The organism is Bacteroides sp. Phil13 (assembly GCF_001940965.1).
Classification (GTDB): domain Bacteria; phylum Bacteroidota; class Bacteroidia; order Bacteroidales; family Bacteroidaceae; genus Bacteroides; species Bacteroides intestinalis.
Map to the genome: position 1 here is coordinate 2502 of NZ_MSHA01000058.1, position 56889 is coordinate 59390.

Annotated in this window: 41 protein-coding genes and 1 pseudogene; 23 read left to right on the plus strand and 19 right to left on the minus strand. The window is 45.5% G+C overall.

Going from position 1 to position 56889, the window contains the following annotated elements; genetic code table 11:
* The 3 genes from rplQ to BWI44_RS11300 form a co-directional block, all read left to right on the plus strand.
* Positions 1 to 487, plus strand: a 487-nt coding sequence (gene rplQ / locus BWI44_RS11290) for a 50S ribosomal protein L17 (RefSeq protein WP_286813640.1), incomplete at its 5' end; no start/stop codon positions are given.
* Positions 488 to 659: 172 nt separating this feature from the next.
* Positions 660 to 1094, plus strand: coding sequence for a DUF8440 family protein (locus BWI44_RS11295; RefSeq protein WP_117691263.1), 435 nt, complete (start codon positions 660 to 662; stop codon positions 1092 to 1094).
* A 111-nt stretch (positions 1095 to 1205) separates the two neighbouring features.
* Positions 1206 to 1745, plus strand: a complete 540-nt coding sequence (locus BWI44_RS11300) for a DUF8460 domain-containing protein (protein WP_117691264.1) — start codon at positions 1206 to 1208, stop codon at positions 1743 to 1745.
* Between the two features lie 39 nt (positions 1746 to 1784).
* On the opposite strand, the gene BWI44_RS11305 is transcribed toward BWI44_RS11300, so the two are convergent.
* Positions 1785 to 3596 carry a MutS family DNA mismatch repair protein gene (locus tag BWI44_RS11305; protein ID WP_117705897.1) on the minus strand — a complete coding sequence of 604 codons (1812 nt, stop codon included), beginning with the start codon at positions 3594 to 3596 and terminating at the stop codon, positions 1785 to 1787.
* A gap of 362 nt (positions 3597 to 3958) precedes the next feature.
* On the opposite strand from BWI44_RS11305, the gene BWI44_RS11310 reads away from it, so the two are divergent.
* From BWI44_RS11310 to BWI44_RS11375, 14 genes are all read left to right on the plus strand, one after another.
* The gene (locus BWI44_RS11310; RefSeq protein ID WP_117705895.1) at positions 3959 to 4585 is read left to right on the plus strand and encodes a DUF6563 family protein; all 627 of its coding nucleotides are present in this window, start codon (positions 3959 to 3961) and stop codon (positions 4583 to 4585) included.
* Positions 4586 to 4698: 113 nt separating this feature from the next.
* On the plus strand, positions 4699 to 6675 hold the full coding sequence (hutU, locus tag BWI44_RS11315; protein ID WP_138292386.1) for a urocanate hydratase: 1977 nt from the start codon (positions 4699 to 4701) through the stop codon (positions 6673 to 6675).
* A 99-nt stretch (positions 6676 to 6774) separates the two neighbouring features.
* Positions 6775 to 7674 carry a glutamate formimidoyltransferase gene (gene ftcD, locus BWI44_RS11320; RefSeq protein WP_138292385.1) on the plus strand — a complete coding sequence of 300 codons (900 nt, stop codon included), beginning with the start codon at positions 6775 to 6777 and terminating at the stop codon, positions 7672 to 7674.
* Positions 7675 to 7718: 44 nt separating this feature from the next.
* A complete protein-coding gene (gene hutI / locus BWI44_RS11325) occupies positions 7719 to 8972 on the plus strand; it encodes an imidazolonepropionase (RefSeq protein ID WP_138292384.1) in 1254 nt (417 codons plus the stop codon).
* Positions 8973 to 8992: 20 nt separating this feature from the next.
* The gene (locus BWI44_RS11330) at positions 8993 to 9622 is read left to right on the plus strand and encodes a cyclodeaminase/cyclohydrolase family protein (protein ID WP_138292383.1); all 630 of its coding nucleotides are present in this window, start codon (positions 8993 to 8995) and stop codon (positions 9620 to 9622) included.
* Positions 9619 to 11115 (plus strand): histidine ammonia-lyase, encoded by a 1497-nt coding sequence (hutH, locus tag BWI44_RS11335; protein ID WP_138292382.1) that lies wholly within the window; start codon positions 9619 to 9621, stop codon positions 11113 to 11115. Before BWI44_RS11330 ends, hutH begins: the two co-directional genes overlap by 4 nt.
* 168 nt (positions 11116 to 11283) lie before the next feature.
* Positions 11284 to 11943: a TetR/AcrR family transcriptional regulator gene (locus BWI44_RS11340; protein WP_044532186.1), complete on the plus strand. Its 660-nt coding sequence runs from the start codon at positions 11284 to 11286 to the stop codon at positions 11941 to 11943.
* Positions 11944 to 11977: 34 nt separating this feature from the next.
* On the plus strand, positions 11978 to 13330 hold the full coding sequence (locus BWI44_RS11345) for a TolC family protein (RefSeq protein WP_044532185.1): 1353 nt from the start codon (positions 11978 to 11980) through the stop codon (positions 13328 to 13330).
* A 21-nt stretch (positions 13331 to 13351) separates the two neighbouring features.
* The gene (locus BWI44_RS11350; RefSeq protein WP_007662199.1) at positions 13352 to 14371 is read left to right on the plus strand and encodes an efflux RND transporter periplasmic adaptor subunit; all 1020 of its coding nucleotides are present in this window, start codon (positions 13352 to 13354) and stop codon (positions 14369 to 14371) included.
* Positions 14372 to 14392: 21 nt separating this feature from the next.
* A complete protein-coding gene (locus tag BWI44_RS11355) occupies positions 14393 to 17563 on the plus strand; it encodes an efflux RND transporter permease subunit (RefSeq protein WP_118294962.1) in 3171 nt (1056 codons plus the stop codon).
* An 11-nt stretch (positions 17564 to 17574) separates the two neighbouring features.
* Positions 17575 to 17868, plus strand: coding sequence for a PG0541 family transporter-associated protein (locus tag BWI44_RS11360; protein WP_007662202.1), 294 nt, complete (start codon positions 17575 to 17577; stop codon positions 17866 to 17868).
* A 92-nt stretch (positions 17869 to 17960) separates the two neighbouring features.
* Positions 17961 to 19334, plus strand: coding sequence for an SGNH/GDSL hydrolase family protein (locus BWI44_RS11365; RefSeq protein ID WP_118294996.1), 1374 nt, complete (start codon positions 17961 to 17963; stop codon positions 19332 to 19334).
* Entirely contained in the window at positions 19288 to 20262 is a 975-nt protein-coding gene (locus BWI44_RS11370) for an SGNH/GDSL hydrolase family protein (protein WP_195209939.1), read from the plus strand. Before BWI44_RS11365 ends, BWI44_RS11370 begins: the two co-directional genes overlap by 47 nt.
* Positions 20243 to 21730, plus strand: coding sequence for an MBOAT family O-acyltransferase (locus tag BWI44_RS11375; protein WP_195209940.1), 1488 nt, complete (start codon positions 20243 to 20245; stop codon positions 21728 to 21730). The genes BWI44_RS11370 and BWI44_RS11375 overlap by 20 nt, the downstream gene beginning before the upstream one ends.
* Here BWI44_RS11375 and BWI44_RS11380 read toward each other — a convergent pair.
* From BWI44_RS11380 to BWI44_RS11445, 14 genes are all read right to left on the minus strand, one after another.
* Positions 21711 to 22319, minus strand: coding sequence for a hypothetical protein (locus BWI44_RS11380; protein WP_118294965.1), 609 nt, complete (start codon positions 22317 to 22319; stop codon positions 21711 to 21713). The two genes, BWI44_RS11375 and BWI44_RS11380, sit on opposite strands and share 20 nt — an antisense overlap.
* 9 nt (positions 22320 to 22328) lie before the next feature.
* A complete protein-coding gene (locus BWI44_RS11385) occupies positions 22329 to 22820 on the minus strand; it encodes an RNA polymerase sigma factor (protein WP_044533809.1) in 492 nt (163 codons plus the stop codon).
* A 173-nt stretch (positions 22821 to 22993) separates the two neighbouring features.
* Complete coding sequence (locus BWI44_RS11390) at positions 22994 to 25324, minus strand: glycoside hydrolase family 20 protein (protein ID WP_195209941.1); 2331 nt, start codon at positions 25322 to 25324, stop codon at positions 22994 to 22996.
* A gap of 101 nt (positions 25325 to 25425) precedes the next feature.
* Complete coding sequence (locus tag BWI44_RS11395; protein ID WP_195209942.1) at positions 25426 to 26976, minus strand: family 20 glycosylhydrolase; 1551 nt, start codon at positions 26974 to 26976, stop codon at positions 25426 to 25428.
* 12 nt (positions 26977 to 26988) lie between these two features.
* Positions 26989 to 27756, minus strand: coding sequence for a glucosamine-6-phosphate deaminase (locus BWI44_RS11400; protein ID WP_007212115.1), 768 nt, complete (start codon positions 27754 to 27756; stop codon positions 26989 to 26991).
* Positions 27753 to 28949, minus strand: a complete 1197-nt coding sequence (gene nagA, locus BWI44_RS11405) for an N-acetylglucosamine-6-phosphate deacetylase (protein ID WP_195209943.1) — start codon at positions 28947 to 28949, stop codon at positions 27753 to 27755. The genes BWI44_RS11400 and nagA overlap by 4 nt, the downstream gene beginning before the upstream one ends.
* Entirely contained in the window at positions 28925 to 30256 is a 1332-nt protein-coding gene (locus tag BWI44_RS11410) for a sugar MFS transporter (RefSeq protein ID WP_007219586.1), read from the minus strand. The genes nagA and BWI44_RS11410 overlap by 25 nt, the downstream gene beginning before the upstream one ends.
* 6 nt (positions 30257 to 30262) lie before the next feature.
* A complete protein-coding gene (locus BWI44_RS11415; RefSeq protein ID WP_061437250.1) occupies positions 30263 to 31384 on the minus strand; it encodes an acyltransferase family protein in 1122 nt (373 codons plus the stop codon).
* A 198-nt stretch (positions 31385 to 31582) separates the two neighbouring features.
* Entirely contained in the window at positions 31583 to 32620 is a 1038-nt protein-coding gene (locus BWI44_RS11420; protein ID WP_195209944.1) for a glycoside hydrolase family 18 protein, read from the minus strand.
* 16 nt (positions 32621 to 32636) lie between these two features.
* A complete protein-coding gene (locus BWI44_RS11425) occupies positions 32637 to 32990 on the minus strand; it encodes a PKD-like domain-containing protein (RefSeq protein WP_007212120.1) in 354 nt (117 codons plus the stop codon).
* 30 nt (positions 32991 to 33020) lie between these two features.
* Positions 33021 to 34610: a SusD/RagB family nutrient-binding outer membrane lipoprotein gene (locus BWI44_RS11430; protein WP_229036252.1), complete on the minus strand. Its 1590-nt coding sequence runs from the start codon at positions 34608 to 34610 to the stop codon at positions 33021 to 33023.
* Between the two features lie 13 nt (positions 34611 to 34623).
* A complete protein-coding gene (locus BWI44_RS11435) occupies positions 34624 to 37779 on the minus strand; it encodes a SusC/RagA family TonB-linked outer membrane protein (protein ID WP_195209945.1) in 3156 nt (1051 codons plus the stop codon).
* A 54-nt stretch (positions 37780 to 37833) separates the two neighbouring features.
* Entirely contained in the window at positions 37834 to 39030 is a 1197-nt protein-coding gene (locus tag BWI44_RS11440; protein ID WP_007219590.1) for a DNA-binding transcriptional regulator, read from the minus strand.
* A 127-nt stretch (positions 39031 to 39157) separates the two neighbouring features.
* Positions 39158 to 39994 carry a helix-turn-helix domain-containing protein gene (locus tag BWI44_RS11445; RefSeq protein ID WP_195209946.1) on the minus strand — a complete coding sequence of 279 codons (837 nt, stop codon included), beginning with the start codon at positions 39992 to 39994 and terminating at the stop codon, positions 39158 to 39160.
* 172 nt (positions 39995 to 40166) lie between these two features.
* Here BWI44_RS11445 and BWI44_RS11450 point away from each other — a divergent pair, with 172 nt between their 5' ends.
* The 3 genes from BWI44_RS11450 to BWI44_RS11460 are packed head-to-tail and all read left to right on the plus strand — an operon-like array spanning position 40167 to position 45892.
* Positions 40167 to 41324, plus strand: coding sequence for an efflux RND transporter periplasmic adaptor subunit (locus BWI44_RS11450; protein ID WP_007212126.1), 1158 nt, complete (start codon positions 40167 to 40169; stop codon positions 41322 to 41324).
* Positions 41325 to 41327: 3 nt separating this feature from the next.
* Complete coding sequence (locus tag BWI44_RS11455) at positions 41328 to 44531, plus strand: efflux RND transporter permease subunit (RefSeq protein ID WP_195209947.1); 3204 nt, start codon at positions 41328 to 41330, stop codon at positions 44529 to 44531.
* A complete protein-coding gene (locus tag BWI44_RS11460; protein ID WP_195209948.1) occupies positions 44528 to 45892 on the plus strand; it encodes an efflux transporter outer membrane subunit in 1365 nt (454 codons plus the stop codon). The genes BWI44_RS11455 and BWI44_RS11460 overlap by 4 nt, the downstream gene beginning before the upstream one ends.
* A gap of 107 nt (positions 45893 to 45999) precedes the next feature.
* Here BWI44_RS11460 and BWI44_RS11465 read toward each other — a convergent pair whose 3' ends face one another.
* Positions 46000 to 46926, minus strand: a complete 927-nt coding sequence (locus tag BWI44_RS11465; RefSeq protein ID WP_044534558.1) for a DUF5106 domain-containing protein — start codon at positions 46924 to 46926, stop codon at positions 46000 to 46002.
* A gap of 119 nt (positions 46927 to 47045) precedes the next feature.
* Between BWI44_RS11465 and BWI44_RS11470 the strand changes: the two are divergent.
* A pseudogene (locus BWI44_RS11470) lies at positions 47046 to 47964 on the plus strand (MATE family efflux transporter).
* 161 nt (positions 47965 to 48125) lie between these two features.
* Here the strand turns inward: BWI44_RS11470 and BWI44_RS11475 are convergent.
* The 3 genes from BWI44_RS11475 to BWI44_RS11485 form a co-directional block, all read right to left on the minus strand.
* A complete protein-coding gene (locus BWI44_RS11475; protein ID WP_138292378.1) occupies positions 48126 to 49676 on the minus strand; it encodes a RagB/SusD family nutrient uptake outer membrane protein in 1551 nt (516 codons plus the stop codon).
* A 17-nt stretch (positions 49677 to 49693) separates the two neighbouring features.
* Positions 49694 to 52966 (minus strand): SusC/RagA family TonB-linked outer membrane protein, encoded by a 3273-nt coding sequence (locus tag BWI44_RS11480; RefSeq protein WP_195209949.1) that lies wholly within the window; start codon positions 52964 to 52966, stop codon positions 49694 to 49696.
* Positions 52967 to 53337: 371 nt separating this feature from the next.
* Positions 53338 to 53976, minus strand: coding sequence for an HU family DNA-binding protein (locus BWI44_RS11485; RefSeq protein WP_022391846.1), 639 nt, complete (start codon positions 53974 to 53976; stop codon positions 53338 to 53340).
* A gap of 336 nt (positions 53977 to 54312) precedes the next feature.
* On the opposite strand from BWI44_RS11485, the gene BWI44_RS11490 reads away from it, so the two are divergent.
* Together BWI44_RS11490 and BWI44_RS11495 are read left to right on the plus strand one after the other, a co-directional pair.
* Entirely contained in the window at positions 54313 to 55620 is a 1308-nt protein-coding gene (locus tag BWI44_RS11490; RefSeq protein ID WP_195209950.1) for a VapE domain-containing protein, read from the plus strand.
* A gap of 416 nt (positions 55621 to 56036) precedes the next feature.
* The gene (locus BWI44_RS11495; protein WP_007662231.1) at positions 56037 to 56525 is read left to right on the plus strand and encodes a hypothetical protein; all 489 of its coding nucleotides are present in this window, start codon (positions 56037 to 56039) and stop codon (positions 56523 to 56525) included.
* The last annotated feature ends 364 nt before the right edge of the window (positions 56526 to 56889 follow it).

The following is a 56889-nucleotide window of genomic DNA, read 5'->3' on the forward strand; positions in this document are numbered from 1 at the left end:
ACATAATAAGAAATTCAACCATTTAGGTCGTACTGCTTCTCACAGAAATGCGATGTTGTCTAATATGGCATGTTCTTTGATTAAGCACAAAAGAATCACTACGACCGTTGCAAAGGCTAAAGCTTTGAAGAAGTTTGTTGAGCCTTTGATCACGAAGTCAAAGGATGACACGACCAACTCTCGTCGTGTTGTATTCAGCAATCTGCAAGACAAGCAAGTTGTGACGGAACTGTTTAAGGAAATCTCTGTGAAGATTGCTGATCGTCCGGGTGGTTATACTCGTATCATCAAGACAGGACACCGTCTGGGTGACAACGCTGAAATGTGCTTTATTGAACTCGTTGACTACAATGAGAACATGGCTAAGGAAAAAGTTGCTAAGAAAGCTACTCGTACCCGCCGTTCTAAGAAAGCTACTGAAGCTGCTGCTCCGGCAGAAACTCCGGTAGCTGAAGCTCCGGTAGTTGAAGAAGCTAAAGCTGAATAAATCGACTATTCTTTTCAATATAAAAGCCGTCTCTTGTGAAAGGGGCGGCTTTTTTGTTACTCTGCATTCGGATATTTTGGGAGGAAAGAAGATATATCTTTCCTAAACATTCATTAAAAGGTTCTACTATTAAACAATTAAATGAAACAAACTGTTATCTTTGCAAATAGATATGGCAAAGTTCCTAAAAGTGATATTATTTCTGATCCTTGCAGCTGCCTTTTGTGGAAGTGTGAGTGATGCATTTACCGTACAGACGGTAGATGCAATAACTATTGCTGCTCAGACTGGTTTAGGAGAAGAAGGGAATGCACAGCGAAATGATGTTCGGCAGGGAAGTTATATTCCAGCTCCGCAATTGCCATACTTGTCAGATGCAGAACTTGCAAGTTCCGCTGGAACTACTCAGTTGCTCACGTTCTCACGTGCACAGCGCTCATATACAACAGAATATATCCTTTCATTAAAAGACATGATAGAGCGGCTGGCTCATCGTGACGGTGCATTATCGTTGCATCGCTCGAAGTTGTTTGATACCAGCACCTCCTATCGTTGCCATCCTGCGTGTGAATATTATGTATTTACACTCAGACGAATTATCATTTAGACGTTTGAATGAATTCAGATTTTTTTTGCCTCATGTGGTCATAGACTGTACGAGATTATTATTTGTATGTTTTATCAGTTAAACTTTTATTCATTTTAAACGATTTAAATTATGGCAACTCAAGCAATTGACGCAACTATTTTTGCGTCTACCCACCCAGATATCGCAAAACGCACAAGTGTTTCAGGACTTATTTTTTCAGTGGCACTGTTACTGTTAGGTGTTCTTGTATTCGCATCTACTTTTGAAATTACTGACCGTTCATCTACATTAAGCATGTTGTTGATGGTGTTGGGCACTGCATTTTTCCTTTTAGGAATCTTCCGTTTGTTCTGGAAATCTAAAGAAGTGGTATATATTCCGACAGGAAGTGTTACTAAAGAGCGGAGTGTATTCTTCGATTTAAAGCACATGGGCAAGTTGAAAGAGATGATTGAAAAGGGCCAGCTTTCTACTGAAGATGGTGTAAAGAGTGAAGGAAGCGGTAATGTACGTTTGGATGTTATACTTTCTCAAGATAATAAATTTGCAGCCGTTCAGTTGTTTCAGTTTGTGCCTTATACATACACTCCGGTAACCTCTGTGCATTATTATACAGGGAACGACGCAGCAACCATATCGGCTTTCTTGGCGAAGTGTAAAGTGAACTAACCCTCAGGGTTTCTGGACTTAACTTTAAAGTTATGGGGATCAGTCGGTAACGGCTATCCCCATTTTTTTCATCAGGAAGCAGGCATTCATATTCTGAGCTACTCCTTCGCGCAGACGATAAGAAAAAGTCAGTTCATTACCTGTAATGTCGGCTTCGAATCGGTAATTACGGATGTCATCAGGATAAATGTCGGCAAGCGTGCCGAGCATCAGGTCGTGAGTAGCGATGATGCCATTTGCCTGTAAAGTCATGAATTGCTTGATAAGGGCAAGCGAACCTTTCTGTTTATCCATGGAGTTGGTTCCTTTTAGAATCTCATCAAGGATGATGAAAAGCTCTTCACTGGCTTGCAGTTTGTCGATGATAAGTTTCAGACGTTTCAGTTCTGCAAAGAAGTAGGATTCGTTATCATTCAGGGAGTCGCTAGTGCGCAGACTGGTGATGAGCTGAACTGGATACAGTTCCATACTTCGGGCGCAAACGGGGGTACCGATGCAAGCCAGCAGATAATTGATCCCTACCGTACGAAGATACGTACTTTTACCTGCCATATTTGCACCGGTGATAATAATGAAGAAGGGACGTTTTTCTATATCAATGTCGTTGTGTACACATTTGTCGCGGTTCATCAGTGGATGTCCCATAGATGTGGCGTGGAGACTGAAAGACCGGGTGGTAATAATAGGGTAGGAATAATCCGGATGATTATAGGCGAATGTGGCCAGTGAACACAGAGCATCCATGTGAGCGATAGCTGTCAGCCAGCGTGGCAGTTCAGAAGCATATTGCTCTTTCCATCCTTCAATCTGTATGATTTTGCGGATTTCCCAGAAGAATAATCCGTTGAGGGTGGCATATATGTAGGCGTTGTTTCGCTGATCGAGTTCGTTCATAAGCTTACTTAGACGCTGGATGGAGTGAGAAGCCGTTTGTTTTTCATCACCGATCCACTCTCTCACTTCCTTCAATATCGGACTTTTCATGGGTTGGTTCTCTATAAGTCGGAGCAGATTGGCATACGTTGCTAATATCTGTAGCTTCTTTCCGTAGACAGCTTGCATTTTAGTGATTTTACTAGTGAAACAAAAGCTGGCAAAAACAAAGCATAACCATAGAATACCGAAAACAGTGAGCGGAATAATGCCTGCAATAGCCAATGCTATACATAAGATATTTATTCCACCCGCCAATAGCGGTAGCATGCGAAAGAAAACATTTTTCCGGAAGACACTGGGACTCTTAGCCCATGCCTTTAATTCATCTTCATCAGCAGCTTTTCCTTTATAGAGCAGTCCCAGAATGCGGAATTCTTGTCGAAAGTTCAATTTCGGTGCCAGTTCACGAATGGCTTCCTGTCGGGATTCTATCTCTTTCTTATTTACCAGATGCGTGCCCAGCCAATTGGCTAACAAGCTTTTTCCAAGTTGCGTACAGGTGCGGTTTATATACTGAAAAAGGGAATGTGGACCAAACACATCTAGGTCATAACTGTACAGGTGTGCCGGATCGATAAATTCTGCTCCGTCTTCAAAAGAGGATGTGTCATAATTCAGCGCTGAAAGTTCTTGCTCATTGATTGCAATCTTTTTTTCCAGATAATCTTTCCGGTGAAACAGCCGGTTATGATACTTTATCAATAGGATAAAAGGCAGAAGTGTAACGGTAATGATCCCCGTTAATACTATCCAACCTGATGACCAGAAATATATAACTCCCGCAATTCCTGCAACAAATAACAATAATCGCAGTGAGCCTATGCGGTAAATCTTGTTTTGTACTTTATTTAACTCCGAACGTCCTTCTTCAGCGATGTGCTGATAAGTGGCGGTTATTTCATTGATTGTGTCCATTCTATTGTCTCTTTGCCGCAAAGGTAAAATAAGCTTGCTTTATAACCAAATGCTTCATGTGCTTTCTCTTGCCCTAATCAAGGACTTAGTACCTGTAATTGTGTTTCCTTTAAGAGAAACTATTTTTTTCCATCGAGGTAGCAGATTTTTGCCTTAGATATCCTTCTGATGAGTATTGCTTATTTTTCCAGTTACTCGTAGTTTTGAAGTATATTATGCAGTGCAGAGATAAGTCCAAGTATAAATATGCATGAACATAAATCTGCCGTAATTGCATTTTTCTTTTCAATAATTTGCTCTTCTTGGATAAATAATGTAACTTTCGCTCAGATAAAAGTGTTTTAGAAAGAAAAGCTTGGGGTATGAAAAGGTGGTGGTTATTAGGCATATTCGGATTATTGGTTGCTTTGCATGGGAGCGCCCAGCAAGTGATATATGCCAATTTGAAGGAACTGGTGGAAGATCGTGGCGACACACTTTCCACATTGAAGATAGAAAAGCGCTCTAAGAATCAGATTCTGTTGATGGGGGGGGCCGACTATCGTATCTCGGTAGATGACAATCCCGGTCTTTGCCGATACTTGAAATCCCGTTGTTATGCGGTGAGGTCGGACTCGACGTTATACGTCAACTGCAAGAAGATGCGTTATAAACGTTTCCGTTTCGGCGGTTGGTATGCCCCTGCCACTTGGATACAGGGGAAAATTTATTTCTGTGCACAGCCTGTAGGTTCTGTGGCGGCAAGTACCACACAACCTGCTGACGCTACGAAGCTGGGTGGAGATGTCGGTACGGCCATTGCCGCTTCGGGGCTGGTCAATGCGCGGGTTTATTATGAACTGAATCCGGAAACGGGTAAAGTAGAGTTCGTAGGAAAAGACAAAATGTTACAGCTACTAAAAAATGAGCCGGAACTTCTGAACGCCTTCTTACAGGAAAGCAGTGAAAGTGCGGAAGTTACAGGTAAATACTTACTACGCCTAAAATGACTAAATGATAAATAAATCCCGGTATCACTTGCTGATATCGGGATTTATTTCTATATTGCGGCAGCTTACGGAAGTAAACTGATGACATTTTGTAACCTTTCATCCTGTATGTTATGGAAATAACCTTAAGTAACACATTGCCCCCTTACCCCACTTTCGTAGAAGGTATCCGGAGGGCACCCGACCGTGGCTTCACACTTTCGCCCGCACAAACTGCCACGGCGTTAAAGAACGCATTGCGTTATATCCCCAAAGAATTACACGAGACCCTCGCTCCGGAGTTTATGGAAGAACTTCGTACCCGCGGGCGTATCTATGGCTACCGATATCGTCCGCAAGGCGACCTCAAAGCGAAACCTATCGATGTTTACAAAGGAAATTGCATTGAAGGCAAAGCTTTCCAGGTGATGATTGACAATAATCTCTGCTTCGACATTGCCCTCTATCCTTATGAACTCGTCACTTACGGTGAAACGGGACAGGTCTGCCAAAACTGGATGCAGTATCGTCTCATTAAACAATATCTTGAAGTGCTGACTCAAGATCAGACACTCGTTATTGAAAGTGGGCATCCTCTGGGATTATTCCGTTCTAAGCCCGATGCACCACGCGTGATTATTACGAATGCCATGATGGTAGGTCTTTACGACAACCAGAAGGATTGGCACGTGGCCATGCAAATGGGAGTGGCCAACTACGGACAGATGACTGCCGGAGGCTGGATGTACATTGGTCCTCAAGGTATTGTGCATGGCACCTTCAATACTCTGCTGAATGCCGGACGTATGAAACTCGGTATTCCCCAGAACGGTGATTTGCGCGGACACCTGTTTATATCTTCTGGTTTGGGCGGTATGAGCGGTGCTCAGCCTAAGGCCGCAGAGATGTCGGGTGCAGCTTCCATTATAGCCGAGGTAGATATGTCACGCATTGAAACCCGGCATCGGCAAGGTTGGGTGGGGCACGTCACGGACTCTATTTCTGAAGCATTCTCGCTGGCGCATGAGGCGATGGATGGCAAGAAACCGATTTCCATTGCTTATCATGGGAATATCGTTGACCTGCTGGAATATGCTGTAGACCGGAATATACATATAGACCTGCTTTCTGACCAGACTTCCTGCCATGCCGTTTACGAAGGCGGATATTGTCCGGTGGGAATTACTTTCGCTGAACGTACAAGTCTGTTGCACGAAGACCCGCAGAAATTCTGTAGACTGGTGAATGAATCGTTGGCGCGCCATTTCCGGGCTATAAAAGCCCTTGTAGAGCAGGGTACCTATTTCTTCGATTATGGAAACTCCTTTATGAAAGCTGTTTATGATGCTGGAGTTCGTGAGATTGCCAAAGAAGAAGATGATAAGAATGGATTTATATTCCCCAGTTATGTAGAAGATATTATGGGGCCGGAACTTTTTGATTACGGTTACGGGCCTTTCCGTTGGGTATGTCTCAGTGGTAAACATGAAGATTTGATAAAGACCGATCATGCAGCGATGGAATGTATTGATCCGAACCGTCGCGGCCAGGATTTGGATAACTATAATTGGATACGCGATGCGGAGAAGAATAATCTTGTGGTAGGTACTCAGGCGCGTATTCTTTATCAAGATGCGGTAGGGCGTATGAAGATAGCGTTGAAGTTCAACGAAATGGTGCGCAATGGTGAGGTGGGACCTATTATGTTGGGACGCGATCATCACGATGTGAGCGGTACGGACTCTCCTTTCCGCGAAACTTCTAATATAAAAGATGGAAGCAATGTCATGGCGGATATGGCCGTACAATGTTTTGCCGGAAACTGTGCCCGTGGCATGAGCCTCGTAGCACTGCACAATGGTGGTGGCGTGGGTATTGGAAAAGCCATAAATGGCGGTTTCGGTATGGTATGCGATGGTAGTGAGCGAGTGGATGAAATACTTCGTTCGGCTATGTTGTGGGACGTGATGGGCGGTGTGGCCCGACGTTCATGGGCACGCAATGAACATGCTATGGAAACGAGTGAAGAGTTTAACCGGACACATGCCGACGGTTATCATATCACGATGCCCTACGTGGCTGATGACGAATTAGTAAATAAATACATGTAATAAATGAAGAATTATGAATTAAGAATGAAGAATTACCTTGCGGTGCAGCTCGCATAGTGCAGCTTAATTCTTAATTCTCCATCCTTAATTAAAAAGATCATGAATAAAATCATCGAATGTGTCCCCAACTTCAGCGAGGGACGTGACTTGCAGAAAATAGATCAAATCATATCCCCTTTCCGTGGTAAACAAGGTGTAAAACTCCTGGACTACAGTAATGACGAAGACCACAACCGGCTGGTGGTAACTGTAGTAGGCGAACCGGAACCCCTTCGTGATGCCGTGCTTGAAGCCATCGGTATTGCTGTAAAGCTTATTGACCTTAACCATCACACCGGGCAACATCCCCGTATGGGTGCCGTAGATGTGGTTCCTTTCATTCCCATCAAGAATGTGACGATGGAAGAAGCTATCGCCCTTTCCAAAGAAGTAGGTGCAGAGGTGAGTAAACGCTATAGTCTTCCTGTCTTTCTTTATGAGAAATCCGCATCTGCTCCACATCGCGAAAATCTTGCTGCCGTGCGCAAAGGTGAGTTCGAAGGTATGGCAGAAAAGATAAAGCTACCCGAATGGCAGCCCGACTTTGGTCCTGCCGAACGCCATGCCACTGCCGGAACCGTTGCTATCGGTGCCCGTATGCCGTTGGTAGCCTACAATATCAACCTGAATACACCTAACCTGGATATTGCACATGATATTGCCAAGAAGATTCGTTTCATTGGCGGTGGCCTGCGTTATTGCAAAGCAATGGGAGTAGAGTTGAAAGACCGGGGTATTACTCAGGTCTCCATCAATATGACAGACTATACCCGTACTGCCCTTTACCGTGCTTTTGAACTGACCCGTGTGGAGGCACGCCGTTATGGAGTCAGCATTGTGGGGAGTGAGATTATCGGCCTTGTTCCGATGGAGGCGCTCATTGATGCAGCTTCTTATTATCTTGGTTTAGAGAATTTCTCTATGCAACAAGTGCTTGAGGCGAGGATTATGGAAGAATAAGGCAAGACACCAATTTATACAGATTACACAAATAAAGTTTTAGTATGACCGAGAACCTGATAATTTTCAATGCCCGCGTTGTAACCCCCATCGGCTTTTCCGCCCGTTGCGGCAAAGAGATGGGGGAACTATGCATCATTGATAATGCTACAATAGAAGTAACCGACGGTATCATTTCCTATGTCGGCCCTTCCCGGGGCGAGATGCGTGACGGATATTATCAACGCTACTGGCACTACAATGCCCGTGGCAAATGCCTGTTACCCGGCTTCGTCGATTCGCATACCCACTTTGTATTTGGTGGCGAACGTGCCGAAGAGTTCTCTTGGCGACTGAAAGGGGAAAGCTATATGTCTATTATGGAGCGTGGTGGTGGCATTGTAAGCACTGTAAAAGCCACCCGCGAATGTAGTTTTATTCAGCTACGTTCCAAAGCCGAAGGCTTTTTGAAGCAAATGAGTAACATGGGCGTCACTACTGTAGAAGGCAAGAGCGGCTACGGACTGGATAAGGAAACGGAGCTTCTGCAACTCAAAGTCATGCGTAGCCTGAATAATGACGAGCATAAGCGGGTAGATATTGTATCCACTTTTCTGGGTGCGCATGCCGTACCCGAAGAATATAAGGGACGTACGGACGAATACCTTGATTTCATTATCAGTGATATCCTGCCTTGCGTTGCCAAGAACGAACTGGCCGAGTTTTGTGATGTCTTTTGCGAACAAGGCGTTTTCTCCGTCGAGCAATCCCGCCGTTTGTTACAAGCCGCCAAGGAATATGGTTTGGGATTGAAACTCCATGCCGATGAAATCGTTCCGCTGGGTGGTGCCGAACTGGCTGCCGAGCTTTCCGCTGTTTCCGCAGATCATCTGTTGCATGTATCCGATGCTGGTATTCGTGCAATGCGGGATGCCGGAACTGTTGCAACTTTGCTTCCTCTTACAGCTTTTGCCCTGAAAGAATCTTATGCACGCGGCCGTGAAATGATTGATTTCGGTTGTGCCGTAGCCCTTGCCACGGATCTCAATCCGGGCAGTTGTTTCTCCGGATCCATTCCGTTGACTTTTGCCTTGGCATGCATCTATATGCGTCTTACTATTGAAGAAGCTATCACTGCCCTCACCCTGAACGGGGCTGCTGCCTTGAACCGGGCGGACAGTATCGGTAGCATCGAAGTAGGCAAGAAGGGAGATTTTGTAGTGCTGAATTCTGATAATTACCATTTTCTGCCTTACTATGTCGGTATGAATTGCGTAAATACCACCATTAAAGAAGGTGTGATTTATCCTGTATTGTAAAACCTTTAAAGAAAAATACCATGTTAGTTGATTTGACAGTAAAAGAATTCTTGAATAAAGTGGCGGGCAGTGATCCTGTCCCCGGTGGCGGAAGCATTGCTGCCTTGAACGGCGCCGTAGCTTCGGTGCTTGCCGCTATGGTTGCCAACCTCACCATCGGCAAGAAGAATTACGAAGAACACGAGGAACTTATGAACCATATTGCTTCTCTCGCACTGAGCGAGAAAGACGTATTCGTAGCTGATATAGATCGTGACTCGGAAGCTTATGATGCCGTATTTGCCTGCTTCAAGATGCCTAAGGCTACCGATGAAGAAAAAGCTGCCCGCAGCGCTGCCATCCAGGAAGCTACTAAGTATGCCGCCCTAGTCCCCATGCAAGTAGCTCGTAATGCTTACGAACTGATGTCGGTGATTGCCGATGTTGCCCGTTTGGGAAATCGTAATGCAGTGACTGATGCTTGTGTGGCCATGATGTCCGCCCGCACTGCTGTGCTGGGTGCACTGCTGAACGTCCGCATCAACTTGGGTTCCATCAAAGACAAAACCTTTGCAGATGAACTCCAAAGAGAAGCCGATGTGCTGGAACGCATGGCTTGTGACCGTGAAAAAGAAGTATTGGATGTTGTTAACCAAGAACTACGAGTATGAAAAACGTCTATCATGTAGGGTCCGGTGAACTCACATTCGACATCATCGAACGAATTATCAACGAGAATCTGAAACTGGAACTGGCTCCCGAAGCCAAAGAACGGATACAAAAATGCCGCGACTACCTCGATCATAAGATAGCCGAGTCCGAAGAACCTTTGTACGGCATTACCACAGGCTTCGGCTCCTTGTGCAGCAAAAATATATCTCCTGACGAATTGGGTACTTTGCAGGAAAACCTGATTAAGAGTCATGCTTGCAGTGTCGGTGAAGAGATACGTCCCGTCATCATCAAATTAATGATGCTGCTCAAGGCCCATGCCCTTTCTCTGGGACATAGTGGCGTACAAGTCATTACCGTGCAGCGTATCCTCGATTTCTTCAATAACGATGTGATGCCCATTGTCTACGACCGTGGTTCGCTCGGTGCATCCGGTGATCTGGCTCCCCTTGCCAATCTCTTCCTGCCGCTTATCGGTGTGGGCGATGTTTATTATAAAGGTAAGAAGCGTGAGGCCATCAGTGTCCTCGATGAGTTTGGTTGGGAGCCGGTGAAGCTTATGAGTAAGGAAGGCCTTGCCCTGCTCAATGGTACGCAGTTTATGAGCGCCAATGGTGTGTTTGCCATTCTGAAAGCTTTCCGCCTTTCCAAGAAAGCCGACCTTATTGCCGCTCTTTCCCTCGAAGCTTTTGATGGGCGTATCGATCCTTTTATGGATTGCATCCAGCAAATCCGTCCGCATCGGGGGCAAATCGAGACTGGCGATAATTTCCGCAAGCTCTTGGAAGGTAGTGAAATCATTGCTCAATACAAAGCCCATGTGCAAGACCCGTATTCTTTCCGTTGTATTCCCCAGGTACATGGTGCAACAAAAGATGCTATTCGTTATGTTTCTTCTGTCTTACTGACTGAAATCAATTCCGTAACGGATAATCCAACCATCTTCCCTGATGAAGACCGCATCATCTCCGGTGGAAATTTCCACGGTCAGCCGCTTGCCATTTCTTATGACTTCCTGGGTATTGCCCTTGCTGAATTAGGTAACATTTCCGAGCGACGGGTGGCACAGCTCATTATGGGACTGCGTGGTTTGCCCGAATTTCTGGTGGCCAATCCCGGTCTGAACTCCGGTTTTATGATACCGCAATACGCTGCTGCCTCCATGGTCAGCCAGAATAAGATGTATTGCTATGCTGCCAGCAGTGATTCCATTGTTTCCTCCAACGGACAGGAAGATCATGTCAGCATGGGAGCTAATGCAGCTACCAAATTGTATCGCATCATGGACAATCTGGAACATATTCTCTCCATTGAATTGATGAATGCCGCACAGGGGATCGAATTCCGTCGCCCGTTAAAGACCTCTCTTGCTTTGGAACGCTTCCTGAATGAATATCGCAAGGAAGTCCCTTTTATTAAAGACGATATTGTCATGTACAAAGAGATTCATAAAACAGTTGCCTTCCTGAACCGCACAAAGTTCGATTACTAATCGTTATTCTTGCCAATAAATATGCTATATCTTTAATAAATATTAATATAGCGAACCTAACAAGAAAACTCAATCTATAGGTTGAGTTTTCTTTCTATATTTGCCCAGTTTTATTCCGAAAGAGGACATTCCTCTGCTTGAAATCTAAAAATCTAAAGAAACAATAGAATGAAAACGGGCGACAACATGAAAGAGCACCCTTCGAGGTTGGAGTTACGGGAGCGTATCGTTGATACTGCTCTGCAATCTTTTGTTACCCACGGTATCAAAAGTATTACGATGGATGATATTGCGGCAGCACTAGGCATCTCCAAACGTACTTTATATGAAGTCTTTGCTGATAAAGAAACATTACTGATGGAGTGCCTCCGAAGGGCTCAGGACGAGGGGGATACGTATGTGAAGGAAGTCTACGAAAAAGCCTCTAATGTACTGGAAGTTTTGTTAAAGCTCTATCAAAGGAGCATTGAGAAGTTCCATAATACGAATAAAAAGTTCTTTGAAGATATCAAGAAATACCCCAAGGTATATGATATGTTGATAAAGCGTCGTAACCGTGACTCTGAAGAGACAATTGCTTTCTTTAAATTGGGTATAAAGCAAGGCTATTTCCGCGATGATGTTAATTTTTCTATTGTAAACCTGTTGGTGCGCGAACAGCTCGACTTGCTGATGAATACAGACCTTTGCAAAGAATATTCTTTTCTCGAAGTGTATGAGTCTATCATGTTCACATACCTTCGGGGAATTTCGACAGAGAAAGGAGCCCGGAAACTGGAAGAATTCATTCAAGAGTACCGGCAGAAGCGACAAGCCAGTTCGGAATGACCCAATAATCTTTAAACATATAGATTGATTTTTTATGGACAGACAACTAATTTTAGTAGGCAAAAAGATGATGTTGACTGTGGTTTTGGCGTGGGCTGTAGGCTCCGTGCAGGCACAGGAAACAAAAGAAACCCTAACCTTGACCCTCGACAAAGCACTGGAAATTGCACTCAGCGATAATCCGACCATAAAGGTTGCCGAAGAGGAAATAGCCCTGAAAAAAGTGGCTAACAAGGAGACTTGGCAAAGTTTGTTGCCAGAAGCCAGTATTGGCGGAACATGGAACCATACGATTACGGCAGCCCAGATGAACCTCGGCGGTCAGTCTTTCAAAATGGGGCAGGACGATTCGAATACAGTAAGTGGAACTTTGAATATCAGCTTACCGTTATTTGCTCCTTCGGTCTACAAAGCAATGTCTATGACGAAAACCGACATAGAATTGGCGGTAGAAAAATCCCGTGCTTCTAAGCAGGATCTGGTGAACCAGGTTACTAAAGCGTATTATCAGTTGATGCTGGCGCAAGATTCTTATGAAGTTTTGCAGAAGAGTTATAAATTGGCGGAAGATAATTATAACGTGGTTAATGCAAAATACCAGCAGGGAGCCGTCAGCGAATTTGATAAGATTAGCGCTGAAGTACAGATGCGTAGTGTGAAGCCGAATGTCATTTCAGCGGGTAATGCCGTTACCTTATCCAAACTTCAGCTGAAAGTGCTGATGGGGATAACGGAAGATTTTGATCTCAAGATTGCCGATAATCTGGCTAATTATGAGACCGATTTGTTTGCTAACCAGTTGAATGAACTGAATGAAGGTTTGGTAAACAATACCACAATGAAGCAATTCGACCTGAACATGAAGATGCTCAATCAGAATCTGAAGTCCCTGAAGACAAACTTCATGCCGACACTGGGAATGAACTATTCTTATCAATACCAGTCATTGTATAATAATAACTGGAATGTCTTCGACTATAGTTGGGGTGGGAGTTCTGCTTTGGTATTTACCCTGAATATTCCTCTTTATAAAGCCAGTAACTTTACGAAACTGAAGACCGCACGAATTCAAATCAATCAGTTAAAGGAAAACCGCACGGATACGGAGCGTAAACTGAACATGCAGATTACCAGCTACCAGAATAATATGGCAGCAAGTTCAGAGCAAGTGGTAAGTAATAAAGAGAATGTAATGCAGGCCCAGAAGGCTGTGGAAATAGCCGGTAAACGCTATGAAGTAGGTAAAGGTACAGTGTTGGAACTGAACAGTTCACAAGTATCATTAACTCAGGCTGAACTGACGTATAACCAATCTATTTACGATTATCTGGTATCTAAGGCTGACCTTGACCAGGTTTTGGGTCGCGACTATTTAATTAATAAGTAAAAAAAGAAAAATCACAACGATATGAAAAAAAGTATTCAATTAATTGCCTTGGTGGCAGTTGCTCTGCTGGGCTCATGCAGTGGTGGAGAGAAAGACAAGGCTACAGCCGAGAAGGTAGATGAAAAACCGAGAGTTAAACTGGCTTCTGTGACCGCACGTCCCGTAGACCAGATTCAGGAATATACCGCTACTGTTCAGGCAGAAGTGAAAAACAATATTGCTCCTTCTTCCCCGGTGCGTATTGACCAGATATTTGTGGAAGTGGGTGACCGTGTATCTAAGGGGCAGAAATTGGTACAGATGGACGCTGCCAACCTGAAGCAAGCTAAGTTCCGTCTGGATAATCAGGAAATAGAGTTCAAGCGTACCGACGAATTATATAAGGTAGGCGGTACTTCCAAATCCGAATGGGATGCAGCCAAGATGGCATTGGACGTACAGAAGACTACGTATAAGAATCTGTTGGAAAATACCGCATTACTCAGCCCCATTAATGGTGTGGTAACGGCGCGTAATTACGATAATGGTGATATGTACAGTGGCGGCGAACCGGTATTGGTAGTGGAACAGATCACTCCGGTGAAACTGATGATCAACGTTTCCGAAGGCTACTTTGCGAAAGTAAAGAAGGGGGCTCCCGTAGCTGTTAAAGTAGATGTGTATGGTGACGAAGAGTTTGAAGGAACGATAAATCTGGTTTATCCGACCATTGATCCGAATACCCGTACTTTCCCTGTTGAAGTGCGTTTGACTAACCGCGACCAGAAAGTCCGTCCGGGTATGTTTGCCCGTGTAACGCTGAACTTCGGAACGCAGGATCACGTAGTTGTGCCCGATTTGGCTATCGTAAAACGTGCCGGTTCCGGCGACCGCTATGTTTATGTATATAAGGACGGGAAAGTTTCTTATAACAAAGTGGAACTGGGACGTCGTATGGATACGGAATATGAGTTGATTTCCGGTGTGGATAACAACTCGCAGGTAGTCATTGCAGGACAGTCCAAGTTGGCTGACGGGGTAGAAGTGGAAGTAGAGAAATAATTCTTAATTAAAAAAGACAACATGAGTTTATACGAAGGAGCGGTTAAAAAACCGATTATGACCTCGCTCTGCTTTTTGGCAGTAGCGATATTTGGTCTGTTCTCTTTGTCAAAATTGCCGGTAGACCTTTATCCGGATATCGAGACCAATACCATCATGGTGATGACTTCCTATGCGGGAGCCAGTGCGTCGGATATTGAGAACAATGTGACCCGTCCGTTAGAAAATACGCTGAACTCTGTCAGCAACCTGAAACATATTACTTCCAGATCTTCAGAAAACATTTCTGTGATTACACTGGAGTTTGAATATGGATATGATATAGATGTGTTGACGAATGATGTACGCGATAAACTGGATATGGTAAGTTCTCAGCTTCCTGATGAGGTGGAGACGCCTATTATCTTTAAGTTCAGTACGGACATGATTCCTATCCTGCTGCTCTCCGTTCAGGCGGAAGAAAGTCAGCCGGCACTTTATAAAATATTGGATGACAACATCGTGAATCCGCTGGCACGTGTGCCGGGTGTGGGTACGGTGTCTATTTCCGGTGCACCCAAGCGTGAGGTGAATGTCTATTGCGACCCTAACAAACTGGATGCTTATAACCTTTCAGTGGAAACCATCAGTTCCATCATCAGTGCTGAAAACCGAAATACTCCGGGTGGTACCTTCGATGTGGGAAACAATACCTATTCACTCCGTGTGGAGGGAGAGTTCAAGGACCCCAAGGAGATGGCGAACATTGTGGTGGGCACGCACAACGGAGCTTCCGTTTATCTGCGCGATGTGGCAAAGATAGTGGACTCAGTGGAAGAGCGTGCGCAGAAGACGTACAGTAATGGTGTGCAAGGTGCTATGATTGTGGTACAGAAACAATCCGGTGCCAACTCTGTGGCTATTTCACAAAAGGTTATCGATATGCTGCCGCAGTTGCAGAAATCATTGCCGAGTGACGTGAAACTGGGTATCATTGTCAATACTTCTGATAACATTCTGAATACCATTGACAGTTTGGAGGAGACTATCATGTACGCCATGTTGTTCGTAATCCTGGTAGTGTTTGTATTCTTGGGACGTTGGCGGGCTACGGTTATTATCTGTATCACCATCCCGATGTCATTGGTAGCTTCATTCATCTATCTGGGTATTATAGACGGTGGTTCGCTGAATATTATTTCGCTCTCTTGTCTCTCCATTGCTATCGGTAATGTGGTGGATGATGCCATTGTAGTACTTGAGAATGTGACGACCCATATTGAACGAGGGTCTGAGCCGAAGCAAGCAGCAGTTCATGCCACGAACGAGGTGGCTATTTCCGTTATAGCCTCTACGCTGACCATGATTGCGGTATTCTTCCCGTTGACTATGGTGAGCGGTATGTCCGGTGTGCTGTTCCGCCAGTTGGGTTGGATGATGTGTGTGATCATGACTGTTTCTACCATTTCGGCTTTGTCATTTACACCGATGATGTGTGCACAGCTCTTGCGCTTGCAGAAGAAGCAGAGCAAGATGTTCATCGCTCTTTATACACCGATTCAGCGTGCGCTTGATGCTCTCGATGTATGGTATCAAAATCGTTTGGACTGGGCTGTACGTCATCGTATAACTATCATGGTTGGTTGTGCTGCTTTCTTTGTGGCAAGTTTGTTCTGCGCCAAGTATATTGGTACGGAATTCTTCCCGGCGGCTGATAATAGCCGTATTGGTGTGAAGCTGCAACTTCCTATCGGTGCCCGTGTAGAGCGTGCCCAAGCATTGGCTTCGGAACTGACAGATAAGTGGATGAAACGCTACGAAGGTGTAATGAAAGTTTGTAACTATACTGTAGGACAGGCTGATTCGGATAATACTTTTGCTTCCATGCAGGACAATGGTAGCCATATTATCAGTTTTAACATCAGTTTGGTGAGTCCGGGAGAACGTAAAGTCAAGTTGGAAACGGTCTGTGATGAGATGCGTGAAGACTTGAAGGCCTATCCCGAATTGGACAAGGCGCAGGTAATCCTTGGTGGTAGTACCGGTGGTATGAGTGCCCAGGCTAGTGCCGACTTCGAGGTATATGGTTATGATTTTACCGCTACGGATAAAGTTTCGGCCGAATTGAAAGAGAAACTACTGAATGTAAAAGGTGTGAGTGAGGTAAACATCAGCCGTCAGGATTACCAGCCTGAATATCAGGTAGACTTTGACCGTGAGAAACTGGCATTACATGGACTGAATCTGTCAACTGCTTCCGGTTATCTGCGTAATCGCGTGAACGGAGCCTTGGCTTCCTATTATCGTGAGGATGGTGATGAATACGATATCCGTGTACGTTATGCTCCTGAGTTCCGTACAAAGATTGAAGATTTGGAGAACATCCTTATTTATACACCTTCCGGTGAAGGTATCCGTGTGAAGGACCTAGGTAAAGTGGTTGAGCGTTCGGCTCCTCCTACTATCGAGCGTAAGGACCGTGAACGTATTGTGACGGTATCTGCCGTTATTTCCGGAGTTCCGTTGGGTGATGTGGTAGCTGATGGTAATGCCATTATTGATAAGATGGACTTGCCGAGCGGTATTTCTATCCAGATCTCGGGTTCGTATGAGGACCAGCAAGATTCGTTCTCTGATTTGGGTACACTGGCTGTGCTGATTATCATTCTGGTATTTATTGTAATGGCTGCTCAGTTTGAGTCTTTGAGTTATCCGTTCATTATTATGTTCTCCATCCCGTTTGCATTCAGTGGTGTGTTGATGGCCCTCTTCTTCACGGGCACCAACTTGAACGTAATGAGTTTGCTGGGTGGCATCATGTTGATTGGTATTGTGGTGAAGAACGGTATCGTGTTGATTGACTACATCACCCTCTGTCGTGAGCGTGGTATGGCAGTACTTCACTCTGTGGTTACGGCAGGCCGTAGCCGTCTGCGTCCGGTATTAATGACTACGCTGACTACTATTCTCGGTATGGTGCCGATGGCTGTAGGGCAAGGTGAAGGTGCCGAGATGTGGCGTCCGCTGGGTGTGGCTGTAATCGGTGGTCTGACGGTATCTACCATTTTGACGCTGATCCTGGTTCCCGTGCTTTATTGTTCGTTTGCCGGTGTTGGTATCAGGCGTAATCGTCGCAAGATCAAGAAAGACCGTGAACTGAATGATTACTATCAGGCTCATAAGGAGAAGATGACAAAACCCAAAAAACAATAAATCAAAAAGATATGAAATCCGTATTTATAACATTTGACCAGGCGTTCTTCGAGCGCATCATGGCGTTACTTGATCGCCAGGGGTGCCGTGGATTCAGCTATTGGCAGCAAGTGCAGGGACGTGGCAGTAAGACGGGCGAGCCGCACTATGGGAGTCATGCATGGCCCAGTATGTGCTCTGCTATTATTACTATTGTAGACGAAGCTAAAGTAGACCCGTTGCTCGATGCACTTCACCGGATAGACGAGGAGACCCAGCAACTCGGTCTCCGGGCATTTGTCTGGAACATTGAGAAGACGATATAGTTGTGAGGAAGAAAGGGAAATCTTACAAAACGTGAAGATTTCCCTTTCTTTTTATGTCTTTTCCCTATCTTTGCAGCTCCTTTATGGGCAACATGGAAAAGAATTATCTGAAATATACTTGCATTTGGGCATTGATTATATTGGCGGGATTGTTACTGATGTACTTCCTGCCCAGTTTTACGGTAGGTGAACACGTGATGAGGCGTGTCGACTTGCTGGGTGACGTGCGTACTCAGAAAGATATTGCGGAAGAACCGGACAGTTTGCTTCCGCCCCCGCCGAAGGTGAAACCTGCTTTTGTGGATACCTGCCGTGCGGGTATGACGTGCATTGAAGACTACAGCGACTCTACTCTGCGTGGCATGACACCTTTTTACCGGGCTTTGGATGAATTGGCGCAACGCCCCCGCCGGGTACGTATTGCCGTTTTCGGAGATTCCTTCATTGAAGCGGATATTCTTACTGCGGATTTGCGCAATATGTTGCAGGATAAATATGGTGGTTGCGGAGTAGGTTTTGTAACCATTACTTCCATGACCAGTGGATTCCGCCCTACTGTGCGCCATTCGTTTGGTGGTTGGCAAAGCCATTCTGTAATGGACTCTACTTTCTTTGACCGCAAGAAGCAAGGTATTTCCGGACATTACTTTGTTCCCCGTCCTGGTGCTTATGTGGAATTGAAGGGACAAAACAAATATGCTTCACATTTGGATACGTGTGAACAGGCTTCTATCTTTTTTTATAGCAAAGGGGAGGTTACCCTTTCTGTGAATGTCAACCGGAATGAAAAGCAAACCCGTACTTTCCTGGCTACAGATGACTTGCAGGAAATGCAGGTAAATGGAAATATAGGTTCTGTCCGTTGGACGGTTGATGAGGCGGACTCTACCTTATTCTATGGTTTGGCTATGGATGGCAAAAAAGGAATTATTCTGGATAACTTCTCGTTGCGTGGCAGTTCGGGCTTGTCTCTGCGCTCCATTCCTGTATGGATGATGCATGAATTTAATGAGCAGCGTCCTTATGACCTGATTATCTTGCAATACGGATTGAACGTTGCTACTGAACGTGGACGGAATTATGACAAATACATTGCAGGTATGCAGACCACCATTGATCATTTGAAGGACGCATTTCCACAAGCAGGTATTTTGATAGTTAGCGTGGGTGACCGGGACTATAAGACGGAAGATGGTACCCTGCGCACAATGCCCGGTATTAAAAATCTGGTGCGTTACCAACAAAACTTGGCGGCAGATAACGACATTGCTTTCTGGAATATGTTCGAAGCGATGGGAGGAGAGGGAAGCATGGCAAATCTGGTACATGCCAAGCCTTCTTTGGCGAATTATGACTATACGCATATTAATTTCCGGGGAGGTAAGCACTTGGCAGGTTTGCTTTATGAAGCGCTTGTATATGGAAAGGAACAGTACGACAGGAGGAGGGCTTATGAAGCGGAATAAAGTTTATTTTTTAGACACGGCCTCTCTTCTCTTTTCGTCCCTGAAGGCTATTCTCACTGTCGCCTTTCTTTTCTTCTGCACTGTTTCCCTCCGTGCACAGGATTCTGTTCCATCCTGTCCCCTTATCAGCGAAGCCACGGCAAATTGTGATACGCTCCGTTCCTATTCCCAGCGTACGGATACTGTTGCAGTTCCTCAAATAGCTTTTCCTTCCGGCTTTCAGCAACTTGGTGAGAATGAGTTGACGGATAGCCTTGGCATTCTCAATCCTTTTTGGGAAAAGTTGCGTCTGTTGCATGCCGGCTTTTCTACAGATACCATCCGTATCGTGCATATCGGTGACAGCCATATCCGTGGGCGTATCTTGCCCCGTACTACCGGAACGCTGCTGACAGAAACTTTTGGTGCTATTTCTTATACTGATATAGGTATCAACGGTGCTTTTTGTACCACCTTTACCCGTCCTGACCGCATATCTGATATTGTCGCCCTGCATCCCGATCTGGTTATACTTTCTTTCGGAACAAACGAAAGCCATAACCGGCGTTATAACACTATCTTGCATTATCGACAAATGGATGAACTGGTGCGTATGCTTCGCGACAGCCTGCCCAGTGTACCCTTACTGATGACAACTCCTCCCGGTTCCTACGACAGTTTCCGGAAAATTCGCCGCCGCACCTATTCCATTAATCCCCGTACTGCAATTGCCGTAGAAACCATGCGTCGCTTTGCTGATGACAATGGTCTTGCCGTGTGGGATATGTACGAAGCTGTGGGCGGAAGACAACGTGCCTGCCCGAACTGGCAGGAAGCCGGACTGATGCGCCCGGACCATGTGCACTATCTTCCTGAGGGATACGTATTGCAGGGAGAATTATTTTATCAAGCCCTTTTAAAAGCCTATAATGATTATGTGGGATATTGACTTCAACTGTCTGCGAGATATATTTGTGTATGATCCGCAAGCGCCGATGATATTCAGTAGCGGCATTTTCTTGTGGTTGTTTGCAGCATTTATTCTGATATATCTGCTGTTGCAATGCCGTCTGACTGCACGCTTGTTGTTTGTTACCGCATTCTCCTATTATTTCTATTATAAAAGTAGCGGCACTTACTTTTTCCTGTTGGCGCTTGTCACGGTGGCGGACTTCTTCATAGCCCGTCTCATGGCGGTCAGTACCGTAGGCTGGCAACGTAAAACATGGGTAGTGGTGAGCCTTTTCATCAATCTCGGTTTGCTTTGTTACTTCAAGTACGCCAATTTCTTGGGAGATGTTTTTGCTTCGCTTGCGGGCGGTACGTTTCATCATTATGATATATTCCTCCCTGTGGGCATCTCATTCTTCACTTTTCAATCGCTCAGTTACACGATCGATGTGTATCGCAAAGATATAACCCCTCTTACCAATTTGCTGGACTACGCTTTTTATGTTTCCTTCTTCCCGCAGTTGGTGGCAGGCCCTATTGTGCGTGCCCGTGATTTTATCCCACAGATACGCCGCCCTTTGTTCGTATCCCACGAGATGTTCGGAAAGGGTATATTCCTGATTGCAAGCGGTCTGTTCAAGAAAGCGATTATTTCGGATTATATCAGTGTGAACTTTGTAGAACGTATTTTTGATAATCCTACGCTCTATTCCGGAGTCGAGAATCTGATGGGTGTTTATGGATATGCTTTGCAAATCTATTGCGATTTCTCAGGTTACAGTGATATGGCTATCGGAATAGCTTTGTTGTTAGGTTTTCATTTTAATAAGAACTTTGACTCTCCTTATAAGTCGGCCTCTATTACGGAGTTTTGGCGGCGTTGGCATATCTCACTTTCCAGTTGGCTGAAAGATTATCTTTATATCTCTTTGGGTGGAAACCGGAAAGGAAAAATCCGTCAGTATGCCAACCTTATCATAACCATGTTTTTGGGTGGTTTGTGGCATGGCGCTTCCTGGAATTTTGTCATTTGGGGATTGTTCCATGGCATTGCTTTGGCGGCACATAAATTCTGGATGACGCTGACCGGAAGAAAGAAAGGGGAAGAAAGCCACGGCATCCGCCGTTTCTTTGGCATACTTATCACGTTCCATTTTGTTTGTTTCTGCTGGATATTCTTCCGCAATGCCGACTTTTCCACTTCATTGGATATGATCAAACAGATCTGTACCACTTTCCGCCCGCAACTTTTTCCGCAATTGATTGCAGGCTATTGGGAAGTGTTTGCACTGATGGCATTGGGGTTCTGCCTGCATTTCTGCCCCGACCGTTGGGAGAATGCTTGTTGTAAAACAGTGATCCGCCTCCCCCTGATGGGAAAGGCGGTTCTGATGCTTGCTTTAATTTACTTGGTAATCCAGATGAAGAGTACGGAGATTCAGCCTTTCATTTACTTCCAGTTCTGATAGTCTCACTCTCAAACTCTTTCAGTTCTGCCAGTCCTTGCTCTACTTCTTTGATTTTTTGTTCGTGCAGCTTCAGTTTCGTATAACTGTAGATGCAGCCTATAATCATTACTGCCAATACAGGTAGGAAAGCGTAGGGATTGGTAATTTTACTCTCTGAAATCATAAAGATTATTACGGAGCCAAGGCCGAGAATGGTACCGTACTTCTTGTTATAGCTATAGAATTTTCTATATTTCAGGACTGTACGGGTCAACTCATTCACTTTCATATAATTCAGCTTAAACTTGGATAAACTATAAAGGATTACTGATTGAAAAAGCAAAGCCAAAAACATTACAGCTTCCAGAAGTATGAATGAACTCTGTTTCATATTGATTCCCAGAAATCTGTTTGCGGGCAGTACAATCAGGGCGACGAGCAGGAGGATATAAAGTCCTCGTAATTCCTGATTATAAATACTATCATAAGCCGATTTTGTTTTACTTGCAACCATTTCTTCAATGATTCTCTTATTCAATATCTCATTCTGTTCCAAACGCTCGTTCAGGACATTCCAACTATTTTTCATTTCATCTAAATTCATCATTTTTCAGTTTTAAGAGTTAGACATGTTTTTCAGATTCTCTTTGATGCGATAGAGTTTTACGGCCACATAATTCTTGGAGATCCCCAATATATCAGCAATTTCCTGATGACTCCGTTCTTCAAGCCAAAGCAAAATCAGCGCGCGCTCCAGTTTGCCCAGCATGTTTATCATGCGATAAAGTTCACGGAGTTGGGATGTCTTTTCTTCTTCATCGGCAAAGGCTGATTCCAGATCGATAGTGATGGGAACCACGACCGGTCTTGAATTGGATTTGCGGAAAAAAGATATACAGGTATTCAACGCAATCCGATAAACCCAGGTAGATGCTTTGCACTCGCCCCGGAAGCGAGGAAAAGATTTCCATAAGTTTATCACGGTCTCTTGATACAGATCATTGAGACTGTCACTGTCTGTGGCATAGATATAGCAGACCTTGTAGATAATCTGTTTATATTCTGTCACGAAGTCAACGAATTGCTTTTCCAACTTTCTAGTGTCCATAATTTAACTCTTTACTTCATTAGTCGCATGACAGAGTATTCGATTACAAGCTTTGAGAATAATTATTCAGATACGAATTGAGCGAATTATACGGATTTGCAATTAAATGAATCCGTATAATCCGCTCAATCAGCGTTATGAGAAATGATACTGAGTGGTCTTCCTGTATTTTATCAGTCCACCTCTACTTCATCAATGAACATATAAGCAGCTTTTCCTTCGCCTGCATGTCCTTTCGGCAGGGCAGGGCTGCGCTTGATGACAACTTTCACATACCGTGCTTTCACCGGATCGAAAGTTATCTCATAGTTTTCCACACCTTTCTTATCAATGTTTGTTTCTGCCGGAATATCCTTAACGGCTACTTCGCGGAACTCTTTGTTATCGTCAGATACAGAGACTACCACCCCTGTACTTCCCATAATCCAGGCACTCATATCGACAATGGCGTTCGTAGCTACCCGCTTGATTTCTGTTTCCTGTCCCAGGTCGATGATGGCTTCCACATCACCACCTACAAAGCCTAACCAGGCTCCGGTGGCATAGCTATCATTTCCCTTCATACCATCTACTAAGGTGATAGCACCTCCGAATTTATATTTTTCCGAAGGCTGGAAGGTCAGTTCGATAGGGCAATATGTAGCCTTATTGAAAGAAATCTTTTTATTCACCACTTTACTCTTTCCTTCCGGGCGGATAACCACTGCCTGGAAATCTGCTGTTTCAGTAATGGCAACAGGCTCTGTGTATTTCAATGAAGCTGTAGTCGGTTCGGTCCCATCTAATGTATAATAAATAGGAGCGTCATCAATAGTACTCAATGTGACTACTACCGCTTTCTTGGCAACATCCGGTGTGAAGTCGACCTTCAAATCGAATACATGCTTGGCATAGTTGAAGCCATCTCTTTGATAGAACTTCATCAGGCGAGCCAAGCGTTTAGTGAAATCTTTGAAATCTTTCTTTTCGGATTGTGTCCATTGTACTTCGGCAAGGGCAGCCATACGGGGTAATACCATGTATTCCACATGTTCGGTGGTAGTTATGTACTCTGTCCATAAGTTGGCTTGGGCACCAATAATATGTTTTTTCTGTTCTTCATTCAGATCGAAAGTAGGATCCAGACTATACACCTTTTCTATGGGTACATATCCACCGATACCCAGCGGTTCATCCTTGGTGTCTGCCGTCTGATAATAATCGAAATAACAATAGGTGTTGGGCGTCATAATTACATCATGTCCCATTTGTGCCGCTTCTATGCCTCCAGATGCTCCGCGCCATGACATTACTGTCGCATTGGGGGCTACATCGCCTTCCAGAATTTCGTCCCAGCCGATAATCCGGCGTCCCTTGCTGTTCAGGAACTTCTCGATACGTGTCATGCAATAACTTTGCAGGCGATCTTCTGCGGTATGTTTTTTATCAGCTTTCAGCCCTTCCGCTTTGATACGTGCCTGGCATTTCGGACATTTTTCCCAACGGGTACGTGGAGCTTCATCGCCACCGATATGTACATATTCTGATGGGAATATTTCGATGATTTCACTCATTACGTCTTCCAGGAATTGCATGGTTTTATCATTACCGATGCAAAGTACGTCTTCAAATACGCCCCAACGAGGACATACTTCATATGGACCGCCTGTACATCCCATTTCCGGATAAGCAGCTAATGCGGCAAGCATATGTCCCGGCAAGTCTACTTCCGGAATTATCGTGATGTAACGTTCCTGCGCATACTTCACGATTTCTTTAGCTTCTTCCTGTGTATAGAAACCACCATACGGCGTATTGTCGTACTCTTGTGTGTTTCTTCCGATTACCGTACGACTGCGTTGAGAACCTATTTCCGTAAGTTTCGGATATTTCTTGATCTCAATACGCCAGCCCTGGTCTTCAGTCAGGTGCCAGTGGAAAGTATTCATATTGTGCAGTGCCAGCAAGTCTATATATTTCTTTATAAACTCTTTGGGGAAGAAGTGACGTCCTACGTCGAGGTGCATACCGCGGTAACTGAAACGCGGTTCGTCCTTAATTTCACCTGCCGGTATCAGGACGGTTGCTCCTTTGGCTTCGGCGGGAATGGATTTGCGTAAAGTCTGGATGCCATAGAACACTCCGTTTTCGGTTTGTCCGTTGATGCTGATTCCTTCGGGGGTGGTAGTCAGCACATAGCCTTCCTTGTTTGCAATGCCCGGGTCGAGCCCCAGTACAATTGCATTTTTCACTTGTTCTCCTGCCGCGATGGCCTTTGTTTTCGGTGCGTAGTTCGTGGCTTGTTGGATGTACTCCGACAGGAACTCAGCATTGCGTTGCAATAAGGCATTGTTTTCCGGATAAGCGATGAGAACATTTTCGTTCAGTTTGAACGGATTTCCTTGGGTTAAACTAACCTCTTGGGGGAGAGGTATCACTTGGTAGTTAGCTTCTTTCTCCGCGGTACACGAAGCGCATGCCAAGGCGAGAGCACTTGCAAGAAGTGCGTGGTTAAGTTTTCTCATGGTGTTAGTATTTAATTGATTGTACAAATGCAAATGTACGTGATTATCTTCGAATTTTCACATAAACGGACGCAAAAGTATACTTCCGGTACTGAAGAAAACTACAAACCGGCTTGTCTGCTTAAAGTCCGGTAGAGTTCGTTCATCTTCTCATTTCTCAATGCGTTGATCTCTTCCGCTTGTCCGGGTTTCAGATAATCTTTGTTGAGTTTGATGAAACGTTTGTCCAGTTTCCCGGCTTCACCGATGATTTTTTTAAGTTGCGTGGCAAGTCCGGAAGCCTGTGATACATCATATTTCGAAGATTCGTAGGTGAACTCCACTTCTTTGTACTGAAGATAGTTGATGCGCAGGTCCAGCATCAGGCGATAATGTTCGAATTCACCGCCCTGTTTCCGGGGAACGATCTTGTTGAAGTTGCTTTTCAACTCTTCACATTCCTGTATCACCTGTTCTATCGGCTTTCCTTTAGCATCCTTTCCGTGACGGACTAACTCTTGGGGAAGCAGGAAATAGTTGAGAAAGGTTTGCGCTTCGTCCTCCGACAGCCCATAGCGTTGCTGTGCATACTCTTTTATGAAAGTTTCGGCATGAATCGCTTCTGATGAATTAACCGCTTTGCAATAAGCGTCTATCAGCAATTGGAATCCTGACATGGGATATACCTGCCGGATGGGTTGCATACTGATTATTTCCCAACCGTTATCATAGTGGAAACCATAAGTTCCGCTGGTTGACCAGGAAGTTTCTATCATTCCCTCATATCCGTGAGCACGCGCAAAGGGCAGGAAAGTAGCCAGGTTATTGAAATGCTTCATCCACTGGGTCAGATATGTATTGTCGGGTGCCGAGCGCAGGGAGGCTGCTCCCCACATCTTTACACCGAGCTTCAGCAGATTATCCAGTTTACCGAAGCGGTCCGGTTCCCAACCGTAATTCCAGTCAACGTAGATGAGATCTTTGGGTAACTCTTGAACGGCTTCGGGGTGCATCAGGATAATATCCGCCCAGATGATAGGTTTCTTTCCCATTTCCTTGACCACCTCGCACATGGCTTTTATGTAGTCAACAAAAAGGCGCGACTTATTTACTTGGGAACATTGTGCGCAACTTCCCAACAGATAAGTTTCGTCAGCTCCTATATGGAAATAAGGTGACGGATGCAATTCTGCCACTTCCCGGAAGATTTCCCGGAATACCTTTTTAGCTTCTTCTATCTTGAGGGGACATACTTGCGACACTTCCTTACTGTCTTCACGCAAATGTGCGTACCGGTCGTGCCTTAATATGTATTCGCAATGTCCGAAACAGTTCTGTAACGGGATTACTTCAATGCCGAGCGAAGTGCAATAGCTTACAATATCCTGTACTTCGCTGCGGCTGAATGCCAATTGATTACACAAAGTGGCATGCTTTTGGAAAGGGAATGTTGCTTCATACTCTATCAGCAGAGTATTTATCTCTTTCTTTGAAAGGTCGGACGCCAGTTCCTTGATTGCCGAAACCGTCATTACCTGTGTACGGCAATCCAGATAGAAAGCCCTGACTTTGAAGTCGGAAGGAGGGGCTGCGCTACGGGCCGGAACACACAGGCACAGGAATACGCTTACTAAAAGTAAACTTTTGTATATGGAACGAAGGGTATGATTCATGGTCTTTATTTTTTAGATGGATAAAAGTGACGCACTGTCCCGGTCACAATAAAGCGTCGCATGGGGATGAGTACGTAAAATAGAAGCCGGGCAAGTGGTGCTGACAGGGCCGTATAATGTTTCTTTCACAGCATTCGCCTTTGGCTTTCCCGGTACTATGCAAAAGATACGGGTAGCTTTCATCATAACCGGTATCGTAATGGTGACTGCCTGTTGGGGTACTTTCTCCAGACTGGAGAAACAACCGTCGTGTACCTGTTGTGTGCGACATACCTCGTCCAGTAATACCACTTTTACCTGCTGGGGATCATCAAACAATGCCACATGCGGGTCATTAAAGGCGATGTGCCCGTTTTCACCGATTCCCATGAAAACAATGTCGATGGGATGCTTTTGCAGAACTTCTTCATAGTGGGTGCAGATGTTTTCGGGTGAGGCGCCTTCTATATATAAATAATGTATAGACTTGAAGGGAAGTGCGGCAAATATGTGTTCTTTGAGATAATTCCCGAAGCGTTGAGGCGCATCCGCTTGCAGACCGATGTACTCGTCCATGTGCAAGGCATGGATGCGGTTCCAGGGAAGAGCATACTTCTGCAAGGCGGCCAGAAACTCGTTTTGTGAGGGGGCCGCTGCAAACAGAATATTGATTTCCTCTTTTTCTTTTAATAATTGGTTGATACTTTCGGCTGCTGCTTGTGCGGCATCTTCGCCCATAATCTGGCGGGTAGCGCATATCCGTGCCAGTAAAGCTTCTTTCTTAATTTCTTTTATGTTCATGGTTGTTCAAATAATGTTTCTCCGTTAATGAATACCCGGTTGATGCGGATATCCGGGTCGAATATTACAATGTCGGCATCATATCCTTTGGCAATCTTTCCTTTCCTGTCCGCAATGCCCATTATTTCGGCGGGGGTGAGCGTCATCATGCTTATGGCTTCTTCCAGAGGACGTTCTCCCATCCGGTACATATTCCGTACCAAGCGGTCGGCCGTAGCTACGCTTCCCGCAAAGGACTGGCGGTCGGGCATCTTGGCTACTCCGTCCTCAATGAGTACTTCGCGTCCTTTGGCACGACTGCCCAATATGCTTTTCCCTTCGGGCATACCTGCACCGCGCATGGAGTCGGTGACTAAGGCAATCTTCTCCGCACCCTTATTCTTTACTGCCAGTTTCATAAGTGGTGCCGGAACATGTACGCCGTCCGTTATCAGTTCAATGGTTATTTCGTCCAATAAATATCCCGCTTCTACACAACCTGCATAGCGGAAGGCGTTCCGGCGGGTTACTCCATTCATGCAGGAGTAGAAGTGGGTGATATGGGTAAAACCGTGTTTCACGGCTTCCACCACATCTTCATAAATGGCATCTGTATGCGCTATGGAAGGTAATATGCCACGTCGGTGCAGTATATCACCAAACTCAAGTGCCCCCGGAAGTTCGGGAGCAATGCTCCACCGGACGATATCCTGGCTCCTGTCCAATATCTCCATGTATTCTTCGGGAGAAGGGTTGCGCAGATAGCGCGGATCCTGTGCTCCCCTGAAGGCATAGGCAAAGTAAGGGCCTTCCAGGTGTAAACCACCGAAAGCGGCACCCGAACGCTGATCTTTTACCCGGTCGTATATATCGAGGAAGCGAAACAGTTCCTGATTATCCGAAGCCAGTGTGGTAGGATAAAGTAAGGTAGTTCCGTGCCGCAGGTGTTCGCGGGCAATGGTGAGGCAGTCTTCTTCCATGCAATCCATGAAATCGGAATCACCTGCGCCGTGTGTGTGCAGGTCGATGAATCCCGGGGCGATGTAGCCGCCGTGTGCATCGTGACCTATGCTGCCGGGTACTTCATAGTTTCCCGACTCTATGCCGATAATTTTTCCTTCGGCAATGAGTACGGTTCCCACTCCGAAGTTACGTTCCGGAGTGATGATTTCACCGTTATAAATTCTGGTTATTTGTCCTTTTTCAGTTTCCATAATTCAGACCAATGATTGATTTTATATCCGTAGAATGCGTAAAATATCAAATAAAGGAAGCAGGGAATCAGCACGATATATCCGATCCGTAATCCGTAATGATCGGCTATCAGTCCATAGATGACCGGCATGAAAGCGTTGCCGCAGAGTGCCATCACCATGAACGAGGAACCCAGGTTCGTCCAGCGTCCCAGGTCATGTATGGCAAGCGGCCAGATTCCGGCATAGATCAGTGCGTTGCATACTCCCATCAGGCTCAGGCACCAGATGGAAAGGGAAGTGGCATGTCCGTACATCTGTACTTCTCCGGGAATCACCAGTACACAGACCGATAATATCAGTCCGCCTACGGTGCAGATACGGAACATGCGTTGCTGGCTGGCAAACCGGGGAATCAGCAGGATACCGATGAAATATCCTACAAGAGCACAGGACAAAGTGATGCTGGGGAATATCTTGGCTTCGTGCAGATTGAATCCCATACTTTCGGCATAGCTGATAATCGTATCGATGGAAATCACCTGGGCCGCCACATGAAAGAAGATGGCGAATACTCCTAATATAAGGTATGGGTACGAGCCGATAGACTTGTGGTCACCGGAAGAGTGGGTACTCTTTTCCTGTTCATTACTCAGATCGGGCAGCCGGATGAAATGTATCGCGCAGCCAAACAGGAACAAGAACAGGGAAAGTATCGAGTAGGGGACAATAACCCTCCGTATCAGTTCGTCCAGCAAGAGGTCTTTCTCTGCACCTGCCACACTGTTACTCTTCAGCACTTCGAACAATTCGCTATCCGTTGATTTCAGGATGACGGCGGCAAACAGCAGGGGGGCGATGATTCCGGCTATCTTGTTGCATAGCCCCATGATACTGATACGCCGGGCTGCCGACTCTATGGGTCCCAGTATGGTGACATAAGGATTGGCTACGGTTTGCAGGATAGACAGACCGGTACCTATGGTGAATAGTCCGGTCAGGAAGACGGGATAGGCCCGGGTGTAGGCTGCCGGAACGAATAGGACGGTCCCGGCTACCATAAGCCACAATCCTGCGATAATACCCCGCTTGGGGCCGATCCGACCGATCAGTTTGGCAGCGGGAATAGACATCACAAGGTAAGCGATGTAGAATGCCAGGGCTACCAGATAAGACTGGGTGTGGGTTAACTCGCAAGCTACTTTGAAGTAGGGAATCAAGATGGAGTTTACCCAGGATACTAGTCCGAAGATGAAAAACAGCGTTCCCAGCATCAGCATAGGCAGCAGATTGGAGGAAGGCTTTTGTTGAACGTTACCTTTAAACATACCTTTTTACAGTTTTATATAAATACGTTTGCGATAGAGAATGTATCCCAATGCCCATATCACCCCGATGAAGAACAGGGCATAGACCAGAGATCCTGCATAATCTCCCAGCAAGGGTTGCAGCGTCCGGTTGTAGATAATTCCCCGGACACTGATGGTTGCTTCGCCCCACGGGATGAATGACAATCCGAACAGTACGCTGATGATCCATGCAACTACATACATGAAAAGCGGATTCACTCCGAAGGCTTCGAAGAAGCGGCACCAGCGCTTTTTCTGCCTGACGTCAATGATATCTATCAGTAAAGCAAGAAGCAGGGAAGCAGTTCCGGAAGTGATTAAAGTGTAGGAAGCCGTCCACAGTTTCTTGTTTATCGGATCGAGATATTGTAACAGGAAACCGGCGAACAACAGAACCGTACCGAACAGGGCGATCTGACGGATACGTTCCTTATTTTCCGCTATCCCCGTAATCAGGCTTCCAACGAACGTGCCGAACAGTACATGCGCCCAACAAGGAATCGTACTCAGCAGCCCTTCGGGTTCGAAAGCAAAGCTACCGCCCTCAGCGGCCTCTTTGATTAAATGTCCCGCTCCCAGCAGTTTGACGTCAATCACCGCAATCAGGTTGTCTGCCGAATGTACATATCCGTTGAAACATTGCAGCAACACAAGATATAGCAGCAGAATTCCTCCTGCCGTGGCAAGATAATACTTCTTCGGAATAAGAATTGCCAGGAATGCTCCGCCTGCATAAGCCAATGCCAACCGTTGCATGACACCGAGAATACGCAGATGTTCCCAGGAGAAAGTGCCGTAACAAAGTTTGGAGAAACAATCCAATGCTATTCCTACGGCAAAGAGAGCTACGGTCCGACGGATGATTTTCAGACTGACGGTGGTATTGAGTTTATCGAACTTGCGCAATGAAAAGTGGATGGCTACGCCCATGATAAACATAAAAAAGGGATAAACCAAGTCTGTGGGGGTTAATCCATGCCATCGTGCGTGTTGCAACGGGGCATAGACAGACTGCCAGGAACCGGGGTTGTTTACCAGTATCATTCCGGCTATGGTAATCCCTCTTATTACATCGAGTGCAAGTAATCTATTGTTTGGGGCCGACATAAGTGCTGAATGTTTTGATTATTAATAGTTTGGATGCTCTTCATTAAATGAAAACACCCGGATGCTTTATTCTACTCTTGCAAAATGTGGCATCTTTTGTAGCAAAAGATGCCATCTTTTGCATGTGATGTTTTATTGCTTCATATCCTTTCCTTTAATGAAACAGGTCTTCGGAATATGGCTTCTGCAAGAGGATGCTTAATGTTCGGTGAAAGCGTCATAGAGCACCTGAAGCAGACTCTCTTCTTTGTTGGGAGAATCGTGCGAGATAGCCCATATCATGATACCTCCGTAACCGTTGTCATTTACATACCCGGCTTTGGCACGCATGGTTGGTTTGCCGTTGTAGAAGAGTAGTCGGATTTCGTCCTTCTCCGTGGCCTGTTCGTTGGGATAATTCGTTAGAATCTCCTTGTACGGCATGTGTGTAGCCCCTACCGGGGTTTCGGCGGATACGAAGTGTACACCGTAGAAAGGCACTCCGAGGATAATCTTTTCTTTGGGTACTCCGCGGATTTCACTCCAACGTTTGGCTGCCATGCGGAAGTGTTCCATGCTGGCGTGCTGAGCTACTTTCGATGATTTCCAACCACCGGTGAAGTCGTACACCATGATATTGACCAGGTCCAGATATTCAAACATCGAGTTAGTATATACATTATAGTTTCCCCAGCCCCCGTTCCATTCCGGATAGTCGGCACTCACGGCGGCAGTCAGCAGTTTGCCTTTGGGAAGTTCCGTCCTCAGTTCTTTGTAGAAGTTTTCAAGGAGGGCTACTTTTTCCTTGTCGCCTTCTCCGTAGCCTTCCGGACCGCCTGCCCAGTGTTCGTAGTCGATGTCAAGACCGTCGAATCCCCAGTCTTCCACAGCTTTCAACAGTTCCTTTTTGAAGCGGTTGCGGTAAGTATCATTAAGCAGTACACCCGCCATAATGGCTTTGTTGCCGCCTCCACCTGCGGATAACAGAACTTTCACCCCTTTCTTTTGCCCTTCGCGGAAGATGGGCAAAAGCTTTTCGATGTTGGCGGCATCAGCCAGGCCACCTTCTTCTGTGGCGCGTCCGAAGGCGATGCTCAGGTGAGTCAGTTGATCCCAGGGAATCTGGTATTCGGGCAATTGTTCATATTGCAGGTATCCGAAGATAATCTTGGATGGTTTCTTGGGTGGTTCTTCCTGGGAGGTTCCTCCGCATCCGAAGAGGATGCAGAGAAGTGCCCATAGAGTCAGATATTTCATAGGTATCCGTATGTTTTTAAGGTGCTGTTACTACTAAAGTGAATTCTCTGAAATTAGTGGTTCCGTTTCGTACCGCTTCAAAGCGCAGCTTGAAACTTCCGGTCTGGGTGAATGTGTAGCTCAGTGTAGGGGCGGTTCCGATCACTTCACCGTCCAGCAACCACTTGACGGACACGCTGCCGTCTGCCGGAGAAACCAGGATAGGGAATTCCGTGAGGGTGCCTGCTATGGCTGATACACTTTCCAACATGTCGGTATAGATATAGAGTTCATCATCGGCAAAGGTCGGGTTGCTTGCCGAGTCGTCTTTACAACTTCCCATGGCGATGCCCAGGAAGCACAATATTAGAAAAATATACTTGGTTTTCATAATTTATCCGTTCTTTTTAATTGTGTAAACTTATTCTTTATCCCACCATACACGACTGGTCCAGTTGTCTGTTCCTCCCATGCGGCTGAGTGCTTCTTCCAGATTTTCCTTGTTCTTAATCTGTTCTTCCAGCGGATACATCATGCGGTTGGGGCGTTTGCCGTCCGATTCGTTTTCTGTGGGAGCCAGGTTGTAGAACTTGGTGTACTTGCTCGGCATACCGCTGCGCCGGATGTTAGACCAGGCTTCAATCGGGTCGAGGATATAGAGCAGCCACAGTTGTTTGTTGATCTCTTCCAGCGCCTCGGTGTCGCCTGCATCCAGCAGTGAAGACTGTTCTTCGGCGAGGGCTTCCAGTGTGGCGTCATCGGGTACATTGGCGCCAAACAGGCTCCATTGCTTGATGGCGGCTACCAGACCTTTCTTATAGTGTTCCTTGGCACTTTCGGAAGATACATTCCAATGGCGGGCAGCGGCTTCAGCCAGGTAGAATTCTGTTTCGGCATAAGTAAGGTGCATATAAGGAGATGCTGGATCAGTCAGCAGTTTAGAGGGTTGCATCTTCTGGTAGTGGTGTGCTACACTTACATCTTTTCCATCGATATTGATGGTAAGAGCCGGTGCCCAGGCATTGTAGATGAAATCTTGTGCCGGTACTCCTTGATACGAACCGGTCTTTTCGTAAACAATGGAGGTGATATCCGTGCGTTTGCTGTCGGTATAGTAGGCGCCTCCGATGTAGAGAGTGCGCGGGTCGTTGGTGGAAGTCAGCGCTTCCAGCAATTCGTTGGTCATGCGGTAGTTACTGTAAGTAGGATCTTCCAGCATCTGGTTGGCAAATCCGTTGCCCGGACCTTCGTCCAGTCTGCTCGATTCGTGCGCCACATAACAGATATCGCTGTTAGAGGTCATCACTCCTGCCTCATAAGCCGCTTTGGCTTCTTGCTGGGCAAGTGTGGGGTTGACTTTCAGCAGGCGCATGGAGATGCGCAGCCATAAGGAATTGGCAAACCGTCTCCATTTCTCGATGTCGCCATTGAAGTAAAGGTCGTTCTGCGGAGCCATAGCCGATACGTCCAGTTGGGCGGAGGCGGCGCGGAGTTCGCTCAGGAAATCCATGTAGATATCTTCCTGTTTGTCGTATCGGGGTTTCACGATGTTTTCATTGTATATCTTTCCGGCTTCAAAGTACGGAATATCACCGTAATAATCCGTCAGTTTAAGGAAAGCCTCTACTTTCAGGATGCGTCCGATGGCATTCAGATTGACTTCTTCCGGGTTGTCGGTGGTCTGGCTGACCAGTGCGACGGCATTCTTAATGATATCGGGATAATAGGCTACCCAGAGGCGTTCCATGTAGGCAATGTTCTTTTTGGCTTTTCCACCGTACTCCTGCATACTCCAGCCGCCAATCCAGTGGTTGACGAATGCACCCGGGTAGATAAAGTAGCGGATGGTGTTCTGCATATATTGTGAATGGGTCAATTGTATGGTCGGAATCAGCAGATGCGGGGATATGCTGGTTGCCTTGGTTGGATTCTCGTTCAGTTCAGTCAGGTCTACACAGCTGCACAGGCAGATGAGGCCGATAAATAAGGAACTCCATTTTATATTTTTCATGTTGATATGCGTTTTAGAATTTGACATTGATGCCGAAGCCGAAGGTGCGGCGTGAGGGTAATGAGCCATACTCGAAGCCCTGTCCGTTACCGTTGTTGTAAGAAGATTCAGGGTCGATGTTGTCTACTTTTGAATAGATCAGCAGCAGGTTGCGACCGTAAGCCGAGAGGGTGACGGATTCGATAGGAGTATGTACGAACCACTTCTTGGGGCATGAGTAAGAGAGTGATACTTCACGCAGTTTCACGAAAGAGTTGTCGCAGATGAACGGTTCGGGGGAAGAGTTTTGCAAGGCTTGCCAGTATTTGGCGGGATCTACGTACACATCGTTGGGCACATAGCTTACGTTACCGTCGGCATCGGTTACGGCTTTTACTCCCTTACCTACATAACCTCCGGTCGGTGTCCAGTCTTTGGCATCCACGTTGGCCGACAGGCGGGCTTGCTCGGAGGCGTACCAGCCTTCGCGTCCTTCCAGGGTTTCTTTGGAAGTACCGTTTACGTGCGACTGCATCTTACTCATGGAATAAACGTCCGCACCGAATTTCATATCTACCAGTACACTCATTGATAAGTTTTTGTAAGAGAAAGCATTGCGGAAACCTAAAGTGAAGTCGTAGTTGCCGTTTCCTAATACGGATACTTTATCGTCGAAAGTAGGCAGACCGTTTTCATAAATCACTTCGCCGGCTTCTGTACGGTTCAGTTTCTTACCTACGATGACACCGTAAGGTTGTCCTTCGCTTGCGTAGATGAAGGCGTTGGCCCAACGGGCGGCTGCCAGTTCAAAGTCTTTCACGTCTTCGTGCAGTTTCACTACTTCATTATAGTTCTTGGCGAAGTTGATATTGGCATCCCAGGTGAAGTTTTTGGTTTTCACCGGTACGAGTGACAGAGAAGCTTCGATACCTTTGTTGGAAATCTCACCGGCATTGATCATGGCACGGCTGTATCCGGTAGATTGTGAAACCGGCAATGACAGGATCTGGTCTTTGGTTATCTGTTGGTAGTAAGTAAAGTCCAGTCCCAGACGGTTATCCAGGAAACGCACATCCATACCTACTTCGAAAGAGTAAGTCGAGGTCGGTTTCAGGTTGGCATTAGGCACGGAACCGGAAGTGATGTAACCCAGAGAAGTTCCTTTATTGGTATAAGGTTTCAGACCGTATTCCAATTGAAGCTGATAGGGGCTTGTGTCACCACCTACTTTAGCCCATGAAGCACGCAACTTACCGAAGGTGAACCATTCTTTGTGCTCAAAGAGGTTGGAGAATATCAAGCTTCCCGAAACCGAAGGATAGAAATAAGAACGGTTCTTGGGGCTTAGAGTGGACGACACGTCATTACGGAACGTTGCATCGAGGTATGCAAACTCTTTGTAGCCCAGGCTGACCTGTCCGAACAGGGAGCGCACGGCTTTACGCACCAGGGCATGTTCGGTTTCTATGCTGGAATAGTTGGTGATGTCCTGTAAACCGGGAATTACCTGCGTTTGTCCGGTCTGGATCATAGATTCGTACTCATAGCGCATCACATTGCCGCCGACGAAAGCCGATACATCGAAATCACCGAAACGCTTTTGGAAACGAAGCATCATCTCGAAGTTGTACTGCATCACGTTGTTGGTCATTTCCTTCATCATTCCATCGGTAAATCCGGGGGTATACATCGGAGTGAAATCGGTGAAGCGGAAGGTGTAGGAGTCCAGACCGGCTTTGAAGCTGGCTTTCAGATAATCGGTGAATGCATAGTAGAGGCGTCCCTGTCCGATGAGGCGGTCGCGTTTGGACTTATTGCTCATTTCATTGATTACCCAGTAGGGGTTGATGCGGTATTTGTCACCGTTCCAGTCATTGTAACGTCCGGTTTCGTCCTTGTAGTTACTGGATAACCATTTCTGGTCAAAACTCGGCGCGATACCTATCAGGGCATTACCAAGATTACTCGGACTGTCGGACAAGGCGGGGCGGTTCTGCACGGATTCGTAACTGTAAGTGGCCTGTGCTTCTACGGTCAGGCGTTTGGAAAGCTGGGTGTTTCCTTTAAAAGAGACACTGGTACGGCTCAGTTCCGATTCGGGCACGATATCCCAGTTGCGCATATCAGATACGGATACACGGAAAGCCGACAAGTCATTGGTCTTGCTGAAGGCAACGGCATTGGTGGTAGTGATACCGGTATCGAAGAAACTCAGGATGTTGTTGTTCACATTACCATACTTCCGTATCTCATCATTATAGATATGTACATCCATGTTGGGGTCTAACTTTCCACCCCAAGCTACTTGCGAAGTAGTCGATGCCGACTGACCGGACATCGAGGGACGCCCGTCGCGGCCCTGACCGTAGACGCGCTGGTAATCGTCGAAGCCGGTCAGTAATTTAACAATGCTCAGGTTGGATGAGAACTCCACACCTATACCCTTTTTCTTCTGGGCGGACTTAGTGGTGACGAGGACAACACCGTTGGAAGCTCTGGAGCCATAAAGTGCGGAAGCGGACGGGCCTTTCAGGATAGAAATGTTTTCAATATCATCCGGGTTGAGGGAGGACAATACGTCACCATAGTCGTAACCACCCCATTTGCCTGCACCTTCCAGTTCCGTATTGTCCACCGGCATGCCGTCGATGACATATAGGGGCTGGTTGGAACCTGTCAGCTGGGAATTACCGCGGATAATGACGCGTGTGGAACCGGAAGGGCCTGCTGTTGTGGAAGAGATATCCACACCGGCTACTTTACCCGAGATGGCAGACATTACATTCTGCTCGTTACCGGCTGTCAGTGCGTCATTGTTTACGGAAGATACAGCGTAACCTAAAGCTTTGGCTTCACGCTTGATGCCGAGGGCGGTTACTACCACTTCGTCTATCTTCACGGCTTCTTCCTGAAGGATGATGGTGATTTGGGAACGCCCTTCTACTTTGATTTCTTCTGATTTCATTCCGATATAGCCGACGCGTAACACGGCGTTGCGCGAAGAAGCATTGATGGTAAAGCGTCCTTCTACATCGGTAATGACACCTGTCTGGTTGCTTTTGTCTTGAATGGTAGCCCCGATAATGGGTTCTTTGTCTACTCCGATAACGATACCGGATACCTTGAAATTGCTTTGAGCCAGAGTAATCAAGCTACAGCACATACATACAATGAGGAAGATACTTCGCATTGAAGTGTTCTTTCCTGACGAGTTAGGTAAAAGAATAAAATTTCTCACTGTTTCTCATTGGTTATTAGGGTTAATAATAGTGGTTGTTTTCCCGTACTTATAGTAATTCCTATATTGGGTTGGAGTCATCTGATAGATTCGTTTAAAGGATTTGGTAAGATTGATGTAATCTTCATAACCCAGTTCAAAGGCTATATCCATGATGGGCAGGTCTGAGGTTAACAGTTTCTCGGCGAAACAGGAAGTGCGGTAATCCAGTATATATTGGTAAATGGAAATGCCGACTTCCTTACGGAAATGTTTTTCCAGTACACGGCGTGAAACACAAAGGCGGTTCAGTATTTCTGTGATGCTGATAAGGCCGTTGTTCTCCGTCTCAATAAGTTTCAGGGCACCAAGGACCAGTTTGTCACTTACCGAGTATCCTTCTGTTGACTTTCTGCGTTCAATGCGGATGGGATTGATAACGATATTGAATTGTGGCAGTTGCTTATCCTTCACAATGCTGTGCAGCAGTTTGGCTGCCTGATATCCGCCGTTCTTTACATCCAGCACGATGGAAGAAAGGGGAGGGTCGGACATATTGCAGAGTATTTCGTCATTATCCACTCCCAAAACAGCCAGATCCTGGGGGACTTGAATGTTGCTGATACCGCAGACTTCGGTTATGCGTAAGGCGAATACGTCGTCGCAGGCAAACAAGGCTGTGGGATGGGGGAGTTGCTGCAACCAGGCTTGGAGGGTCTGCTGGTCGGAAGTGGAGCCATAGCGGATGTTGCTCTCTTCATTATAGATATAGGCATGCTGCCCTACTTCGGCGAGGCGGGTACAGAAACCCTCTTCACGTTCGCGTGACCAGATTGTATCACTGGTGCCGTAGAAAGCAAAATTAGTGTAACCTTTCCGTAAGAAGTAGTTGGCGGCCATTTCGCCGGTGCCGTAGTAATCACCGGTAATATTGGATATGCCGTCCACACGATTGGTGTAGTTTTGCAGGATGACGGGGATGCCTATGGAGCGCAGCCGTTCGGTATTTACTTCGGACAGCTGTCCCATGATGGCATCCGCTCCCCAGCGCTGAGCAATATCAATGACTGTTTCGATTGCTTTTTCGTCATTGAAGTCTTCACGGCTCAATGGAATTCGATAAAAGCGCCAGTTGCCCACTTCCATGGAATATCGCAGGAAACCTTTTAATAAAAGGCGGCTGTACGCGCTGGTAAAATCGGATAATAGCAGTACTTTCAGCATACGGTATTAAATTTGCGGTTCGCTTTTTAATTGTTCACTGCAAATGTAAGCTGTTTGTGTTTGTTGATATGCGTCAGTATGCGTTTATTTATTGTTGATTTGCGTCAATGCAATTGTTTTCTATCTATTATATTCTTTTTGCTCTGTATTCTTTCGGTGACATTCCCGTATGCTTCTTGAAGTACCGTCCGAAGAACGACTGGTCGGGAAAATTATACCGGTCGGCTATCTCTTTTAGTGAGAGGTTGGTGGATTGTAGGGCGACTTTGATTTCCAGTGTGAGAAACTCATCGATGATTTCTTTAGCGGAAATCTGGCCTACCTCTTTAGTAATAGCGGAAAGGTAGCGTGTAGAAATACAAAGTTGCTCGGCATAAAAGGCTACATCCCGTTGCATGGTACAATTGGTATGTACCAGGTGGATGAACTTTTTGAACAGCTGTCCTTTCCGGTTGCCTCCCTCCAGTTGTTCCTTCGTGAAATATCTCTGTACCTTATCATAAGTATCCAGGAAGAATATCTGAAGTAGGTTCTGGGCAATGCTTTCGCGAAACTGATTTTCCTTGTCGGCATAGATGGCGGCGCTTGCCTCTATCATTCTCAGGATGGGGCGTATGGTTTCGAGTCTGGTATGTGTATAACAGGAATTCTCTTTCATGAAATGCATGAATGCCGGATCCAGTCGAAAGTAGGCAACCTTCATCATCTCGCCCGAATAAGCGAAATAGTGTATCTGGAAGTCCGGGCTGGCCGATCTGAGCGAAAGAATAGAGCCGGGCAATAACATAATGTTCGTATTCGGTATAATGTGATGCTTCTCCAGATCTATGGTGATTTCCGCTTCTCCGCCGGAACAGAATAAAAGGACTCCATTCGTTAATTTGATGAGTCGGTTGTGGTAAAACTCCAGATTATCGGTCCCGGATCTGAAGGTTTCTGCTTTCGTAGTTAATAATGGATTCATACTTTATCTTTTTAAAGTTTTGCTGGGACAAAGGTAGAAGTTCTTTTTGGAATGTTAAGCAAAGCGTTCCGAAAATGAACAAAGGAGTGCGACAAATGAAACAAGTTGTTGTTCAAAAACGGCATACCTTTGCCGCCGACATAACAAAAGATGTTTTTAAAAAGATTGTAGTATGACAACAAAGAAGAGATTGATTAGACAGATGATGACATTCATTTGTGGAGTAACATTGGTAGCATGCGGACAGGCTCCTACCGTGCAGACCAGTTCTGAGTATGAGGTGATGAGAATCACGACATCCGACAAGGAATTGCAAACGACCTATTCAGCGAGTATCCGGGGAAGACAAGACATTGACATTTACCCGCAGGTATCAGGTTTCCTGACTAAACTCTGTGTGGAAGAAGGTCAGGCAGTCCGCAAAGGACAAGTCTTGTTTATTATTGACCAAGTACCTTACCGTGCGGCTTTGCAGACTGCGGAAGCCAATGTGGAAGCGGCGCGTGCAAGTGTAGCTACGGCTCAACTGACGTATGACAGTAAAAAAGAATTGTTTGCCCAGAACGTGATTTCCGAGTTCGACTTGCAGACATCTTATAATAACCTGCTGACGGCGAAAGCGCAATTGGCGCAGACGGAAGCGCAACGTGTAAGTGCCGCCAATAACCTTTCTTATACGGAAGTGAAAAGTCCTGCCGACGGTGTTGTAGGCACTCTGCCCTATCGTGTGGGCGCTTTGGTTAGTGCCAGCCTGCCTAAACCGTTGACTACGGTTTCTGATAATTCCGATATGTACGTTTACTTCTCGATGACAGAAAACCAGTTGCTGGATATGACGCGCCGCTACGGTTCCAGGAGTAAAGCATTGGAGGAAATGCCTGCTATTGAACTGATTTTGAATGATAAATCCACCTATCCTTCGCAAGGTAAGATTGAAACAATCAGTGGGGTGATCGATACTTCTACCGGAACTGTCAGTCTGCGTGCCGTATTCCCGAATAAAGAAGGATTGTTACAGAGTGGGGGAGCCGGCAATGTAGTGGTTCCTGTTCAAAAACGGAACTGTATCGTTGTTCCGCAAGCGGCTACTTATGAAGTGCAGGATAAAGTGTTCGTATTTAAAGTAGTAGATGGTAAAGCACAGTCTGCTCCGGTGGAGGTGACCCGTGTGAATGGTGGAAAAGAGTATATCGTAGACAAGGGTTTGAATGTGGGTGATGTAATTGTGGCCGAAGGTGTAGGATTATTGCGCGAAGGTACACCTATTCAAGCTAAGTCAGCATCCTCTGCAACACAAGAAACCGCTAATCAACAAACAAAGGAGGATTAATCCATGAATCTGAGAACATTTATTGAACGCCCGGTATTTTCGGCGGTCATTTCTATAACGATTGTCATTCTGGGTATCATCGGGTTGTTTACCCTGCCTGTCGAACAATATCCCGATATTGCTCCGCCTACCGTTATGGTAAGCACCACGTACTACGGTGCCAGTGCGGAAACTTTGCAGAAGAGTGTTATCGCTCCGTTGGAAGAAGCTATCAACGGTGTGGAAGACATGACTTATATGACGTCTACCGCTACCAATGCCGGTTCGGTATCCATTACCGTCTATTTCAAACAAGGAACCGACCCGGATATGGCTGCCGTTAATGTGCAGAATCGCGTTTCCAGAGCTACCGGACAGCTTCCGGGAGAAGTAACTCAGGTAGGTGTGACCACTATGAAGCGCCAGACCAGTATCTTACAGATGTTTTCATTGCATAGTCCTGATAATTCGTATGATGAAAACTTCCTTGCCAACTATATGAGTATCAATCTGAAACCGCAGTTGCTGCGTATTGCAGGTGTGGGCGATATGATGATTATGGGTGGTGACTACAGTATGCGTGTCTGGATGAAGCCTGATGTGATGGCACAGTACAAACTGATTCCGTCTGACGTGACGGCAGCACTTGCCGAGCAGAATATTGAGTCGGCTGCCGGTTCGTTCGGTGAAAATTCGGACGAAACTTATCAATATACTATGAAGTATAAAGGTCGTCTGATTACACCGGAGGAATTTGGTGAAATCGTAATCCGTTCTACGGAAGACGGTGAAGTGCTGAAGTTGAAAGACATTGCAGATGTGGAACTGGGTAAGGACAGCTACGCCTACAAAGGCGGTATGGACGGTCACAATGGTGTTTCCTGTATGGTGTTCCAGACGGCCGGCTCCAATGCTACGGAAGTAAACCAGAACATCGACAATCTGCTGGACGAAGTACGCAAAGACCTGCCGAAAGGTGTGGAGCTGACACAGATGATGAGTTCCAATGACTTCCTGTTCGCTTCTATCCATGAGGTAGTAAAGACTTTGATCGAGGCTATCCTTCTTGTTATCCTGGTGGTATATGTATTCTTGCAGGATATCCGTTCCACATTGATTCCGTTGGTGGGTATCATCGTGTCACTGATAGGTACATTCGCTTTTATGTCCGTTGCCGGATTCAGTATCAATCTGATTACCCTGTTTGCATTGGTACTTGTGATCGGTACAGTGGTGGACGACGCCATAGTCGTCGTCGAGGCGGTACAGTCGAGGTTCGATGTCGGGTATAAGTCTTCTTATATGGCAAGTATCGACGCTATGAAAGGTATCAGTAATGCGGTTATCACCTCTTCACTGGTATTTATGGCGGTGTTCATCCCTGTATCGTTTATGAGTGGTACGTCCGGTACGTTCTATACGCAGTTCGGTTTGACAATGGCGGTTGCCGTAGGTATCTCAGCTATTAACGCTTTGACACTGAGTCCGGCCCTTTGCGCTCTGTTGCTGAGACCTTATATTAATGAAGATGGTACGCAGAAGAATAATTTCGCCGCCCGTTTCCGTAATTCGTTCAATGCTGCTTTCGATGTGGTGGTAAGTAAATATAAGAATGCGGTACTATTCTTTATCAAGCGTCGCTGGTTGTCATGGTCGTTGCTGGTTTGTTCCGTTGTATTGTTAGTACTCCTGATGAATTCTACGAAGACCAGTCTGGTACCTGATGAAGACCAGGGTGTATTGTTCGTCAACGTAAGTACGGCTCCGGGTAGTTCATTGAAGACTACGGATGATGTTATGCTTCGTATAGAAGAACGCTTGGAAGCTCTTCCGCAAAAGTTACATATCCAGAAAGTAACCGGTTACGGATTGCTTTCCGGACAGGGAAATACATTCGGTATGATTGTTGTGAAGCTGAAACCCTGGGATGAACGTACGAAGAAAGAAGATCAGGTGCAGGCTGTCATCGGACAGATTTATGCCCGCACGGCAGATATCAAGGATGCCACGATCTTTGCAATTGCTCCGGGTATGATTCCGGGTTATGGTATGGGTAATGCGCTCGACCTGAATGTACAGGATAAGTTGGGCACGGATGTGAACACCTTCTTCCAGACTACCCAACAATACCTGGGTGCTTTGAACCAGCGTCCCGAAATCTCCATGGCTTATTCTACTTTCGATGTGCGCTATCCGCAATGGACTGTCGAGGTAGATGCTGCTAAATGTAAACGTGCCGGCATTACTCCGGATGCAGTGCTTTCCACACTTTCGGGTTACTATGGCGGACAGTATGTATCTAACTTCAACCGTTTCTCAAAGGTATATAGGGTTATGATACAGTCTGGTCCTGAATACCGCATGGATGAGACTTCGTTGCACAACACCTTTGTGCGGATGGCAAACGGTGAGATGGCTCCGCTGAGCCAGTTCGTTACACTGACCCGTAGTTATGGTGCCGAGACTCTGAGTCGCTTCAATATGTATAATTCCATAGCTGTGAATGCCATGCCTGCCGAGGGATATAGTACGGGTGATGCCATTCGTGCCGTGAAAGAGACAGCAGAAATCAGCTTGCCGAAAGGTTACGGTTATGACTTCGGTGGTATCACACGTGAAGAGAACCAGCAGAGTGGTACGACGGTAATTATCTTCGGTATCTGTATTTTGATGATCTATCTTATCCTGAGTGCGCTTTATGAAAGCTTCATCGTTCCGTTTGCAGTTATTCTTGCGGTTCCGGTAGGTCTGATGGGTACGTTCTTGTTTGCCAAGATAGCAGGATTGGAGAATAACATTTATCTGCAAACAGGTTTGATTATGTTGATCGGTTTGCTTGCCAAGACAGCCATTCTGTTGACGGAATATGCTGCCGAGCGCCGAAAAGCAGGCATGGGATTGATTGCTTCCGCAGTCAGCGCAGCCAAAGCACGTCTTCGTCCTATCCTGATGACTGCACTCACCATGATCTTCGGTCTGTTCCCGCTGGTGGTAGCTACCGGAGTAGGTGCTAACGGTAACCGTTCGTTGGGTACGGGTGTAGTAGGTGGTATGACCATCGGTACATTGGCATTGCTTTTCATCGTTCCGGCTTTGTTCGTCACCTTCCAGTGGTTACAGGAACGTCTTCGTCCGGCTCAGTCCATGCCTACCAAAGACTGGCAGATTGAGGAGGAGATGGAAGTGAGTAAGAAAGAAATAGAAGAATATCAATCAAAAGAAAAATGAAGAAACAAATCATCACTTTAGCTGTCGCAGCCTTGCTGTTGAGTAGTTGCGGCATCTATACCAAATATGAACGTCCCGAAATCAAGACCGACGGACTTTACGGGCAGGATGTAGAGGTGGAAGACACCACCTCTATCGCCTCTCTCTCCTGGCGCGAGTTGTTTACCGACCCGCAACTACAATCTCTCATTGAGCATGCACTGCAAGGCAACACCGACTTGCAGTCCGCTCAGTGGCGCATCAAAGAAGCGGAAGCCACTCTGTCATCCGCCCGTCTGGCCTATCTGCCTTCTTTTATGTTGACTCCGCAGGGAGGTGTCAGTAGCTTTGATAAATCAAAAGGTTCCTGGACATATAGCGGTATAGCATCCGCCAGTTGGGAAATTGATGTTTTCGGTAAACTGACCAATGCGAAACGCCGTGCGAAAGCTTTGTACCTTCAGAGCCTGGAGTACGAACAAGCTGTCACCACTTCGTTGATAGCCAATGTGGCAAATATGTATTATACCTTATTAATGCTCGATGCACAATACAACGTCTCTGCCGAAACTGCCGCCAAATGGCGTGAGAGCGTGAAGACAATGCGTGCCATGAAAGCAGCAGGTATGACGGATGAGGCGGGAGTAGCCCAGACCGAAGCAAACTGTTATATGGTAGAAGCTTCTTTGCTCGACCTTAAACAGCAAATCCGTGAAATCGAGAATTCGCTTTCTATTTTACTGGGTGATGTGCCTGACGCTATCGAACGTGGAAAGTTACAGGGACAAAGCTTCCCGGAAGAACTTACCGTTGGCGTTCCTTTGCAGTTGCTCTCCCGTCGTCCCGACGTGAAGAGTGCGGAACTTTCGTTGGCACAGGCCTTTTATAGTACCAATGCGGCTCGTTCGGCCTTTTATCCTTCCATTACTTTGGGAGGTACGGCAGGTTGGACAAACTCTGCCGGAAGCATGATTATCAATCCGGGCAAACTGTTACTCTCCGCAGTCGGTTCACTGACACAACCTTTATTTAATAAAGGATTGAACATGGCACAGTTGAAAATAGCCAAAGCCCAACAGGAAGAAGCTAAGCTTTCTTTCCAGCAGGCTCTGCTGAATGCAGGAAGTGAAGTGAACAATGCCCTTACCCAAGTGCAGGTGGCTCGTGGCAAAACGGAGTTGCGCGACGGACAGATTACTTCATTGGAAACCGCAGTCCGCAGCACGCAACTGTTAATGAAACATGGTAACTCCACCTATTTGGAAGTACTTACCGCCCAGCAATCGTTGCTCTCTGCCCAACTGACGCAGATAGCCGACCGCTTCGATGAGATACAGGGAATTATCAATCTCTACCAGGCTTTAGGTGGTGGCAGGGAATAAAGAATAAATCAATACTCTCTCTTCTCTCGTTTCTTCATCCCCTTTTATCCTTCACGATGTGGAGTGGTGAGAGGGGATATTTTTAGTGATCACTCACCACTAATCACTTATTGCAGGTACTGGTCGATCTGCGCCACCGTTGCATCTTTCAACAATACTTTCTTGTCTTTATCCAGCAGATACAGGGTAGGTATTGCTTTCAGATCATACAGATTCTTTTCCTTTATGACGAGTTTTTTATCATACCCGTTTATCCATTCTTTTGGGAAATCCGGTAAGTGTCTTTCCCATTCTTCCTTATCTTCATCCGGATAAACAGCCAGTATCTTTAAGTTTCCTGCGGCAAACTCATTATTGATGGCGGGTGCCTGTTTCAAGGCTTCTATACCTTCTTCACAAGCATGGCATCCCGGATTGTTGATAAACAGCAGCGTATATTTTGCTTTCACTCCGTAGAGCGTACCGCCTTTCCCGGACAGCAATGTATAGGTGAAATCTTTTGCCGGCCTTCCGATGCGATTCTGTTCTGCCAGTTCCCTGCGTCCTTGCGGAAGTATTTTCTCCGTATCATTCAACACCTTGCTTTCCAGCATGGCATCCAGCACCGGAATGTAAAGTTCCTCATTCCGCATCGGAGAGTTCGGGTCATACAAATACTTTTCAGCTAAGTCTGTATAATAGAAGAATACTACTTTCTTTTGATCTGCCATCTTATACATCTGCTTTATGGCAGCTATCGCAGTAGTGTCCGGAACTACCTTCATAATATCTATAAAGTCCACCCATGCTTGTTCCGTAACATCCGGCAGATTAATATAAGTGGTATCGGTAAAATCCATATTGTCCCAGTAGTGCCGTACCAGATAATCTGCACGCAATTCGGGGGTATTCAGCATGGCTGGTATAATGGGAAGCGTGAATTTTTTCACGGTGTCTGCCTGAAGTGTTGTTCCCTTGTTGTCATTTGCTTTCCGGCTGCCGCATGAGGCACACAGAATCAGGAACAGGAAGAAAATGTTGAGATAAGTTTTCATAATTCAGCTACTTATATATTGAAAGACAAAGATAATGCAAATGTTTTAATTACCATTTGTTAAGTATCAACAAATTAATGAAACCTACCTTTGCACCGCTTTTTTAAAAACAATGAGATATGCAAAGGGATAATTTGGATTTCAAAAACATGAGTGTGAGTAAGTTGTTTACAAAACAACTTTTCCCCACGTTGCTGGGTATGGTATCATCCGCATTGTTCACTGTTGTCGACGGGATATTCGTAGGACGCGGAATAGGTAGTGATGCTATTGCCGCGGTGAATATTGCGGCGCCTATTTTTATGATAGCGGCCGGGTTGGGACTGATGTTCGGTATGGGCGGAGGAATTCTTGCTTCCATTAATCTGTCTCGTGGCAAATTGGTGGTCGCCAATATCAATGTTACGCAGTCAATCGTTATGCTGACGATTGTCAGTATCATTATGGGAATACTGTTTTGTTTGCTATCTGTTTCCTATTATTTTCATTGTGTTCAATGCTATGGTTCAGTCGGCACAACCCATTGTCAGCTACAATTATGGTTGCGGACAGTTATTGCGGTCCAATAAGGCGTTGCGTTTATGCATCATTTCTGCTGTTGTGTTCGCTTTGCTGATTAGCGGAGTGTTTGTCTGTTTCTCCGGCGATATCGTTTCCTTATTCTTGCCGGATCGGACGAGCCATGCCTGGCAGTATGCGGTTGCCGGTCTGCCTCTGTTTGCTGTCGATTACATTTTCTTCGGGATCAATGTAATCACAATAGGATACTATACCAGTATTGAACGTATTAATCTGGCGATGAGGCTTACACTGCTGCGTGGTATCTTGCCGGTCTTGTTCTTCTTTATACTGCCTGTATGGTTCGGCGTGACGGGAATCTGGCTTGCGGTGGCGGCGGGAGATATTACTACAACAGTGGTTATCGTATTTTTGAATTTGAAAGATAAAAATAGCAAGAAAGGAACAAGTAATGTTGATGATCATTTTCGTGAGGTAACGAAAATGATAGAAATAGGGAAGAGGAGTGTATCAAAATAAAGATTAGAACACAAATTACACGAATTATACAAATAATGTTTTCTTATACTTTTGATAATCAGAGCTTATCTGATTTTTAATTTGCGTTATTTGTGTAATTTGCGTTCTTTTATTCAGTTTTGACACATTCCCTTCCGCTTACTGTCAGAGAGAGTTTATGCTTATTCTATATATGAAGAAAGTGCATCATTATAATCGACTTCTTTGGCCGGGAATACCCAAGTCCACTGATTGTTGTCCGAAGGTTGGATGGTTATAGCAAACTGTACATGGAAACTGCCTTCCGGATATGCCTTGCGCACGATCGGCTCTTTCCAGCGTTTGTAGTCGAACCAGTCGAAACCTTCGCCCCAGAGCTCTATCCTGCGATACAGTTTCACTTCTTGTAGCAGGTTATCTCCTGTTTTCGTACAGATATAGGCGGGGTTGCGGCCTGAATCCTTATTCAGGGCAACCAGTAATTTTTGTGTTTCTGCATCCTTGCCGCCTATGTGGCAGTTGGCTTCGGCTTCAATCAGATACATCTCTGCCGAACGGAAATTATTCAATTGCCCTATACCCGGTTGGTCGGCACATAATATTTTGAACTGCATATAGGCAAAGATATAACTGGTGCTATAAATTTTGTCGACATAATCTTTCATAGCCCGATCATACAGGGCACCTTTCGAAGCCCGTCCGGTAGATGTGGTATATGTTTCACCTTCTTTGGGCCCCAGAAACATGTTCTTACGTACATCGGTTTCAGGAATCTGATCGTACAGTTCTTTGCTGATGGAACATGCGTAAGTTCTGCAAATGCTGGCGCTGGAGTTGCTGCCCTGATAGGCAAAGAATGAATAATAGTGTAAATTCTGGTCCGTAGCATTGTAACTGCTCCATATCCATTCTTGGTTAGGGGTATTAAAACCGCCATCCACATATTCGGAGTTTGTCATCAACGGATAATTGGCACGTGCCAATACTGCATAGCGTGCAGCGGTTGCCCAGTCTTCACGAGTCAGGGCCGCACGGGCATAGGTGGCATAAGCCACATCCAGGTTCGGACTGTAATTGTCCCCGCTCGCGCGGTCCAGTTCCGATGCTGTGAAATTGGAGATAGCCTCATTCAAATCTTCATAAATCCGGCCGTAAACTTCTGCCAGTGTAGAAGTTGGCAGCTCACCCGTACTCAGGTCTATGCGCAGGGGAAGTCCGCGGCTGGAACCATTATTACTGTCGCACCAGCGATGACAATAGAGTTGGCTCAGCATCATATAGCTGTATGCTCTGAATGTCAGTGCCTGAGCTTTTATAAACTGCTTTTCTTCATTGCTACCGCTGGCATTGTCTATGTTTTCAATGATGGCATTGGCATTACCTATCAGCTTATAATAGTAGAACCAGGGGTAATAACAATAACTTGAAGTATTTCTTTCGTGATAAAGCGAATTGATGATGGAAGACCATCCGGTCAGGTTTGATTTCTGAAAATCGTTTCCCGGATAGTTGCCATACCACGTCTTGATAGTTCCTTCGCCATTGAATCCTTGTGAACTGAGATATTGGTTGACCATTAACCTACAAATACCATTTATTGCGAGTTTGGCATTCTGAGTGGTTTCAAAGATAGTGGCCGTACCCGTAGATGATTGGGGTACAGTATCCAGATAGTTGCTGCCGCACGAGGCCAACAGAACTGTGAGTCCTAATGTGTATAATATCTTTTTCATAAGTGAGCGTTTTATTATTATAGTTTAATGTTGATACCAACGGAGAATACTCTCGGAGTTACCAGATAGTTGTATTGCGAACCGCCGAATGATTGCTGGGGATTCATGCCCTGGCGGGCTGTGAATGTCCATAAGTTCTCGCAGTTTGCGCTCACGCTTATTCCCTGCAGGTCCAGTCGTTTCACAAAGGAAGCCGGTAGCCGGTAGCTCAGTGTGAGGTTTTTAACTACTAAATAGTCCGAACTGACAAGCCATCTGGAAGAAGCGGAATTATTGTTCGCACTCATCGTGCTGTTTATCTGAGGAATACCATCTATCCAGATGCGGTCTGCCGAGTTTTCTGACATTCCCTCGGGAGCCGCTTTCCAGGCATTCATAATGTCGGAGTGGAAGTTGCCGGGTGAAGTGCCTGTAGTCATTAACGAACGGTATACCCCATCATAGGTTTGACCTCCCAACGAGTAGGTGAACAAGGCGGAGAAAGTAAGTGATTTGTAAGATACCGTACCGGTAAAGCTGCCGTAGACTTTGGGTAGTGCCGAACCGTGGAATTCTTTCAGGGCGTAAGTCGTGTTGTTGGTATAATAAGTGCCGTTGATGGAAGTCAGGCTTTCATTGTCGCTGATGTCAGTACCTTCTGCATTTCCCAATTTGCTGCCATCGGGCAGTGTGATGAAATAGTCTTCCAGATTGAGTGTGTACAGGGAGTTACCGGTGAGTTGATCGATACCAACATAAGTCGGCAGGAAGAACTCATAACGGCTTTTACCTTCTACTATCTTGTAGTTTCCCGATATGATCCCATCCTTATTTTGTTCAGGCAGCTTCACAATCTTGTTCTTGACGAATGTGGCATTCGTTGCAAAGTTCACTTTCCATTTCTTATCTTTGTAGATATCGATGTCCGTATTGATTTCGAAACCTTTGTTGGAGATGGTTCCCAGATTCTTTGCAATGGTGGCCTGTGCGGATGTGGTGGAAGTGGCTCCTGCTGACAACGGCAGATAAACATCGAACAAAAGATCCTTGTTCCGTTTGTCAAAATACTCAAGACTGATGTTCCAGCGGTTGAACAAACGGCCTTCAAGTGCTATACCATAAGCCTCTCCGGTCTCCCACTTCAGATCGAGAGCTTCGTTCTGAGATAAATAATATGCCCCGATGTTTGCATTCTGGCTACCGGCATAAAGTCCCATGTAGCCATAATATCCGGTTCCGGCATCATTTCCCACTTGTCCGTAATTGGCGCGGAACTTCAAAGAGTTTATCCAGGTGAGAGATTGCATGAAGTCCTCTTCCGATATAATCCAGTTTGCACCGATGCTACCGAAGTTACCCCAGCGGTTCTGTTTGGAGAAGCGGGATGAACCGTCACGGCGGAACGAAACTTCCAGATTGTATTTCTCGGCGTAGTTGTAGCGGATACGTCCCAGGTAGCTTTCTGTACGATAGTCTGTCTCGTAGCCGGTCAGGCTGGTAATATCTGTGAAGTTCGATAGATTCGGCTTTCCGGCAAATGTCTCGGTCGTCTTGAATGCATACTCATAATCATAATTGTTGGAGTAGTTTTCGTGTGCTGCCAGTACATCTATGTAGTGTTTGCCATATACATGATTCCAGTTCAGTTGCTGCTGGAAGGTATAATTCTTATAGCGGTAAGTCACTCGCTTGGTACGTCCGTTGTTTCCTTTACCGTCACCGATAGTGGCATTGTCGTAAGAGGTCTGCTCGGAGTTTCGCACGTTGAGGTCGCCTTTCACTGTGAATGTGAAGTCGTTCAGGAACTTGACATCTGCAAAAGCGATAGCTTGCAGTGTGTTGCGTATGGTTTTGTCCGTACTCAATTCGTTTTCCCAGATTACATGACGGTCTACATATTGGTTACGGGTAGAGATCGTTACTCCCTCGTCATCTTTATAGTATCCCGGATCGTACTGTTTGTTGTTCAGGGCATCCAGGCGATAAGAACCATCGGCATTATGCAGATGCACGGGATAGATGGGGGCTATCTGTCGACAATACATAAATGCATTGGTATATCCAGCGTCACTGTCCCCATTGGTTGCATGAGAATTTTGGTGCGTGCCGGATAGGTTAATGCCTGCCTTGAACCATTTTTTAGGGGTGAAGCTCATGGAGGTACGGGCTGAGATACGATTGAAATCCGAGTTTGTCACATAACCTTTCTCATCCAGATAGCCGATGGAAAAGTAATAGTTACTCTTTTCGTTGGCGGTATTTCCGCTAAAGGAATATTCCTGCCGGTATCCGTTGCGGATGGCATCCGAATACCAGTCAAGGTCATCGGCATATCCCGGAAGGATTTGTGCATCCGAAACCAGATTACCATTCGCGTCGAACAAAGCATTGTCCGCCTTATTATATATATTAAGATATAGTTGTTCCGAAATCAGATTTTCCGACGCATACTTGGCCGCGGTGGCTGCATCATCACCTGCAGACATACGTGCATTCTTCAGGTTTTGCCAACTTGCTTCCATAAATTGGTTAGGCGAGGTACGTTTATACTCTTTGATACCGCGTGAATAGACTCCTTGGTTGATTTTTAGGTCGAAACTGATTTTGTTGGAAGTCCCTTTTCTTGTGCTGATCAGAATCACACCGTTTGATGCGCGGTTACCGTATAGTGCGGCTGAAGCTGCATCTTTCAGAACTGAAATGCTCTCTATATCGGCCGGGTTTATATCCGAAATATTTCCTCCGAAAGGAACACCGTCTACCACATAAAGCGGAGTGCTCGAACCGTTTACAGTTCCGATACCGCGAATGCGGATCGACGGATCACTGCCCGGTGCACCGTAAGTACTATTAATCTGTACGCCCGATGTCGTTCCTTCCAATGCTGAAGTTACGCTGGAGGTTGGTCGCATTTCAATCTGATCCTGATTGACGGATGAAATGGCTCCTGTCAGCGATGATTTTTTTGCTGTACCGTAAGCTACTGTTACAATCACTTCATCCAACATCTGAGAATCGTTTGACATGATGATTCTGAGTTGAGGCTTGATTGCAACTTCCTGCGTTTTCATGCCAACAAACGAGATAATTAAGGTTCTGGCATCATTGGGGACATTGGTGAGTGTAAACTCTCCGTTTACGTTGGTAATCACTCCTTGCGAGAATCCTTTCACCAGAATAGATGCACCAACCACTGGTTCATTGCCTTCTTCTGAAATCACGACTCCGGTTACTTTGGAGACTTGGGCCAATGTTGCACTTGTCCATAAAAACAGATAGGCCAGCATGATAAATAGTAGTTTCCTTTTCATAAGCTCTCTTTTTAAAATTAGTATTTTTATTTCTCGAGTTCTTGCAGTACTTAAACATGAATAACATCATTAGAGAGCTTCGAAGGGTATGAGTTGTATTATCACCTAATATAAATAAATAAATCGTATATCAGAAGTAAATAAACATTTGCATTTTAACGTTTGATTTGTTTGTTTTTTAATATTTATTTATATCTTTGCGCTAATCATAACACTAAGTACTGCAAGAACTTAGCTGTCATTTATTTGTTGAATTTTGTGGGCTTGTTTGAATGTAAATAGAGAAAAGTAAAGCCCCCTTCCACACGGCTGTATTCCCTTATTCATCGGGGTTTGCGTGTGGAAGGGGGCTTTTGCTCCTTATTTTACTTTTATCTTGTTACTATTTTGTCTTTGCTTACTCCGTAGTATCCTGCCACGGGTACATATATCGGTTGCATTTGTCGTCCGATGTTTTCTATTTTTCCTTCTGCTTTCAGTCGTCTCAGGTGTTCCATTGCCTTTGATTTCATGAAACCACATATATGCTGGAAGTCCAGGCGTGTCATCAGTTGATGTTCGGCAAAGTATTCCTTCAGTCGCATGTCTATCTCCACGTCCGATAGCTTGCTGGAGTGCCCGCTATGCTTGAAATTCTTCAGTTTAACATTGCCTATCTCGTTCTTCAACGCTTGGTCGGCGCGAAACTTGATGCCCTTCAGTTTCACTTTCTCATTTTTTCGTTTCGTTTCCATTGTGATTCCTTCCTCGCATTTCAGTGTAGGATGGAAGTATCCGATGCCGTCCAGATGTACTTGTCGTCCTTCCGCCAATTCTTCTCCCATTATATGCGATAGTGCATCGAGCACTGCCGACACATCCGTCTCTGTCAGCGAACTGCGTGCCTGTATTTTGTGGCGGATTTCGTCTGTTCCTACTTTTCCATTGAGGGTGATGCGTGCATGGATTGTTTTTGGGTCCGTTTGATCGTTAGGTACCGGATTCTCATACCATTCAAAAAGTATAGCCATTGTTTGTCGTTTTATAGGTAGATAATGGTGCAAATGTACCATTTATATATAGGAAGAGCAAATTTTAGATAAAGCATCTGGTAGTGTTGATAGTTGTTGGCAGATCTCTTGACAGATGTCGGTAAATATGTTGACGATAGAAAACAAGATGGTTGACGGCTGTCAACACTATCAGATGCTTTATCTAAAACATGACAATACTATATGTATAATGTCAACAAACTATATGTATTTAGTTAGCGGCATTAATTTGTAACAAACCACTCAAAATACTTGCAAAAGGTATATCTGTGATGCTAACTTCGTGGCAGCAATCACTAAACTAACAATTAAATTATGAAGACAAAATTTATGCAATTCATTGCTTCTCTTTGGGAAGGCTGGGGAGAAATGAAGCAAGTAGTAGAAAATCAGCCGGAAACGACTCCTTTAGCAGCTAACCCTGCTGCGGAGCTTGTGAAGTCCTCGCCGGTCAGTCTGACGGATCGAGTAAACCGCTTCCTGCAATCCGCTTATGATTTCCGTTATAATCTGTTGACGGAAGAAACCGAATTCCGTCCGGCGGGTAAAGTGGGAGAGGGGTTCTCATCTGTTGGAAAGCGGGAACTGAATACTTTTTGCCTTGAGGCCCATGCACGGGGAATTGCATGTTGGGACAAGGATATCAGCCGTTATCTTTATTCCACTTGTGTTCCTGCTTATCATCCTTTCCTTCTTTATATGGATGAACTTCCTGCCTGGGATGGAGTGGATCGTCTTGAAGCGCTTGCCCGCCGTGTATCTTCCAATCCGTTGTGGATGAAGGATTTCCATATCTGGATATTGGCCCTCACTGCACAATGGCTGGGAATGACGGGAAAGCATGCCAACAGCGTGGCGCCTATTCTTATCAGTGCGGAGCAAGGGTGTTTAAAGTCTACCTTTTGTAAAAGTCTGATGCCTGAAACTCTGGCTCGTTACTATTCAGATGAAGTGGAACTGACTTCAAAGGGAAATGTTACCCGTAAAATGTCGGAAATGGGATTGCTGAATCTTGATGAGTTTGATAAATATCCTGCTTCTAAAATGCCCTTATTGAAGAATCTGATGCAGATGGCGAACCTGAATCTTTGCAAAGCCTATCAAAGGAACTATCGCAACTTGCCACGTATTGCTTCTTTTATCGGTACGAGCAATCGTTTTGATTTGCTTTCCGACCCTACAGGGAGCCGCCGTTTTCTTTGTGTGGAAGTGAAAGGGAAGATAGATTGCTCGCATATCGAGCATAAACAAATCTATGCCCAGTTGAAACATGAACTTCTGGAAGGAGTCCGGTATTGGTTTACAGCGGAAGAAGAGTCTGAGTTGAAGGAATATAATAAGAAATTTCAGCGGCGCAGTATGATGGAGGAAATTCTTTATGCTTGTTTTCGCCCTGCCATGACTGAAGATAAGGATGAAATGGTACAACGCCTTTCTGCTGCTGATATTTTCAAAGTTCTGAAAAAGCAGAATCCGGCAGCTATGCGTGGAGTTAATCCGAATGCGTTTGCTCAACAGTTAGCTCCTTTAGGGTTTCCCCGCTCGCGGAGTCGTTACGGGAATTACTATTCGGTAGTTGCCTTGCCTGAAAATACCCTTCCACCCGCTAACCTTGATAAATAGGGCGTTTCACGAGTGTGGAGGGGTGAAAATGTTTATAATAAAGACATTTAAAAGAACAGTGAGTTTAAGGAGTAGTTAGACAGATACTTAGCATTCTGGGGCATGTTTTTTTCTGTTTAATTCGAAACAAATAATAGTTTTTGTTGTTGAATGTGAAAAAAAGACATATCTTTGTGACTGAACTAATTGACATGATGATATCTTAATATATAGTCATGTCCTCTTCCGGAACGGTCTAAATGTGGCAATTTAATTGGTACCCGGATGAGCGTAGCCTGTATCAGTCTTTGGTACGGGCTTACTCGTCCTGTGTCAAGGGTGCGCCACATACCTGACTGTTGGGATTGGTAGGGCCCCGTACCTCTAATATACATTAGCCGTATAGGGTTGATTTTAAACTTATAATCAAACACTATATGGCTAATTGGCTTTCTATGCAATCGACAGCCGAAAAATACGGCATACCTGAAGAACAAATCCGTGAATGGATTAGACTCGATTATGTGACGTACTCTTCTTTTTTTAAAAGAGATCCTTGTGATGACCCCAATCCGATGGTGGATACTGATGAACTTGATAAAGTTCTTGAATCGAATTCCATTAAGTCTTGTCCTGATGATGAAACCATTGAGCGAGTTCCTAAAGGCCATTTAGACTGGCTTTATCAGGAAAATGCCCGATTGGCAAAAATCAATGACGACTTGAGAGAAGAGATTTATTCGCATGTTCAGTGGGAGAAAGAGTTAAATGATGATTTTACTAAAATAACAGAGCTTGCAAACAAGGTTATATCCTTACATCGCCAAATAATCATGGATTATGAAGGTCTATTAAACGCTAAAATGGGAATTAGGTCTTTTTTACGTTATCTGTTTCTTTTTAAAAAGAATAAATACCTCACCTAACCAGTGGATTTCATTTTTTTTAATCCTTTTCATCTCTTGAATACGGAGCCCGTGATGAGCTCCGTATTCTTTTTTATAGTTCTCTCTTTAATTTATATCTCCTATAACAATGCTATCTTAATTCTTCTTCATCGTTGGAATTGTTCTCCCCCGATAACGGAGGAATTGGAAGGGGTGGAGTGTCCTTTAAGGGGATATGGTAGGTAAAACAATGACTGAGTACCTTTTCTCCCTTCTCGCGTGCACGTATATATATAATGTATATCCTTCCGTGCCCGCCCACACTTTCTTTCAAAAATATGTTCTACAACATCCTTATCAATCAACGAGTTACAAAATTGTTTCAAAAAACATGCGAAAAAAT

What these genes read in the sequence shown, in the direction of transcription:
- BWI44_RS11295 (WP_117691263.1), top strand. Translation starts at nt 660, where the DNA reads ATGGCAAAGTTCCTAAAAGTGATATTATTTCTGATCCTTGCAGCTGCC.
- BWI44_RS11300 (WP_117691264.1), top strand. Translation starts at nt 1,206, where the DNA reads ATGGCAACTCAAGCAATTGACGCAACTATTTTTGCGTCTACCCACCCA.
- BWI44_RS11305 (WP_117705897.1), bottom strand. Translation starts at nt 3,596, where the DNA reads ATGGACACAATCAATGAAATAACCGCCACTTATCAGCACATCGCTGAA.
- BWI44_RS11310 (WP_117705895.1), top strand. Translation starts at nt 3,959, where the DNA reads ATGAAAAGGTGGTGGTTATTAGGCATATTCGGATTATTGGTTGCTTTG.
- hutU (WP_138292386.1), top strand. Translation starts at nt 4,699, where the DNA reads ATGGAAATAACCTTAAGTAACACATTGCCCCCTTACCCCACTTTCGTA.
- ftcD (WP_138292385.1), top strand. Translation starts at nt 6,775, where the DNA reads ATGAATAAAATCATCGAATGTGTCCCCAACTTCAGCGAGGGACGTGAC.
- hutI (WP_138292384.1), top strand. Translation starts at nt 7,719, where the DNA reads ATGACCGAGAACCTGATAATTTTCAATGCCCGCGTTGTAACCCCCATC.
- BWI44_RS11330 (WP_138292383.1), top strand. Translation starts at nt 8,993, where the DNA reads ATGTTAGTTGATTTGACAGTAAAAGAATTCTTGAATAAAGTGGCGGGC.
- hutH (WP_138292382.1), top strand. Translation starts at nt 9,619, where the DNA reads ATGAAAAACGTCTATCATGTAGGGTCCGGTGAACTCACATTCGACATC.
- BWI44_RS11340 (WP_044532186.1), top strand. Translation starts at nt 11,284, where the DNA reads ATGAAAACGGGCGACAACATGAAAGAGCACCCTTCGAGGTTGGAGTTA.
- BWI44_RS11345 (WP_044532185.1), top strand. Translation starts at nt 11,978, where the DNA reads ATGGACAGACAACTAATTTTAGTAGGCAAAAAGATGATGTTGACTGTG.
- BWI44_RS11350 (WP_007662199.1), top strand. Translation starts at nt 13,352, where the DNA reads ATGAAAAAAAGTATTCAATTAATTGCCTTGGTGGCAGTTGCTCTGCTG.
- BWI44_RS11355 (WP_118294962.1), top strand. Translation starts at nt 14,393, where the DNA reads ATGAGTTTATACGAAGGAGCGGTTAAAAAACCGATTATGACCTCGCTC.
- BWI44_RS11360 (WP_007662202.1), top strand. Translation starts at nt 17,575, where the DNA reads ATGAAATCCGTATTTATAACATTTGACCAGGCGTTCTTCGAGCGCATC.
- BWI44_RS11365 (WP_118294996.1), top strand. Translation starts at nt 17,961, where the DNA reads ATGGAAAAGAATTATCTGAAATATACTTGCATTTGGGCATTGATTATA.
- BWI44_RS11370 (WP_195209939.1), top strand. Translation starts at nt 19,288, where the DNA reads ATGGAAAGGAACAGTACGACAGGAGGAGGGCTTATGAAGCGGAATAAA.
- BWI44_RS11375 (WP_195209940.1), top strand. Translation starts at nt 20,243, where the DNA reads ATGATTATGTGGGATATTGACTTCAACTGTCTGCGAGATATATTTGTG.
- BWI44_RS11380 (WP_118294965.1), bottom strand. Translation starts at nt 22,319, where the DNA reads ATGATGAATTTAGATGAAATGAAAAATAGTTGGAATGTCCTGAACGAG.
- BWI44_RS11385 (WP_044533809.1), bottom strand. Translation starts at nt 22,820, where the DNA reads ATGGACACTAGAAAGTTGGAAAAGCAATTCGTTGACTTCGTGACAGAA.
- BWI44_RS11390 (WP_195209941.1), bottom strand. Translation starts at nt 25,324, where the DNA reads ATGAGAAAACTTAACCACGCACTTCTTGCAAGTGCTCTCGCCTTGGCA.
- BWI44_RS11395 (WP_195209942.1), bottom strand. Translation starts at nt 26,976, where the DNA reads ATGAATCATACCCTTCGTTCCATATACAAAAGTTTACTTTTAGTAAGC.
- BWI44_RS11400 (WP_007212115.1), bottom strand. Translation starts at nt 27,756, where the DNA reads ATGAACATAAAAGAAATTAAGAAAGAAGCTTTACTGGCACGGATATGC.
- nagA (WP_195209943.1), bottom strand. Translation starts at nt 28,949, where the DNA reads ATGGAAACTGAAAAAGGACAAATAACCAGAATTTATAACGGTGAAATC.
- BWI44_RS11410 (WP_007219586.1), bottom strand. Translation starts at nt 30,256, where the DNA reads ATGTTTAAAGGTAACGTTCAACAAAAGCCTTCCTCCAATCTGCTGCCT.
- BWI44_RS11415 (WP_061437250.1), bottom strand. Translation starts at nt 31,384, where the DNA reads ATGTCGGCCCCAAACAATAGATTACTTGCACTCGATGTAATAAGAGGG.
- BWI44_RS11420 (WP_195209944.1), bottom strand. Translation starts at nt 32,620, where the DNA reads ATGAAATATCTGACTCTATGGGCACTTCTCTGCATCCTCTTCGGATGC.
- BWI44_RS11425 (WP_007212120.1), bottom strand. Translation starts at nt 32,990, where the DNA reads ATGAAAACCAAGTATATTTTTCTAATATTGTGCTTCCTGGGCATCGCC.
- BWI44_RS11430 (WP_229036252.1), bottom strand. Translation starts at nt 34,610, where the DNA reads ATGAAAAATATAAAATGGAGTTCCTTATTTATCGGCCTCATCTGCCTG.
- BWI44_RS11435 (WP_195209945.1), bottom strand. Translation starts at nt 37,779, where the DNA reads ATGCGAAGTATCTTCCTCATTGTATGTATGTGCTGTAGCTTGATTACT.
- BWI44_RS11440 (WP_007219590.1), bottom strand. Translation starts at nt 39,030, where the DNA reads ATGCTGAAAGTACTGCTATTATCCGATTTTACCAGCGCGTACAGCCGC.
- BWI44_RS11445 (WP_195209946.1), bottom strand. Translation starts at nt 39,994, where the DNA reads ATGAATCCATTATTAACTACGAAAGCAGAAACCTTCAGATCCGGGACC.
- BWI44_RS11450 (WP_007212126.1), top strand. Translation starts at nt 40,167, where the DNA reads ATGACAACAAAGAAGAGATTGATTAGACAGATGATGACATTCATTTGT.
- BWI44_RS11455 (WP_195209947.1), top strand. Translation starts at nt 41,328, where the DNA reads ATGAATCTGAGAACATTTATTGAACGCCCGGTATTTTCGGCGGTCATT.
- BWI44_RS11460 (WP_195209948.1), top strand. Translation starts at nt 44,528, where the DNA reads ATGAAGAAACAAATCATCACTTTAGCTGTCGCAGCCTTGCTGTTGAGT.
- BWI44_RS11465 (WP_044534558.1), bottom strand. Translation starts at nt 46,926, where the DNA reads ATGAAAACTTATCTCAACATTTTCTTCCTGTTCCTGATTCTGTGTGCC.
- BWI44_RS11475 (WP_138292378.1), bottom strand. Translation starts at nt 49,676, where the DNA reads ATGAAAAAGATATTATACACATTAGGACTCACAGTTCTGTTGGCCTCG.
- BWI44_RS11480 (WP_195209949.1), bottom strand. Translation starts at nt 52,966, where the DNA reads ATGAAAAGGAAACTACTATTTATCATGCTGGCCTATCTGTTTTTATGG.
- BWI44_RS11485 (WP_022391846.1), bottom strand. Translation starts at nt 53,976, where the DNA reads ATGGCTATACTTTTTGAATGGTATGAGAATCCGGTACCTAACGATCAA.
- BWI44_RS11490 (WP_195209950.1), top strand. Translation starts at nt 54,313, where the DNA reads ATGAAGACAAAATTTATGCAATTCATTGCTTCTCTTTGGGAAGGCTGG.
- BWI44_RS11495 (WP_007662231.1), top strand. Translation starts at nt 56,037, where the DNA reads ATGGCTAATTGGCTTTCTATGCAATCGACAGCCGAAAAATACGGCATA.